Source organism: Marinobacter pelagius (genome assembly GCF_003315345.1).
In the GTDB taxonomy this organism is placed as follows: Bacteria; Pseudomonadota; Gammaproteobacteria; order Pseudomonadales; family Oleiphilaceae; genus Marinobacter; species Marinobacter pelagius_A.
Genome location: NZ_QNRO01000002.1, coordinates 113,469 through 170,644 on the forward strand (window position 1 = coordinate 113,469; position 57,176 = coordinate 170,644).

Annotated in this window: 51 protein-coding genes and 1 other RNA gene (2 of these 52 cut by a window edge); 17 read left to right on the forward strand and 35 right to left on the reverse strand. The window is 60.5% G+C overall.

What is annotated here, in order from left to right; genetic code table 11:
• Together DET50_RS02705 and DET50_RS02710 are read left to right on the forward strand one after the other, a co-directional pair.
• Nucleotides 1–623: the end of a putative bifunctional diguanylate cyclase/phosphodiesterase gene (locus DET50_RS02705; RefSeq protein ID WP_113861348.1), read on the forward strand. 1,081 nt of this gene lie to the left of the window's left edge; the window shows 623 of its 1,704 coding nt (coding positions 1,082–1,704); its start codon lies beyond the left edge, outside the window; the stop codon is at nt 621–623.
• An 81-nt stretch (nt 624–704) separates the two neighbouring features.
• Nucleotides 705–1,664: an AraC family transcriptional regulator gene (locus DET50_RS02710; protein WP_113861349.1), complete on the forward strand. Its 960-nt coding sequence runs from the start codon at nt 705–707 to the stop codon at nt 1,662–1,664.
• 70 nt (nt 1,665–1,734) lie between these two features.
• Here the strand turns inward: DET50_RS02710 and DET50_RS02715 are convergent, their stop codons facing one another.
• Together DET50_RS02715 and DET50_RS02720 are read right to left on the reverse strand one after the other, a co-directional pair.
• Nucleotides 1,735–4,821, reverse strand: a complete 3,087-nt coding sequence (locus DET50_RS02715; RefSeq protein ID WP_113861350.1) for an efflux RND transporter permease subunit — start codon at nt 4,819–4,821, stop codon at nt 1,735–1,737.
• The gene (locus DET50_RS02720; RefSeq protein ID WP_113861351.1) at nt 4,821–5,924 is read right to left on the reverse strand and encodes an efflux RND transporter periplasmic adaptor subunit; all 1,104 of its coding nucleotides are present in this window, start codon (nt 5,922–5,924) and stop codon (nt 4,821–4,823) included. The genes DET50_RS02715 and DET50_RS02720 overlap by 1 nt, the downstream gene beginning before the upstream one ends.
• A gap of 273 nt (nt 5,925–6,197) precedes the next feature.
• Here DET50_RS02720 and DET50_RS02725 point away from each other — a divergent pair, with 273 nt between their 5' ends.
• Entirely contained in the window at nt 6,198–6,701 is a 504-nt protein-coding gene (locus tag DET50_RS02725; protein ID WP_113861352.1) for a DnaJ domain-containing protein, read from the forward strand.
• Nucleotide 6,702: 1 nt separating this feature from the next.
• Here the strand turns inward: DET50_RS02725 and DET50_RS02730 are convergent, their stop codons facing one another.
• Entirely contained in the window at nt 6,703–7,500 is a 798-nt protein-coding gene (locus DET50_RS02730) for a secretin N-terminal domain-containing protein (RefSeq protein ID WP_181799911.1), read from the reverse strand.
• 354 nt (nt 7,501–7,854) lie between these two features.
• On the opposite strand from DET50_RS02730, the gene DET50_RS02735 reads away from it, so the two are divergent.
• Nucleotides 7,855–8,907, forward strand: a complete 1,053-nt coding sequence (locus DET50_RS02735) for a 3-deoxy-7-phosphoheptulonate synthase (protein WP_113861353.1) — start codon at nt 7,855–7,857, stop codon at nt 8,905–8,907.
• On the opposite strand, the gene DET50_RS02740 is transcribed toward DET50_RS02735, so the two are convergent.
• Nucleotides 8,852–9,523 (reverse strand): LysE family transporter, encoded by a 672-nt coding sequence (locus DET50_RS02740; protein ID WP_113861354.1) that lies wholly within the window; start codon nt 9,521–9,523, stop codon nt 8,852–8,854. The genes DET50_RS02735 and DET50_RS02740 overlap by 56 nt on opposite strands.
• 184 nt (nt 9,524–9,707) lie before the next feature.
• Between DET50_RS02740 and DET50_RS02745 the strand changes: the two genes are divergently transcribed.
• Nucleotides 9,708–11,150, forward strand: a complete 1,443-nt coding sequence (locus tag DET50_RS02745) for a dihydrolipoyl dehydrogenase (protein ID WP_113861355.1) — start codon at nt 9,708–9,710, stop codon at nt 11,148–11,150.
• 17 nt (nt 11,151–11,167) lie between these two features.
• Here the strand turns inward: DET50_RS02745 and DET50_RS02750 are convergent, their stop codons facing one another.
• A complete protein-coding gene (locus DET50_RS02750; protein WP_113861356.1) occupies nt 11,168–11,443 on the reverse strand; it encodes a DUF2061 domain-containing protein in 276 nt (91 codons plus the stop codon).
• Between the two features lie 221 nt (nt 11,444–11,664).
• Between DET50_RS02750 and DET50_RS02755 the strand changes: the two genes are divergently transcribed.
• Nucleotides 11,665–12,138, forward strand: a complete 474-nt coding sequence (locus DET50_RS02755; RefSeq protein ID WP_113861357.1) for a Dps family protein — start codon at nt 11,665–11,667, stop codon at nt 12,136–12,138.
• A 49-nt stretch (nt 12,139–12,187) separates the two neighbouring features.
• Here the strand turns inward: DET50_RS02755 and DET50_RS02760 are convergent, their stop codons facing one another.
• The 6 genes from DET50_RS02760 to DET50_RS02785 form a co-directional block, all read right to left on the reverse strand.
• Complete coding sequence (locus DET50_RS02760; RefSeq protein WP_113861358.1) at nt 12,188–13,315, reverse strand: NAD(P)/FAD-dependent oxidoreductase; 1,128 nt, start codon at nt 13,313–13,315, stop codon at nt 12,188–12,190.
• Nucleotides 13,315–14,628 carry an SAM-dependent methyltransferase gene (locus DET50_RS02765; RefSeq protein ID WP_113861359.1) on the reverse strand — a complete coding sequence of 438 codons (1,314 nt, stop codon included), beginning with the start codon at nt 14,626–14,628 and terminating at the stop codon, nt 13,315–13,317. The genes DET50_RS02760 and DET50_RS02765 overlap by 1 nt, the downstream gene beginning before the upstream one ends.
• A 141-nt stretch (nt 14,629–14,769) precedes the next feature.
• The gene (locus DET50_RS02770; RefSeq protein ID WP_113861360.1) at nt 14,770–16,065 is read right to left on the reverse strand and encodes a TRAP transporter large permease; all 1,296 of its coding nucleotides are present in this window, start codon (nt 16,063–16,065) and stop codon (nt 14,770–14,772) included.
• Nucleotides 16,062–16,607, reverse strand: coding sequence for a TRAP transporter small permease subunit (locus DET50_RS02775; RefSeq protein ID WP_113861361.1), 546 nt, complete (start codon nt 16,605–16,607; stop codon nt 16,062–16,064). Before DET50_RS02775 ends, DET50_RS02770 begins: the two co-directional genes overlap by 4 nt.
• Before the next feature lie 104 nt (nt 16,608–16,711).
• On the reverse strand, nt 16,712–17,788 hold the full coding sequence (locus DET50_RS02780; protein ID WP_113861362.1) for a TRAP transporter substrate-binding protein: 1,077 nt from the start codon (nt 17,786–17,788) through the stop codon (nt 16,712–16,714).
• Between the two features lie 141 nt (nt 17,789–17,929).
• Nucleotides 17,930–18,388, reverse strand: a complete 459-nt coding sequence (locus DET50_RS02785) for an ATPase (RefSeq protein WP_113861363.1) — start codon at nt 18,386–18,388, stop codon at nt 17,930–17,932.
• Between the two features lie 138 nt (nt 18,389–18,526).
• On the opposite strand from DET50_RS02785, the gene DET50_RS02790 reads away from it, so the two are divergent.
• A complete protein-coding gene (locus tag DET50_RS02790; protein ID WP_113861364.1) occupies nt 18,527–19,594 on the forward strand; it encodes a beta-N-acetylglucosaminidase domain-containing protein in 1,068 nt (355 codons plus the stop codon).
• Nucleotides 19,595–19,610: 16 nt separating this feature from the next.
• On the opposite strand, the gene DET50_RS02795 is transcribed toward DET50_RS02790, so the two are convergent.
• On the reverse strand, nt 19,611–20,321 hold the full coding sequence (locus tag DET50_RS02795; protein ID WP_113861365.1) for an SIMPL domain-containing protein: 711 nt from the start codon (nt 20,319–20,321) through the stop codon (nt 19,611–19,613).
• A gap of 98 nt (nt 20,322–20,419) precedes the next feature.
• Here DET50_RS02795 and DET50_RS02800 point away from each other — a divergent pair, with 98 nt between their 5' ends.
• Nucleotides 20,420–20,947 carry a macro domain-containing protein gene (locus tag DET50_RS02800; RefSeq protein ID WP_113861366.1) on the forward strand — a complete coding sequence of 176 codons (528 nt, stop codon included), beginning with the start codon at nt 20,420–20,422 and terminating at the stop codon, nt 20,945–20,947.
• Nucleotides 20,948–20,951: 4 nt separating this feature from the next.
• On the opposite strand, the gene DET50_RS02805 is transcribed toward DET50_RS02800, so the two are convergent.
• Both DET50_RS02805 and DET50_RS02810 read right to left on the reverse strand, forming a co-directional pair.
• Nucleotides 20,952–21,890, reverse strand: coding sequence for a ChaN family lipoprotein (locus tag DET50_RS02805; protein ID WP_113861367.1), 939 nt, complete (start codon nt 21,888–21,890; stop codon nt 20,952–20,954).
• Between the two features lie 83 nt (nt 21,891–21,973).
• On the reverse strand, nt 21,974–22,156 hold the full coding sequence (locus DET50_RS02810; protein ID WP_113861368.1) for a CopG family transcriptional regulator: 183 nt from the start codon (nt 22,154–22,156) through the stop codon (nt 21,974–21,976).
• 120 nt (nt 22,157–22,276) lie between these two features.
• Here DET50_RS02810 and dauA point away from each other — a divergent pair, with 120 nt between their 5' ends.
• A complete protein-coding gene (dauA, locus tag DET50_RS02815; RefSeq protein WP_113861369.1) occupies nt 22,277–24,007 on the forward strand; it encodes a C4-dicarboxylic acid transporter DauA in 1,731 nt (576 codons plus the stop codon).
• A 29-nt stretch (nt 24,008–24,036) separates the two neighbouring features.
• Here the strand turns inward: dauA and DET50_RS02820 are convergent, their stop codons facing one another.
• Entirely contained in the window at nt 24,037–25,281 is a 1,245-nt protein-coding gene (locus tag DET50_RS02820) for a hypothetical protein (protein WP_113861370.1), read from the reverse strand.
• Nucleotides 25,282–25,348: 67 nt separating this feature from the next.
• On the opposite strand from DET50_RS02820, the gene DET50_RS02825 reads away from it, so the two are divergent.
• From DET50_RS02825 to senA, 4 genes are all read left to right on the forward strand, one after another.
• Nucleotides 25,349–27,310 (forward strand): CASTOR/POLLUX-related putative ion channel, encoded by a 1,962-nt coding sequence (locus DET50_RS02825; protein WP_113861371.1) that lies wholly within the window; start codon nt 25,349–25,351, stop codon nt 27,308–27,310.
• 227 nt (nt 27,311–27,537) lie between these two features.
• On the forward strand, nt 27,538–29,130 hold the full coding sequence (locus DET50_RS02830) for an isocitrate lyase (protein ID WP_113861372.1): 1,593 nt from the start codon (nt 27,538–27,540) through the stop codon (nt 29,128–29,130).
• Between the two features lie 194 nt (nt 29,131–29,324).
• On the forward strand, nt 29,325–31,127 hold the full coding sequence (locus DET50_RS02835) for an SLC13 family permease (protein WP_113861373.1): 1,803 nt from the start codon (nt 29,325–29,327) through the stop codon (nt 31,125–31,127).
• Between the two features lie 116 nt (nt 31,128–31,243).
• Nucleotides 31,244–32,590 carry a selenoneine synthase SenA gene (gene senA / locus DET50_RS02840; protein WP_113861374.1) on the forward strand — a complete coding sequence of 449 codons (1,347 nt, stop codon included), beginning with the start codon at nt 31,244–31,246 and terminating at the stop codon, nt 32,588–32,590.
• Here senA and DET50_RS02845 read toward each other — a convergent pair.
• From DET50_RS02845 to DET50_RS02895, 11 genes are all read right to left on the reverse strand, one after another.
• Nucleotides 32,587–34,155 (reverse strand): cation:proton antiporter family protein, encoded by a 1,569-nt coding sequence (locus DET50_RS02845; RefSeq protein ID WP_113861375.1) that lies wholly within the window; start codon nt 34,153–34,155, stop codon nt 32,587–32,589. The two genes, senA and DET50_RS02845, sit on opposite strands and share 4 nt — an antisense overlap.
• A 160-nt stretch (nt 34,156–34,315) precedes the next feature.
• Complete coding sequence (gene purD, locus DET50_RS02850; RefSeq protein WP_113861376.1) at nt 34,316–35,602, reverse strand: phosphoribosylamine--glycine ligase; 1,287 nt, start codon at nt 35,600–35,602, stop codon at nt 34,316–34,318.
• A gap of 151 nt (nt 35,603–35,753) precedes the next feature.
• Nucleotides 35,754–37,334, reverse strand: coding sequence for a bifunctional phosphoribosylaminoimidazolecarboxamide formyltransferase/IMP cyclohydrolase (purH, locus tag DET50_RS02855; protein WP_113861377.1), 1,581 nt, complete (start codon nt 37,332–37,334; stop codon nt 35,754–35,756).
• A 120-nt stretch (nt 37,335–37,454) separates the two neighbouring features.
• Complete coding sequence (fis, locus tag DET50_RS02860; protein WP_092003638.1) at nt 37,455–37,772, reverse strand: DNA-binding transcriptional regulator Fis; 318 nt, start codon at nt 37,770–37,772, stop codon at nt 37,455–37,457.
• Complete coding sequence (gene dusB, locus DET50_RS02865; RefSeq protein WP_113861378.1) at nt 37,769–38,767, reverse strand: tRNA dihydrouridine synthase DusB; 999 nt, start codon at nt 38,765–38,767, stop codon at nt 37,769–37,771. The genes fis and dusB overlap by 4 nt, the downstream gene beginning before the upstream one ends.
• A gap of 224 nt (nt 38,768–38,991) precedes the next feature.
• Nucleotides 38,992–40,254: a DUF3426 domain-containing protein gene (locus DET50_RS02870; protein ID WP_113861379.1), complete on the reverse strand. Its 1,263-nt coding sequence runs from the start codon at nt 40,252–40,254 to the stop codon at nt 38,992–38,994.
• 65 nt (nt 40,255–40,319) lie between these two features.
• Complete coding sequence (gene prmA, locus DET50_RS02875) at nt 40,320–41,216, reverse strand: 50S ribosomal protein L11 methyltransferase (RefSeq protein WP_113861380.1); 897 nt, start codon at nt 41,214–41,216, stop codon at nt 40,320–40,322.
• Between the two features lie 2 nt (nt 41,217–41,218).
• A complete protein-coding gene (accC, locus tag DET50_RS02880; protein WP_113861381.1) occupies nt 41,219–42,565 on the reverse strand; it encodes an acetyl-CoA carboxylase biotin carboxylase subunit in 1,347 nt (448 codons plus the stop codon).
• Nucleotides 42,566–42,583: 18 nt separating this feature from the next.
• The gene (accB, locus tag DET50_RS02885; RefSeq protein WP_113861382.1) at nt 42,584–43,045 is read right to left on the reverse strand and encodes an acetyl-CoA carboxylase biotin carboxyl carrier protein; all 462 of its coding nucleotides are present in this window, start codon (nt 43,043–43,045) and stop codon (nt 42,584–42,586) included.
• A 27-nt stretch (nt 43,046–43,072) separates the two neighbouring features.
• On the reverse strand, nt 43,073–43,513 hold the full coding sequence (gene aroQ / locus DET50_RS02890; RefSeq protein WP_092003655.1) for a type II 3-dehydroquinate dehydratase: 441 nt from the start codon (nt 43,511–43,513) through the stop codon (nt 43,073–43,075).
• A 271-nt stretch (nt 43,514–43,784) separates the two neighbouring features.
• Nucleotides 43,785–45,401, reverse strand: coding sequence for a diguanylate cyclase (locus DET50_RS02895; protein WP_113861383.1), 1,617 nt, complete (start codon nt 45,399–45,401; stop codon nt 43,785–43,787).
• A gap of 192 nt (nt 45,402–45,593) precedes the next feature.
• Between DET50_RS02895 and DET50_RS02900 the strand changes: the two genes are divergently transcribed.
• Both DET50_RS02900 and DET50_RS02905 read left to right on the forward strand, forming a co-directional pair.
• Entirely contained in the window at nt 45,594–47,597 is a 2,004-nt protein-coding gene (locus DET50_RS02900; protein ID WP_113861384.1) for a bifunctional diguanylate cyclase/phosphodiesterase, read from the forward strand.
• Nucleotides 47,598–47,604: 7 nt separating this feature from the next.
• Nucleotides 47,605–48,657: a DUF2333 family protein gene (locus DET50_RS02905; protein ID WP_113861385.1), complete on the forward strand. Its 1,053-nt coding sequence runs from the start codon at nt 47,605–47,607 to the stop codon at nt 48,655–48,657.
• A 72-nt stretch (nt 48,658–48,729) separates the two neighbouring features.
• Here DET50_RS02905 and ppa read toward each other — a convergent pair whose 3' ends face one another.
• From ppa to rpiA, 3 genes are all read right to left on the reverse strand, one after another.
• Nucleotides 48,730–49,257 carry an inorganic diphosphatase gene (gene ppa, locus DET50_RS02910; RefSeq protein ID WP_113861386.1) on the reverse strand — a complete coding sequence of 176 codons (528 nt, stop codon included), beginning with the start codon at nt 49,255–49,257 and terminating at the stop codon, nt 48,730–48,732.
• Nucleotides 49,258–49,712: 455 nt separating this feature from the next.
• Entirely contained in the window at nt 49,713–50,852 is a 1,140-nt protein-coding gene (locus tag DET50_RS02915; RefSeq protein ID WP_113861387.1) for an acyl-CoA dehydrogenase family protein, read from the reverse strand.
• 135 nt (nt 50,853–50,987) lie between these two features.
• Nucleotides 50,988–51,668, reverse strand: a complete 681-nt coding sequence (gene rpiA / locus DET50_RS02920; protein ID WP_113861388.1) for a ribose-5-phosphate isomerase RpiA — start codon at nt 51,666–51,668, stop codon at nt 50,988–50,990.
• A 137-nt stretch (nt 51,669–51,805) separates the two neighbouring features.
• Between rpiA and ilvA the strand changes: the two genes are divergently transcribed.
• Together ilvA and DET50_RS19390 are read left to right on the forward strand one after the other, a co-directional pair.
• Nucleotides 51,806–53,341, forward strand: coding sequence for a threonine ammonia-lyase, biosynthetic (gene ilvA, locus DET50_RS02925; RefSeq protein ID WP_113861389.1), 1,536 nt, complete (start codon nt 51,806–51,808; stop codon nt 53,339–53,341).
• A gap of 315 nt (nt 53,342–53,656) precedes the next feature.
• On the forward strand, nt 53,657–53,821 hold the full coding sequence (locus DET50_RS19390; protein ID WP_175497258.1) for a hypothetical protein: 165 nt from the start codon (nt 53,657–53,659) through the stop codon (nt 53,819–53,821).
• Here the strand turns inward: DET50_RS19390 and DET50_RS02930 are convergent.
• From DET50_RS02930 to DET50_RS02955, 6 genes are all read right to left on the reverse strand, one after another.
• Nucleotides 53,791–54,438 (reverse strand): 5-formyltetrahydrofolate cyclo-ligase, encoded by a 648-nt coding sequence (locus tag DET50_RS02930; RefSeq protein ID WP_113861390.1) that lies wholly within the window; start codon nt 54,436–54,438, stop codon nt 53,791–53,793. The two genes, DET50_RS19390 and DET50_RS02930, sit on opposite strands and share 31 nt — an antisense overlap.
• 4 nt (nt 54,439–54,442) lie before the next feature.
• Nucleotides 54,443–54,624: non-coding RNA, 6S RNA (ssrS, locus tag DET50_RS02935), on the reverse strand.
• Nucleotides 54,625–54,675: 51 nt separating this feature from the next.
• The gene (locus DET50_RS02940) at nt 54,676–54,972 is read right to left on the reverse strand and encodes a cell division protein ZapA (protein WP_113861391.1); all 297 of its coding nucleotides are present in this window, start codon (nt 54,970–54,972) and stop codon (nt 54,676–54,678) included.
• A complete protein-coding gene (locus DET50_RS02945) occupies nt 54,972–55,178 on the reverse strand; it encodes a TIGR02449 family protein (protein WP_092003681.1) in 207 nt (68 codons plus the stop codon). Before DET50_RS02945 ends, DET50_RS02940 begins: the two co-directional genes overlap by 1 nt.
• A 102-nt stretch (nt 55,179–55,280) precedes the next feature.
• Entirely contained in the window at nt 55,281–56,552 is a 1,272-nt protein-coding gene (locus DET50_RS02950) for an ABC transporter permease (RefSeq protein WP_113861392.1), read from the reverse strand.
• Nucleotides 56,549–57,176 carry the 3' portion of an ABC transporter ATP-binding protein gene (locus tag DET50_RS02955; protein WP_113861393.1) on the reverse strand. The gene runs 86 nt beyond the window's last position, so the window shows 628 of its 714 coding nt (coding positions 87–714); the start codon falls outside the window, past its right edge; it ends in the stop codon at nt 56,549–56,551. The genes DET50_RS02950 and DET50_RS02955 overlap by 4 nt, the downstream gene beginning before the upstream one ends.

The following is a 57,176-nucleotide window of genomic DNA, read 5'->3' on the forward strand; positions in this document are numbered from 1 at the left end:
AACATCGGGGCCACATCCATGACCTGACCGAGCACCTGTTGCGTTGTGTCCAGTCGGATCTCGACAGTGTCTCCGGGGAACAAATGCCCCACGGATTGCGCCTGGCCATCAATATTTCCGCCCGGCAGATTACCGACACACGTCTGGACCAGGTGCTGGGTCCCTTCTTCGACCGCCTGGCAGCCCTGGGCTGGCGTCCGGAGCTGGAAATCACGGAGACCCACCTGATGAGCCTTTCCAGTCGCTGTCTGCAGCGGCTGCGCAGGTTTGGCGAGCAGGGTGTCGGTGTGGCCATCGATGATTTCGGAACCGGCTATTCCTCCCTCGCGTACCTGCACACCCTCCCGGTGCAGGTTCTGAAGATTGATCGCCAGTTTACCCGGCAGCTGGGAACCGATGCCCGGGACGCGCGCATTGTCTCGGCTATTCTCGGTATTGCCGAGGCGCTGGGGCTGGAAGTGGTGGCCGAAGGAATCGAGAGTGAGGAACAGCTGGAGAAGTTGCGCCAGCTGCGGTGCCATCGGGGCCAGGGCTACCTGCTAGGCAAGCCCGTTGGGTGGAGTCAGATTGTTGCTGTTCTGATTGATGGACATCAATTCCAGTATGATTTTGTGGCTTCGTGAGCCGGTGATTGCAAAATATGGCTAGGGTTTCGGGGCAATTTCCAATAAAAATAGCAAAGTCCCTCAAGATTGTGTGGTTTTATGTCCCGGGAACCCTTGGCAACCGTTGAACTGGACGGCTTCCTCCGCCTGAATCGCGCCTCACTGGCAGAGTTTCAGGCTGCCTTGCGATTATTGGCGAGCTTGCCGTCGATCCAGTGCCACTCAACAGACGACAGTGATCTGGCCGTTGGCGCCCTTTATGTCGTCTCGTCTGACCAGGGTAAGGTCCTGTGCCTGTCAGTGGATCAGGCATTGACTATTACCGGCTGGGACTCTCCCGTGACCCTGTGGTTGCGGGTCCTGGCCGGTCGGGTGCGTATAGGCGGGAGGTGTGCGGCGCCAGTCGTTCATACTGAAGCCTGCTGTGTCGGCCCGGGGGCGTTGACGGTGCGCCTGGCCGCAGGCACCCGATTGGTGATGGTTATCCCCTCGGAGCGGTCGACGTTACCCGAGGGGCAAGCCTCTCGCTGCGTCTCCAGCAGTATGGTCCGTTGCCTGATTGACCCCTTTCTTCTCCAGGCAAGGTTTTTCCTGGACAGTGAGCAGGCGGAAACGCGCACCCGGCAGTTGCTTGCGCGTCTGGTGGAGCTGGAGACCACTGGGCAGGTTCTCGGCGGGCAGGCATTACCGACGCTCGACCGGCGGGTAAAACGAGCGATAGACTGGATCCGGCGTGAATCGGACTGGCAGTTCGACCTGCATTCATTGGCGAGCCATGCCGGGGCCAGCGAGCGCAACCTGTACTACCTGATGAAACGGGAGACCGGCGTTACACCTTACCGTTTCTATCAGCATTGCCGGCTGATCCGCGTGCGCCGCCGGCTGGTGGACTGCCAGTGCGAGGTGCCCCATATTTCCCACTATGCGGCTGACGAGGGCTTCAGTCATCTGGGGCGCTTTGCCGCGCTGTACCGTGAGCATTTCGGCGAACTGCCCAGCGAGACCATTCAGTGGCGGCGGGCACTCCTGGACCGGGCGGCCGGCAGACAGGCCAGCTGAGTCATTTCCTGATCCCCCAAGAAAAAGCCCGGTTACCTTTCGGTGACCGGGCTTTTTTCCGTTACGGCTATCAGTGGCCTGTTGCCGGTTTGCCGGCTTCGGGCTCTTCACCATATTCATCGGCGGCCGAACCGTGATGATCCCGCGCCAGCAGTATGTAGAAAGCCGGCAGCACGAAGATGGTGAACAGGGTGCCGATACCAAGACCGGCACTGATGGTCAGCCCGATGGCGAAACGGCTCTGCGCGCCGGGGCCGACGGCAATCAGCAGCGGAACCATGGCGAAGATCAGGGCCAGAGAGGTCATTATGATTGGCCGCAGACGGATGGCTGCCGCCTCAATGACCGCCTGAACCTTGTCCAGGCCGCGCTCCTTCTGCAACAGGTTGGCGAACTCCACGATCAGGATGCCGTTTTTGGACACCACCCCGATCAGGGTGATCAGCCCCACCTGGGTGTAAATGTTCATGGTGGCGAAGCCCAGTACGATGAAGGCCATGGCGCCGGCAACGGACATGGGCACGGATACCAGGATGATGAACGGATCACGCCAGCTCTCGAATTGCGCTGCCAGTACCAGGTAGATCACCAACAGTGACAGGAAGAAGGTGACCATCAGGGCGCTGCCCTGGGTCGCCAACTGGCGCGTCTGGCCGGTATAGTCGTAGCTGAATCCTTGCGGGAAAACATTCTCTGCAGTCTGTTCCATGAACGTCATGGCATCGCCCAGGGCCACGCCCGGCATCACCACTCCTTGCAGGGTCAGCGAGTTCAGCTGATTGAACTGGGTCCGGTTGGACGGCTCGACATCATGGCTGAAGCTCACCAAGCCCCCCAGGGGCACCAGCTCGCCGGTGTCGGTCCGGATGTGGTAATCGTTCAGGGCCTGCTCATCCAGCCGGAACTGCTGGTCGACCTGGGGAATGACCTGGTAGGAACGGCCTTCCATGCTGAACCGGTTGATGTATCCGCCGCCCAGCATGCTCGAAAGCGCCTGGCCTACGTCCTGCATGGATAGCCCCAGGTCGGCAACCCGGTCACGGTCAACATTGATGCGGGTGATCGGCCGGTCAAAGTTGATGGACTTTTGCAGGAACATGAAGTTGCCACTGGCCATGGCCTTGCCGAGCAGCTCATCCGCCACCTGGTCCAGCTGCTCGTAGCTGCTGCCGGTGGTGATCACGAACTGGAACGGTAGGCCACCACCGGAGCCCGGCAGGGATGGGCGGGGGAAGACCGCAGTCTGCAGGCCGGTCACTTTCTTCAGCTCCGCGTTGAGCATGGGCTGGACTTCGAACTGGGTGACTTCGCGCTCGCTCCAGGGTTTCATCTTGAACCCGCCGAACACCGCGTTGGGACTGGTGATGCCGAGAATCATGAAATCCTCGTTATAGCCCGGGACGGTGGTCATCCGGTTCTGGACTTCCTCGCCATGCTCGCGCAGATAGTCCAGAGTCGCGGTCTGGGGGCCCAGACCCTGGTAGAACAGGATGCCCTGGTCTTCGGTGGGCGCGAGCTCGTTCTGGCTCATCGTCACCATGAAGTAGATGGAGCCCAGTACCACCACCGCAAAGAATACCACCACCGATTTGGTCTGCATCAGTGATGCCAAAGCGGACTTGTAGCCATTTGACAGGCCGTTGAAGGTTTTCTCGACCAGGACCTCGAGCCGGCCGGGGTTGCCGTGAGCTTTGAGGACCTTGCCGGAAAGCATCGGTGACAGCGTCAGCGCCACAATGCCCGAGATCACGACGGTGCCGGCGAGGGTAAAGGCAAATTCGGTGAACAGCGAGCCCACCAGACCGCCCATGAAACCGATGGGCGCGTACACCGCCACCAGGGTGGTGGTCATGGCGATGATCGGCACAGCCATTTCCCGGGCACCGTTGATGGCGGCATCAAAACGGGATTCGCCTTGTTCGATGTGCCGGTGCACGTTTTCAACCATGATGATGGCGTCATCCACAACCAGGCCGATAGCCAGCACCATGGACAGCAAGGTCAGCAGGTTCAGGGAGAACCCGAACATGAGCATGATGAAGGCACCGCCGATCAGGGACAGGGGCACCGCCACCGAGGGCACCACCGAGGCGCGGATCGAGCCCAGGCACAGGAACACCACCACCAGTACGATGACCAGTGCTTCGAGCAAAGTTTTGATGACTTCGTTGATGGAGTCTTCAATAAAGTCGGAGGCGTCATAGGCGAGCCGGACATTCAGGCCCGATGGCAGCTGGCTTTCTATATCCGGAAGCGTGTCCTTGACCAGACCGGCCACTGTCAGCGGGTTGGCTCCGGGCGCCAGTTCAATCGCAACGTAGGTGGCGGGCTGGCCCTTGTACAGCGCCAGCTCATCATAGGTTTGCGAACCCAGTTCCACGCGCGCGATGTCCTGGAGCCGGATCTGCGTGCCGTCCCGGGTTTTCACCACCAGGTTTCGGAACTGGTCGGGGTCGGCCACATCGGTATCGCTGGTCATGGCGATTTCAACATACTGACCCTTGGTGTTGCCCACCGCAGCCTGGTAGTTGTTGGCCCGGAGCTTGGCAACCACTTCGGTCGGTGTCATGTCGACCGCGGCCAGGCGCTCCGGGTCCAGCCACACCCTCAGCGCAAACTTGCGGCCGAACAGGCGGGCCTTGCCGACACCGGAGAGTGCCTGCAGCTTGGGTTGTACCACCCGGGTCAGGTAATCGGTGATCTGTGGTACCGCCAGTTCGGTGCTGTAGAAGGCGATATACATCAGCGCCGTGGAGTCACCGGTGGTGGAGGTGATCACCGGGTCCTGGGCTTCGGCCGGCAGCACGTTGCGCTGACTGGCCACTTTGGCCTGGATTTCCGCCAGGGCGGCATTGGCGTCGTAGTTCAGCTCCATCTTGGCCTGGATGGTGGACACGCCCTGGGAGCTGGTGGAGGTCAGGTAATCGATACCGCTCGCTTCGGCTATGGCCTGCTGCAGCGGCGTGGTGATGAAGCCCTTGATCAGGTCGGAGCTGGCCCCCGGGTAGGCGGTGGTGACCGTTACCGTTGTGCTCTCAAGTTCCGGATACTGCCGGATCTCCATCTCCATGGCGGCCCGGGCCCCGAGCAGCAGGATCAGGAGGCTGACCACCGTCGCCAGTACCGGACGGTGGATGAATATGTCGGTAAATCGCATTATTCAGACGCCTCCTGATTTTGGTCGGAGCCTTCCTGGATTTCGACTTTCTGCCCGGCCCGCAGTCTCAGCAGGGCCTTGGACACCACGGTCTCACCGGCTTCGAGGCCGGAAAGAATGGCCACCCGGCCGTCACGGGTCTGGCCGGTGGTGACCGTACGACGTTCCACGATCAGCTTGCCATCGCCATTTTCGGTCACAACAAATACGAAGTCCCCATAAGTGTTATAGGAAATAGCGGTGCGGGGAATGGTGACCACCTCTTTGTCTTCCGGTTGCAGTGTCATCACCGACGCGAACATCCCGGGGCGCAACAGGTTGTCGGGATTGCTGATTGTGGCCCGGACCCGAACGGTTCGGGTTTCCGGGTTGACCGAGGTGTTGATGGCACTGATCTCGCCCTCGAACCGACCCTGGGGCACGGCCGCGACTGTGACCTCCACTGGATGGCCGGTGTCAATATCGGCGAGGTTTTTCTCCGAAAGGGTGTAATCGGCGTAGATCGGGTCAAGCATGTTGATCTCGACGATGGGTGTGCCGGTGGCGATATACTCACCCTGGTCAACCATGCGGATGCCCACCGTGCCGTCAAACGGTGCCCGGATAATCTTCTTGTTGAGCTGAGCCTCGGCCTCGTTTACCCGCGCACGGGCGGCATCGTAGTTGGCTTTGGCCTGGTCATACTGGGACTGTGATACGGCCCGCCTGGGAAGCAGGTCAGACACCCGCTGGAACTCCTGGGCGGCAAGCTGGGCCTCGGCTCGCCGTGTGCGCAGGGCCGCTTCGTCGATTTCTGCATTCAGGCGGATAAGAACATCGCCCTTCTGGACAGTGTCGCCGGACTCGAAGTTGATACTTTCAATGACGCCGGGCACCTCGTTGGCAACCGCGATGCCATTGACGGCTTCAATACTGCCGACGGCCTTCAGAGATGGTGTCCACTGTTCGGTGCGCGCATCGGTGGCGGAGATCTTTGCCGGCGGTTGCGGCTGGGACATTTGCTCCTTCATTTGGCCGAACTGGTAGAACTTGTAGCCAAAGATGCCACCAAGGACGACGCCAAGAAAAATAATGACAATGATGAAGCGGGAAGCAGTGCGCATAGTTCAGACCCTGGAATCTGTATCCATTGAGTGTTGATGCCTCGGATCAACACAGGTGATATTGGAGGCGGTTATTTTTCCGTAAAACGTAGCATCCTATAAAAAAACGAGAGGGCTTGTCACCGTTTTGACAGCCTTTAAGACTAAATTCAGAAAGCAGATCGAAAAGCAGTATCCAGGGGGCGCAATGCGCTACCCCCGATTGCCGGACACTGGCATTTTCCATATCGCAGGTGACACAATTACGACCGCATGCCAAAAGGGGATTAGCCCATGCAGTGGATTCTCGGTCTGGCGCTGGCCGCGGCCGTTTTCGTTATTCTTAAACGCTGGGGCGCATTGACGCCGGAAAAGAAAAAAGATGCCGTCTGGAAGAGCGTTCTGGTGGTCGGTGGTGCCCTGTTGCTGTTCATGGTACTGACTGGTCGGGTTCATGTCATTACCGCCGCCATTGCCGCGGTGATACCCCTGCTGCGCAAGGTGCCGGCCCTGTTGAAATATGCTCCGGCCCTGGCCCGGATGATGGGCAGGGAGATCCCCGATCCGGAGGCTGATTCACAGCAGCAGGCCGGCCAGAGTCCGCCATCGGCCAGTGATATGTCTGAACGCGAGGCCTGTGAAATACTGGGAGTGGAGCCCGGCTGCCCGAAGGAGGACATCATTGCCGCCCATCGCCGGTTGATCCAGAAACTGCACCCGGACCGGGGCGGCAACGATTACCTCGCCGCCAAGATCAACGAAGCAAAACAGGTGTTGCTGAAGAAGGTCCGGGCCTGAGTCAGGGCACAATCTCTACCTTGACCTCCACGCTGCGGCTGCCGGAGCGGTTGCTCTCCACCTGGTAGGCGATGCCACTGTCACTTCGGGTGCCGCTCCGGACTACGCTGCCCAGAGAAACCCATTGCCCGGGCTCCACCCGCCGGATCGTCAGCAGCGCTTCCGTCTCATAGCCCTGGATCTTGGCCGGATCCTCCTCGAACGAGACAATATTCAGTTCCACCGCCTGGCTCGAAATAACCTGAGCGCTGACCAGAAAACCGCTCCGGGTCTCCACCTGCTCGAGAAATGCCGCCGGATTCCGGCCTCCACGAATGGCGATGGGCAGGGTGCGAATCTGGCCGGAGGTGATGTGGGCGGTCTGGCCATCCTGAACCAGCAGGGTCCGCTGCTGGTTGCTACCGGTGCTGGTGGTCTTGCGCTCAACGGTCACAGCGACGTTCCCGTCCCGGGCTGAGACGCCCGCCCCCGAGCGTTCGCCACCGACTTCTTCACGGATCCTCACTGTGATCCGAAGCTGGGCGGGCGCTACGTCCAGTGACTCCACCAGAGTGCCGATCTCATCCAGCAAATGGGGCTCGCCCCGCACCATCAGCTGCTGTCCCCGGGCAGTCACCGTAACCGGGGCATTGGCATACAGGTCCCGGATCTGGGCGGCCACGTCTTCAGCGGAGCGGGCATCCAGCTGGTAACTGCGGGTCTCGGTCTGGGCATGGGCAGACACGGAAGTGAGCCAGATGGGCACGACCATGACCAACAGGACCAGTAAACGGCTCAGGCTGACGTGGAACGAGGGCATATGCACTCCGCAAAGACAGGGTAAACGGAAAAACTTTGGCCTCCGGGTTGCCAAGGCGGAAAGCGGAGGTATATATTGAAGAGCATGAAGACCACAAACGCGACCTGTCAATTGAATGTTCTGCAAGCTTTCGGGGTAAAACCGATGGCTGCGGTCGCTGCCGTGTTTTTTTGGTGGTTTGGTTATGGCTTTTATTTTAGCCAGAACCCGGGCCGCCTATAGGATTTTGATCCGACGAATTACGAGGAAGGCAGCCCGGCAGTAACCCAGGCTGCCACCGGACTCGAAAAAGCCCCGACTGGTAGCCCAGCTGGGGCTTTTTTGATTCTGACCAAGGGAAACGGGAACACCGCTATGAACATGCCACTGAAAGCCGATGCGCTGAACGATGCTGTTGCGGCAGCAGACAGCCACCGACAGGAAACCGCCCTGCCATCACCGGAACAACTGCGCCGGGAATTTCCTGCAGCACCGGATCTGTTGGCTCAGGTGCAGGGCTATCGACAGGCAATCCGGAATATCCTGCAGGGCAGGGATGACCGGACCCTGATCGTGATGGGACCGTGTTCCATTCACGATGAGCGGGCCGCACTGGATTACGGTCGCCGCCTGAAGCAGCTGGCCGATGATGTCAGTGACCGCTTCCTGATCGTGATGCGGGCATACCTGGAGAAACCCCGGACCACTGTGGGCTGGAAAGGTCTGCTGTACGATCCGGAGCGGAACGGGCAGGGGGACCTCCAGCAGGGGCTGGTACGTTCCCGCCAGCTTCTGCTGGAACTGGCCGGGCTCGGGTTGCCCCTGGCCACCGAGGCCCTCAGCCCGTTCGCCATGGATTATCTCGGTGATCTGGTCAGCTGGAGCGCTATCGGGGCTCGCACCACCGAATCCCAGATCCACCGGGAAATGGTGAGCGGTCTGCCCATGCCGGTCGGTTTCAAGAACGGCACTGACGGCGGGATCGCGGTCGCTACCAATGCCATGAAATCTGCGGCCCATCCGCACCATCACCTGGGCGTGTCCGCCACCGGGGCGCCGGTGATGATCTCGACCCGGGGTAACCCGGATACCCATCTGGTGCTCCGCGGCGGCCGGGGAATGACCAACTACGATGCGGACAGCATCGCCGCTGCTGTGGTAGGACTGGAGCAGGCGGCTCTGTCCACTGCCGTCATGGTGGACTGCAGCCACGACAACGCCTGCAAACAGGCGGAGCGCCAGATCGATATTGCCCGGGAAGTCCTGGCCCAGAAGCGGGCCGGTAACACCCATATCCGTGGACTGATGCTGGAAAGCTTCCTGGAACCGGGGCGCCAGGATGATGGTTGCGAGCTGCTCTATGGCTGCTCGATCACCGATCCGTGCCTGGGCTGGGAGCAGACAGAGGCTCTGATTCGCTCACTGTAGACAGCAGCAGTTGCGCAGCCAGGACCAGTAACACTCCACCCATGATCCGGTCCAGCCAGTGGCCAAAGCGATTGAAGGCCTGGCGGACCCGGGGCAGGGTGAAGAACACCGCCACCAGGGCAAACCAGGCGCCGGTGGCCACCGCCATGTAGATGCCATACCCCGCCTGCACCGCCAGGGGCGTGCCGGGGCTGATCACCACCGAGAACAGGGCCACGAAGAACAGTGTTGCCTTGGGATTGAGAGCATTGGTGAGAAAGCCGAGCCGCAACGCAGCGAAGGCTGACTGTGCCGGAGCGTTCCCGGTCTCCACATGAATACTGCCGGCCCTGGCCCGGAGGCACTGCAGGGCAATCCATGCCAGGTACAGGGCCCCGACCACTTTCAACACGCTGAACAGCATCACCGACTGTTTGATCAGCAGACCAATGCCCAGCAGGGAATAGGTCACGTGCACCAGAATGCCGGCGCCCACCCCGACGGCACTCAGTAACGCATTCCTCCGGCTCTGGCACAGGGCCTGCCTGAGCATCACGGCAAAATCCGGCCCGGGGCTGACCACAGCCAGCAGATGAGCCACGACAATGGTCAGGAATTCTGGCCAGTACTGAACCATTCGCTATCTCCCGTCGAACCTGTTGGCAGAAACCGGTAAGGGTAGGTCATTTTCCCATGGCTGTCCTGCCGCGATTGATCTGTTGGTTTACGCCGGCCCCCGGGCTGCTTCTATACTGGAAGAAAACAGATCACCAGCGAATTCATGGGATCCGGCCCACCTGTGCCGGCTGAGGAGGCATGTTGTGAAAAAGCACGAAGTGGATGTGGCGATCATTGGGGCAGGGACGGCCGGCATGGTGGCCTACCAGCGTGTACGCAAGGCAACAGACAAGGTCGTACTGATCGAAGGGGAGCAGTACGGTACCACCTGCGCCCGGGTCGGCTGCATGCCCAGCAAGTTGCTGATTGCGGCTGCAGAACGTGCCCATGCCATGGTGGAGGCGGAGGAATTCGGTATCTCGCCGGGAGAGGTTTCAATCGACGGCCGCCGGGTCATGGAGCGGGTGCGTAAAGAGCGTGACCGCTTTGTCTCGTCGGTGGTGGCATCCGTCAAGGGTTTCCCGGAACCTCACCGGTTGATGGGCCATGCCCGCTTTGTCGGCCCCAACCGCCTGATAGTGGGTGATGGCGTGGAGGTCCATGCCGAGCGCATTATTATCGCCACCGGTTCCCGGCCAAACATTCCGGGCTTTCTGAAGGAGGCCAAGGATCGCCTCGTCGTCAACGATGACCTTTTTGACTGGGACGACCTGCCGGATTCGGTGGCGGTCTTCGGGCCGGGTGTGATCGGTCTGGAGCTGGGACAGGCCCTGAGCCGCCTCGGTGTGCGGGTGCGTATGTTCGGCGTTGGCGGCGCGATCGGCTCGATCCAGGACGATGCCATCCGTGACTGCGCTCTGGAGACCTTCAACCAAGAGTTCCCGCTGGATCCGGATGCCGATGTTACCCATGTCGAGCGGACCGATGAAGGGGTGGCCGTGACCTTCAAAAACGGCTCGGGCGAGCCGGTGACCGAGACCTTCGATTATCTGCTGGCAGCCACGGGCCGCCGTCCGAACGTGGACAACCTGGATATCCAGAATGCTGATATCGAACTGGATGATCGGGGGTCACCGGTGTTCGACGAGTACACCCTGCGCTGTGGCGACAGTCATATCTTCATCGCCGGGGACGCCAACAATGACCGTCCCCTGCTCCACGAGGCTGCGGATGAGGGGCGTATCGCGGGAGACAATGCTGCCGCCTGGCCGGATGTGCGTACCGGACTGCGCCACGTTCCCCTGGGTGTGGTGTTTACCGATCCCCAGATCGCCTCGGTGGGCCTGACCATTGATCAGGTCGACAAACAGTGCCATGGATGTTTCGCGGTGGGTGAGGTTTCCTTTGCCGACCAGGGGCGCAGCCGGGTCATTGGCAAGAACCGGGGGATTCTCCGGGTCTATGGCGAGCATGGCAGTGGCCTGTTCATGGGGGCGGAAATGTTCGGGCCGGCGGCGGAACACATTGCCCACCTGCTGGCCTGGTGTGCCCAGAAACGGATGACCGTCAGTGAGATGGTGGCGATGCCCTACTACCACCCGGTGATCGAGGAGGGGCTACGTACCGCGCTCAAGCAGCTGAACCGGAACCTGCAGATCGGACCGGAGATCGCCGACGAGTGCCTCGAATGCGGGCCGGGAGTCTGACCGGCCCTTGATTTCAGTCAGCAGGTGCTGGGCTGATTGTGGGGTAGGGTGTTGTCCGAGCCCCTTGCATTACGCAGGCGGCGAGCCCATATCTTCTCGTGGAAGAAGTAGGCCACGGTGTTGATAGCCGGCTCGACCATGGCAATCAGGCTGCCCACAATGATGTCTCCTGTGAGCAGGTAAGCCACTGTGAAGGCAACGATAAAGTGGGTGATGGCGAAGGTGATTGTCTTCAGCAAGGATTGGTCACCCTTCGAACCATGGTCGTGTACGAACAGTTTCAAGGCACTCATGATTCGCTCCGCGTGTGTGGTCTTTAGATCTCATTTAAGAGCAAGTGAGAATTATTGTTAAATAGATTGTTTCAAGAAAATTGATAGTGCCGGGCTATAGCTTTGCCATTAGCTGTATAAGTCTGGGCTATGGAAGAGATTGTCTGATACAACTTCACGGATCTTGTTGGCCCGCTTAAAGTGGGGCATATAGATTTTAGACAGCGTCAAGGAGGTACGTAATGAGCAAGAATTTCATTGGTCTGGATAACGGGAAAACCGTTGAGTTGGCGGACGCCCTGAACGATCTGTTGTCCAACTACCAGATCTTCTACATGAACGTCCGTGGCTATCACTGGAACATCAAGGGCGAGAATTTTTTCGAACTGCACGCCAAGTTCGAGGAACTGTATGACGACCTGCTCCTGAAAATCGACGAGATCGCCGAGCGGGTGCTGACTCTCGGTCACCGTCCGGCCCACGCCTACAGCACCTACATGGAACGCTCGGAGATTCCGGAGCGTAAGGATGTCTCCGATGGTCGCGAAGCAGTGGAGAATATCGTGGAAAGCTTCGGCAAGCTCATCGGCAAGCAGCGCAGCCTGCTGAGCCTGGCCGGTGACGCCGAGGATGAAGGTACCGTTGCCCTGATGAGCGACTATATCTCGCAGCAGGAAAAGACGGTGTGGATGTATCGGAGTTACCTCGGGAAGTAACCTCGGGTGTTGTGAAAATGGCGGCCTGCGGGCCGCCATTTTTTGTGCCTTAGACTGCCACTTCCAGCGGCGGCACCTCCCGGTGGAGGAACCACTTCTCGGTCACCACCTTGCGAGTGAACCAGTGGGAACGCATCAGCGTACTGGCCAGTGGTGTCTTGAGCCAGTCCGGTACCTGCCAGCCCTGTTCCGTGTCCGACGCCCGGTTGCCAAAGCGTTCGGCAATGGCATCGCCATACACCTGCAGGGATGAGGCGGAATAATCCGTCGCCTTGCGAAGCACCTCGGCAGCGAGCAGGGCGGATTCCACGGCGGGGCGAATGCCCTCTCCGCTCTGGGTATAGGCCAGACCGGCGGAGTCGCCAATCAGGATCACGCCGTCGTCGACCAACGGGCGCTCGGCGTGGGCATACAGCAGGTAGGCGTGGCCCTTGAAGCGTCCGGGCAGGTCGGCAGGGATGCGGCCGCTGGTTTTCATCTCCTCGACGAATGCCTGCAGATGTTCGCTCAGTTTGTGGTTGTCCTCACGGCCCAGCCCGATATTGAGATAGTTGCCCTTGCGGAACACCCAGGCGTAGCCCTTCAGATCCCGGCAGAACCACAGCTCCGGGGTGTCGCCCCGGGCCTGGCAGACGCTGGCCTGTTCGTCGGTCATCTGGAATTCCACTTCCTTGGCCGCCACGACCGTTTCATGGCTACCCGGGCCTTCACCCAGCAGGCGGGCAACGGGGCAGAAGTGGCCGCCGGCACCGACGATCAATGGCGCCTCCCAGGCCTCGTTGACGACCCAGTTACCGTCCCGGCGTTCGATGGATTTCACCGGAGTGCCCAGCTGTCGGGTGGCCGTTGTCACCCGGTCCAGCAGGTAGTTATCGAACTCGCAGCGCCGGATGCCATAACTGACCACCTCGCCATGATCATTCTCCACCGGTGCCTGGCCCATCATGCCGATCCGGAACCGGCGGATCGGCTGAAGGGTTCGGCCGTTACCATAATCTGTCAGATCGATATCCAGTTCCTTCATGACCGCCGGAGTCACCCACCCCGCGCAGGTCTTGTCCCGGGGAAAGTCCTGTTTGTCGATGATCAGGATCCGTTTGCCGGTGTTTTCAAGGGCCTTGGCCAGGGTTGAGCCGGCAGGGCCGGCCCCGACGATGATCAGGTCGTAGTAATCCATCAGGCCTCCTCCGGGGCTGCCGGGAAGGTGTAAAGGTCACCCCGGTTTTGTGGCAGCTGGTTGTTGCCCCCGTGGGTGAACACCACCTGGAACAGTTGCAGTGACCCGGCACGGAAGGCCGCGATGGAGCCGGCGAGGTAGAGGCGCCAGGCCCGGGTGAAGTGCTCGTCGTACATGTCCGCAACCTTGTCCTGACTGGCCTCGAAACGCTCCATCCAGTGTGACAGCGTCTGGGCGTAGTGCAGCCGGAGATTTTCCACATCGATTACCGAGAAATTGCTGTGCTCGCAGATTTCCATGAACTCGCCAATGCTGGGCGGGTAGGCGCCCGGGAAGATCCGCTTCTCGATCCAGGCGTTCATCAGCATGGGCCGGTTTCGGCCGATGCTGTGGAGCAGGGCAATGCCATTGGGCTTCAGGCTGCGCTTGATCAGCTCCGACAGCGCCGGGTAATTCTCCTTGCCCACGTGTTCGAGCATGCCGATAGACACGAAGGCATCATACTGTCCTTCGATGTTTCGGTAATCGTCTTCCACATAGGTGATGAGCCCATCCAGTCCCTGGCGCTCGGATTCCTGCCGGGCGTAGGCCAGCTGTTCCCGGGAAATGTTGTAGGAGTGCACCTTCACACCGTAGTTGCGGGCCATGTAACGGGCCAGACCGCCCCAGCCACAGCCGGCCTCTACCACGGTCATGCCCGGTTTGAGACGCAGCTTTCGGCACACATGTTCCAGCTTGGCAAGCTGGGCCTGTTCAAGGGTCAGGTCCGGCTCTTCGTAGTAGGCGCAGGTGTACTGCATTTCCGCCCGGTCCAGCCAGAGCTGGTAGAATTCGTTTCCGAGATCGTAATGGTGATGGATGTTTTCCTTGGCTTCGGTAATGCCGGTGGAGCGGGGGTTGTGGTTTTTCCACAGCGCGTCCAGCCAACGGGGCCACTTCTCGCGCGCCGCATGGACCGCCCGGTACAGGGTTTCCATCAGGTCGGGCAGGTCGCCCTCGATATCGAGCCGGCTGGCGGCGTACAGATCGCCAAAGGCGAGATTGGGGTTGGCAACCAGTGAGTACAGTGCCTTGGGGTCTTTCAGGTGAAGAGTAAAGCTGGCTTCCTGCTGCTCCGGTTCGATCACATCACCGTTCCAGAGCCGGAACCTGACCGGCGGTGAACCGGCCATGCGCATCAGCTTGGTGACCAGCCAGCGTTCATAACTGTGTGGCTCGCGGTCAACCCGGGTGTCGGCCAGTGGCAGGGTCAGAACGTGGGCTTTCTGCTCTTTTTCCGATCGTTCGGTTTTCCGGGCAGTACTCTCAGTCATGGGGTTCCCCTTCCCTCGGTTACCTGTCTGAAATGAGTGACTTCCGTTCAGTATAGAAAACGATCACAAATTGTCAGGTTGGTTCCGCTCGGGCATAAAAAAACCGGGCTCGAAAGCCCGGTTCGTCAGGGAGCCGCTGGCTCAGTAGGTTGCGCTCATCCCGAACCATTCCGGGAAGATGACGATCAACGCCAGCACGAATATCTGTATGGCAATGAACGGAATGATGCCTTTGTAGATATCCGTGGTTTTCACCTCCGGTGGTGCCACCCCCTTCAGATAGAACAGCGAGAACCCGAACGGTGGCGTCAGGAAGCTGGTCTGCAGGTTCATGGCGATCAGGATGGCGAACCACAGCATGTTGATGCCCATGGCCTCGGCCACCGGCGCCAGGATCGGGACGATGATGAAGGAAATCTCCACGAAGTCGATGAAGAAGCCCAGCACCAGGATCACTACCATGGCCAGGATGATGAAGCCCCATTGCTCGCCCGGCAGCATGTGCAGCCAGTCTTCCAGCAGGTAATCACCGCCGGTGTAACTGAATACCATGGAGAAGGCCGTGGCACCGATCAGGATGGCAAAGACCATAGCGGTCACCTTGACGGTATCTGCGGCGCTGTCCCACACCATCTTGAACGAGAACTGGCGATAGATGATGGCCAGAACCACGGCACCGACGCCGCCGAGGGCTGAGGATTCGGTGGGGGTGGCAATGCCGGTGAAGATCGAGCCCAGGACCACCACAATCAGTGCCAATGGCGGAATGATTGCCAGCAGAGCAGAGCCGATCTCCTGCTTGCGAGAGCGGGTCGGGTCTTCCGGCATGGCCGGAGCGGTTTCCGGCTTCAGGCGGGTCATGATCAGGATGTAGATGATGTACAGACCGATGAGCACTACACCCGGCCAGACTGCGGCCTTGAACAGGTCACCAACCGGCAGGCCCAGTACGTCGCCCAGAATGATCAGGATAATAGACGGGGGCACGATTTGCCCCAGGGTACCGGAGGCGCAGATAGTACCGGTGGCCAGACGCTTGTCGTACTTGTGGGCCAGCATGACCGGCAGCGAGATCAGGCCCATGGCCACCACGCTGGCACCGACCACGCCGGTAGAGGCTGCCAGCAGGGCGCCCACCAGGATGGTGGAGATGGCGAGGCCACCGGGCAGGCCGCCGAACAGGCGCCCCATGGAGGTGAGTAGCTGTTCCGCCAGACGGGTGCGTTGCAGCACCACACCCATGAAGATGAACAGGGGAACTGCCATCAGCACGGTATTCTGCATCACACTCATGATGCGGAACGGCATGAAGGCAAACAGGTCCATGCCCTCGGCATAGATGCCGAAAAACAGGGCAACGCCGCCGAAAGTGAATGCCACCGGGAAACCGATCATCAGCATGAACAGGGCAACACCGAACATAATCATACCGATCATGCGAGACCCTCCCCGCTGTGTTCCACTTCATACTGCTTTTCACCGGAAAGTACCCGTATGGCAAAAGTCGCCATATTGAGTCCCGCCGTCCCGATGAAGAAAGCGGTAATCGGAATCACTGACTTGATGATCCAGCGATGGGGCAGGCCGCCGGGATCGCCACTACCTTCGCCCATGGCGTACGAATCAAGAGCGAAATTGTAGCCGTAGGTACCAATGAGATAGGCGAAGGGAATAACGAAAATGATAGCTCCGACCAGGTTGACCCAGGCCTTGGTCCTGTTGCTCCAGTTGGTGTAGAACACATCCACGCGCACGTGGCCATCCGTGCGCAGCGCGTAGGGAATACCCAACAGGAAAACCACCGAGTAAAGGTGCCATTCCATTTCCTGCATGCCGATAGAGACAGTGTTGAAGGCGTAGCGTGCCACTACGTCGTAAAAGACGTTTACTGCCATCAGGATCATTGCCACGCAGGCGATCCATCCGCAGATTTTCGAGAGCCATGCCAGGCCCTCGTCCAGTTTGATAATCCACCGCATCAGTGAGGTTCCTCCGCCAAGCGGGCTGGCGACTTTTCAGTTGCTATAAACGACAAAACCGGGACCACTCTGAGAGCGATCCCGGCTCCGTTACTGCCGATATCTTACTCGACTTCGGCCATGGTGTTGAGATAGGCCCGTGTGGAGATGTCGGTGTAGGCCCGGGTCTTCTCGAGGTACTCTTCCTGGGACTCGATAATACGAGACGCCAGTTCGTTGTCCGCTGCCGCTTCCTTCAGCAACTTCTCATTAGCTTTAACCATGGCCTGGAAAACGTCCTTCGGAAATTGCTTGATCTGGACGTTCGGGTGTTCTTCCTTGATGTTGGCCCAGGCGTCTGCGTTGGCGTGCTGAGAGTGAACCAGCATGTCATAGGCGGACACACGCATGGCGGTTTTCAGGATCGCCTGCAGATCCTCGGGCAGTTCGTCCCAGGTCTTCTTGTTGACCAGGAACTGCAGCTCAGTGGCCGGCTCATGCCAGCCGGTGTAGTAGTAGTCGGCAATCTGCTGGAAGCCCAGACGGAGATCCAGGGCCGGTCCTACCCACTCAACCGCATCAATGGTGTTGCGCTCCAGAGCGGTGTACAGCTCACCCGGCGGAATATTGGTCGGGCTGACGCCCACTTCTGCGAAGACTTCCCCGGCGAAGCCCGGGATCCGCATTTTCAGGCCCTGCAGGTCTTCGAGAGAATTGATTTCCTTGCGGAACCAGCCGCCCATCTGGACACCGGTGTTACCGCCCGGGAAGGACAGCATGTTGTGGGGCTCATACACTTCCTGCATCAGCTCCATGCCATCGCCATGGTAGAACCAGGCATATTGTTCGATGGCAGTCATGCCGAAGGGCATGCTGGTGAAGAACAGAGTTTCTGGAACCTTGCCCTTCCAGTAGTAGGACGCGGAATGGCCCAGGTCGTACTGGCCGGCCTTGACCATGTCAAAGACGCCGAGAGGAGCCTTGTGCTTGTTGGCAGAGTCGATGCGGATGCGCAGGCGGCCATCGGACATTTCTTCGGCCAGCTCGGCAAACCGTTTGGTGGTGTCACCGAAGATCGGGAAATTCGGTCCCCAGGTTTCCGCCAGTCGCAGTGTGTAGGTTTCCTGAGCGAGCGCCTGTGTGGCGGCAAAGGTAGTTGCCACAGCCAGCACAGCCGCGGAAAGAACAGAACGGATCTTCATTGCTCTTCTATCCTCTTGTCATTTTTATCGGGTGTTTCGTTCCCTGTAGGGATGAACAACTCCATATGTTAGTTTACGGTAGCAATTATTGCGCCCGAACGGAACGAATTAGTCTGGATCATTATACTTAGGTCGTACGTATTAGACGTCGTCCATCCTTCCGATCTGGCTGGCCAAGCGCATGGCCTCATGCTCCTCCAGGGATTTCAGGTCTTCCAGGAGCGCCTTGGCCTCGGGGATTTCGGCCTTGCCAATCAGTGAGTCGTACAGATCCATGACCTGATCGTGGAAATCGAAGATCTCCTTTTCGATACCGGCGAAGTCGAGATCCTTGTAGTGGATGTCGCAGGTGCGGTTGCGTTCGATCGGCTTGTGGACACCATAATCGTAAAGCCTGGTGCGCATTGCTTTCGGGTCGGCCTGCTTCTCGTATTCGGCCACCGCCTTCTCAAGCAGGCTCTCGTGGGTGCTGATGTAGTCCAGTAGCGCGCTGGCACGTTCGTTCGGGTGTTGTCCCGCGGATTCCTTCAGGCAGCGGGCAAGGTGGGCATGCAACTGGCGCGTCCAGTCAATCAGGTCGGCGAAGGTTTTGATTTCCATGGGATCTCCTGTTTACCTCAATGCAAGACTCTTCTATGGGTGAGTCTAGTTAATAATCCGGTGTAACATGACAGAACAGCTTAACGATATTGTCCAGTCCTGTCCTGTAAACGGGCACTGTGCGGGAGAAGGACGACCATGACGACACCACTGGGCATAATCGAAGGGTTCTACGGTCCTCTCTGGACCTGGGCGGAGCGTCGCAGCCTTGTGAAGTCACTGGCACCGCACGGTTACGAATTCTATCTGTATGCCCCAAAGGCGGATCCCTTTCTCCGACGCCGGTGGCAGGAACCGCATCCACCGGCAGAAGCCGCTGAGCTGGCTTCGTTCGGTCAGTTCTGCCGGGAACACGGGGTACGCTTCGGTGTCGGGCTCAGTCCCTATGAGATTTTCAATCGTTTTGATGATGAGGCGCGCGGCGCGCTGGCGCGGAAGTTGGCGGGCCTGGAAAAACTGGGCCTCGACGAACTCGCCATTCTCTTTGACGATATGCGCACGGATACCCCGGATCTGGCACGGGTCCAGGCTGATATCGTGGCCTGGGTCCGGGAGCATACCGACGTTCCCCGACTCAGCGTCTGCCCCAGCTATTATTCCGACGATCCGGTGCTGGATCGCGTTTTCGGGGATCGGCCGGCCGATTACCTGGTCACGTTGGGTCGGGCGCTTGACCGTGACGTCAATATCTTCTGGACCGGAGAGGAGGTCTGCTCCCGGGAAATTTCGCCGGGCCACCTGAAGCGGGTGGGTGATCTGCTGGGACGAAAACCCGTGCTCTGGGACAACTACCCGGTCAACGACGGCGACCGCATGTCCCAGCATCTGCATTTGCGGGCCTTCACGGGCAGGCCGGCCGCCAATGCCGCCCACCTGGCCGGACATGGCATCAACCCCGCCCTGCAGCCGACCCTGACCGCCATTCCGGCAATTACCCTGGCTGAATCCTACCGGCGGGGGCCGGATTACCAGTATGGCCAGGCATTCCTGCATGCTGCCCGGGAGCTGCTGGGCAGCGAGCTTGCCCATCAGCTACAGGCCGACCTGCTGGTGTTGCAGGATGGCGGCCTTGGGCGGATCGGCGATGAGAAACGCCAGAGTCTGCTGCACACCTACGACGCCTTCGACCACCCGGCCGCCATTGAAGTGATGCGCTGGCTGATGGGGGAGTACCGGGTCACCGATGAAATGGTAGCGACCCAGTAACTGTGAGGGGTAATCCTCAGCGCAGATAGTATTCGACAGTGGAAACCACGCGCACGGTCTTGACCGGCTGCTGGTCCTCGCGGATGCCGGGAGCCTGGTCCCGGGCCAGGATCTGGAACACGCCCTGGTTGGCCCGGCGCAGGTCGCCCAGTTCCGCGTCAGCATCCCGGGCGAATTGCAGGGCCGCTTCCCGGGCCGAGGCAGTGGCCTCGGCAATCATGGCCGGTTTGATCTCGTTCAGGCCGCTGAACAGGTAGGTGGGGCCGCCTGGGCCGTAATCGGAAGAGAGCACGACGCCGGAGTCCACCAGGTCACTGACGTTCTGGGCGGCCTGGCGGATACGGTCGATGTCCGAGCTGCGCACCATCAGGGTCTGGTTGATGATGAACTTCTGCTCGGTGTTGTTGCCCGGATAGGGGTTGGCGCGGGTGTCGGTGACATCCAGTCGCAACAGCTCCACCGCGGTTTCGTCGATGGCCTGTAATTTGAGGAAGGCCATGATCGCGTCCCGGCTGTCACGGGCCCGCTCCTGGGCCTGGCTGAGAGTTTCACCCGTGGCAACAAAACGAATGGGCCAGAGCGCCAGGTCCGCCCGTACTTCCTGTTCCGCAACGCCCTTGACGGTCACAAAACGATCCGCGGTACGCAGCCCGGTCAGGCCGTCGCTGAGCAACGAGGCGGCAATTATGGCGCTGATGCCCAGAATCAATGCCGAGACAACTTTCATACCCGCTCCTTGTATTCCGAGGCCCTGGTTTGCGGGCCTGCTATCCTGATTATCAGGCAAGACTACCGGGAACCGGAGAGCCGGAAAAGGGGAGTTTCATGACACAGGTTTCCATTGAATGTGTGCAGGGCAATATTGCCAGCCAGCCGGATATCGATGCCATCGTCAATGCCGCCAACGCACGGCTGATGCCGGGCAGTGGCGTGGCCGGAGCCATTCATTCGGCCGCCGGCCCCGGGCTGGCACAGGAGTGCCGCCAGCTGGCACCTATCGAGCCGGGGCAAGCGGTGATCAGCGGCGGTCATGACCTGCCCAACCCCCATGTGATCCACTGCCTGGGTCCGGTTTATGGCGTCGATACGCCGTCGGACGAGCTGTTGGCGGATTGCTATCGCAACGCCCTTGAGTTGGCGGACCGGCATGGCTTGTCGTCCATCGCCTTTCCCGCGATTTCGACCGGGGTGTTTGGTTATCCGATTGATGAGGCTGCCAGGGTTGCGGTGAACGCTATACGCAAAGCCGTGCCAGGGCTCACCTCAGTGCGTCTGATCCGTTTGGTGCTGTTCAGCGAGGATGATCTTGAGGTGTTCCGGGCGGCGCTGGCCGCGGATTCGTCCAGAACCTGAAGGGTTACTCGCAGTCGGCCGGTTTCCGGTTGGCGAAGCGGGCTTGCATGGCCTCACTCTCGCGTTCCGGATCGCGGAATTCCTCGGGCAGGGGCTGGATGAAGTACAGGTAGTCCCCCTTGGAGCGGTTGGCCTCCAGGGGCACGTTGGCTTCCTCATCGGGCCAGAACACCGGGGTGATCACGGCGATGGAGAGTCCCGGTGCCCGTTGCTCCAGTACGGCCACGGTACCGAGCCGCTCCTCGCTGTGGAAGGTGCCGGTGGTGTGCAGGATCTGATGGCCCGGGTGGTTTGCCCGCGCGTCCAGAATGGCCCTGGCCATGGTGTTATCCCGGAGCAGTTGGGCCTGGTAGGTGTTGCGCATGCGCTCCGAAAGCTTGCCATCCCCGGTGCCGTGGCTGCCGCCGATGGCCTCGATAAACTTTTCCTTGTACGCCGGTGTATCGAGAAAGGGCCTCTCGGGCAGAAGTGCCCGGGTTTCGGGGGTTAGGGTCTCAAGGTAGCCCGGGCCCTTGCGGCCGACGCAGCGCACCACATCCGCCGGGGCATTGGCGGCAATCACCGGCAGCCGTCGTTGCCGGGCGAATTCCACCAGCGGGCGGTAGGAGGCGCGGTAATTGTCCCAGGCTTCGGCATCCTCGATCATTTCGGTTTCGCCAAGGCCCCCCGCCAGGAAACGGTCGAGTACGTCCTGGTGATTCACATTGAACTGCTCCATGGTCAGGGCCTGGCGGGGGTTCCGGCGGAACAGGGCCTGCTGGAGGCGGGCCTGCAACAGGTGTGAGGCATGATGGCCGTGATACTCACCCACCACCACGATATCGGTGTCGGCCAGTCGTCCGGCGAGCTGCTGGACAGTCAGCGGTGAGCCGGTTTCCGCGTCGATCACGCGGGCGTCATACTGGCTCTCGGGGGGTGTGACGGAGTTTGGTTCAGATGGCATGGCAACACATCCGGTGACGGATAGCAGTATCAGAGGCAGGGCAGGCAGGCGAAGTTTCATAACCAGAGTATACGGCCTTTGGCTCAGTCGGTTTTCTGCTTTTCCTGTTCGCGCCAGTCCGGCCCCAGTTTCGATTCCACGTATTCGCGGATGAACTGGCGGACCTTCTGGGACGGAGTGACGTCTTCCTGTTTGCAGAGGGCTTCAAACGCGGCTTTCTTTTCCGGATCGATCAGGAGCGTCAGCCGTGCGGTGCGGTTTTCCATGGTGTGTTCGGACCCTGTTTCAGCGATTGAATGGTTGGCATGTTAATTTGGTTAACATTGAATGTACAGATTATGAGCATATAATGTAAACAAACCACTTCAGAAGTCGAGTTACCATTCATGCCCCACCGCGCCCATCTATTCTCTCTGCGAATTGCCCATGCCTTCCGCGAGGCCTGTGTGAACGAGCGGTATACCGGGCGACGCTTCGGCCGGGACGTGATGGCAGGCATTACCGTGGGGATCATCGCGATTCCCCTGGCCATGGCCCTGGCCATCGCCAGCGGCGTTGCGCCCCAGTATGGTCTATATACCGCGTTCATTGCCGGTTTCATCATTGCCCTGACCGGCGGTAGCCGTTACAGCATTTCCGGCCCGACCGCGGCGTTTGTGGTCATCCTCTATCCCATTGCCCAGGAATACGGCCTGGGTGGGCTGTTACTGGCGACCCTGATGTCCGGCATCCTTCTGGTGATCATGGCCCTCATGCGGTTGGGCCGGTTCATTGAGTATATCCCCGAGTCGGTTACCCTGGGATTTACCGGCGGCATCGCCGTGGTCATCGCGACCCTGCAGGTGAAGGACTTCTTCGGCCTGCCGGTGGCTGCGATGCCGGAACATTACTGGGACAAGCTGGCTGTGCTGGCGGAAGCGCTGCCTGCTGTGGATGGCATGAGCACCCTGGTGGCGGTTGCCACCCTGGCGGTCATGCTGATCTGGCCCCGCCTGCGCACACCCGTGCCGGCACACCTGCCGGCGGTCCTGGTCGGTAGTGGTCTGGCCCTGTGGTTCAATGCCAACGGTGCGGGTATCGAGACCATCGGTTCCCGTTTCAGCTACCTGCTGCCTGATGGTAGCGAGGGCGCGGGTATTCCGCCGTTCCTGCCGGAATTTGTCTGGCCCTGGCAGCAACCGGGGCCGGACGGCCAGCCGCTCGGGTTGTCCTGGGATTTGCTGCGGGAGTTGTTACCTGCCGCTTTTGCCATCGCCATGCTGGGGGCGATCGAATCGCTACTGTGTGCGGTGGTGCTTGATGGTATGTCCGGCAAGCGCCACAGCGCCAATAGTGAGCTCATGGGGCAGGGCCTCGGCAATATGGTGGTGCCTTTCTTCGGTGGCATTACCGCGACCGCCGCCATTGCACGCTCCGCCGCCAACTTTCGTGCCGGTGCCGAATCTCCGGTGGCGGCGATGATCCATGCTGGCGTCGTATTGCTGGCGCTGGTCTCGCTGGCAGGGGTTCTCGCCTACCTGCCGATGCCGGCCATGGCCGCCTTGCTGGTGATGGTGGCCTGGAACATGAGTGAGGCACCCAAAGCCGTGCACCTGCTGAAAACCGCTCCCCGCAGTGACGTGCTGGTGTTTCTGACCTGTTTTGGCCTGACCGTGGCCCTGGATATGGTGATAGCCATTACTACCGGGGTCCTGCTGGCGGCGGTGCTGTTCATGCGCGAGATGGCACAGATGACCCGGGTAACCGACATCACCAAAAGCGGACGCATCGCCCGGGAGGAGCTGCCCGAGGGCTGGCAGGTATTCAAGATCAACGGCCCGCTGTTCTTTGCCGCCGCTGACCGGATCTTTGGTGAACTGGCGGAGCTGTCACGCCAGGCCCGGGGCTTCGTTCTCTATATGGACGGCGTCACCATCCTGGATGCGGGCGGTATTTCCGCACTGACCAAACTGATCGATACCTGCCGCGCCAGTGGCAGCCAGGTGATAATTGCCGACCTGCAGTTCCAGCCCCTGAAAACTCTGGCCCGCGCTGGCATCAAGCCGGAGGAGGGAGTCAGCCGGTTCTATCCGACTCTGGATGCGGCCCTGGCTGCGGTGCGCGCCGAGCGGGGGTGAAGGGCTGTCTCTACGGATCGAGGTCGTAGTTACAGAGGCCAGTGCAGTTGCAGGTTGCCGCCACCGAACTCCGATTCGTGCAGGTAGAACGTCGGGTTCAGGGTCAGCACGGCTCCGTCTTCAGGGGAAAGGATCATCTCGAAGGGCAGTGCCAGTTTTCCAATAAAACCGTCAAAATCCCTGTCGGTTTCCTCTTCAAAGCTCTGCCGTATGTGGGCGTGTCCCAGGTACACCGCGGGTCGCAGGCTTACGCCGGGCGTGAGAGGCAGGGAAAACTCCCCGAAAACCGTCGGTTCACGCCGGCGAATCCGGCCCTCGTCGTTCAGGGCCCGGCCGAAAAAGCCTTGTTCGTCCAGGTCCCGGTAGGCAATCCCGAACCCTGGCTGCAATCGGTGAGCGGTGAAGGTTGCTCCAGCGAGCAACTGGAGATGGTTGCGGTCGAAACCGGAGCTCCGGTCCTCGCCCTCGGCAAATAGCCGGTAATCCCGGCGGGTGCGCTCCCCATCGACCTCCATTGTGATCAGCCAGTTGACGACCTGTTGGCGATGGCTGAAGGCGGCCCGGACACTTTCGCTGTCTACTTGCAGGCTTTCCTGCCGGCTGATGAAGGAGGATTCCGGCGTCAGGGTCATGGATACCGTCGTGCCCAGGTCCGGTTCGACACCACCGCGGTGCCACTGGATAAACCAGGAGTGGGGGAAAGTTTCGAACTCGTCCGGTGAATCGGTCTTGCTGTTGAAATACGCATCCGGGAGGATCCAGCTGGCGTGCAGCCAGCTGTCGTTCGTGAGACGGTGGCGGGCGCTGAAATAGATGTCGGAAACCGATTTGTCGGAATACACATCGCCCTGCAGCCAGAGTTCGGTATTGTTGGCGATGGCTTGCCGGAACCCCACCAGCTGGCGTTGATAGGCACCGTCCAGATCCTCGCTGCGCTGGATGTCCAGCAGGAAGCCGTTGCGGTCATTCCGGAACCCGAAGTCCTGGCGAAAACGGAAATCGTAATAGAGCCGGCGGCTACTGACACTGCCGCCGGTGCCCCGGATCCCGTTATCGACCGCAGTGGGTAGGGGCTGGCTGTGCCGGAACGTGAGTTCGTTCAGGAACCGTTCCTTGTCGTAGGCCTCATCCCGCCCTTCTACCACGGCCTCGGCCCGCCAGGGTTGGGCGATGTGGGCCGTGTCCGCCCTGCCGAAATCCGGCAAGATCACCAGAATCACCAGAAGGGCCGTCCAGCCTGTTGATTTCAAAGCGGGAATAGCTGAGGCTTCCATGGCTCACCTCCATGAGCACTTTGCTCTATCCTAAGGGAGCATGACTGAATCAGGCAAAGGGAATCCCATGCTGCCATTTCGTGTTGTTGATCGCGTCAAGTTCATTGTAGAGCGCCAGCTGGTGAAGGGGGCGGGTTTCCAGTTGCTGGTGGTCGGGATTTTCATCGGGCTGATCTCGCTCATTGGCGGAATGCTGGTGGTGCCCCAGGGCGGTGAATTCGAGGATGCCGGGTCGGCGATCTGGTGGGCGTTCCTGAGACTGACCGATCCGGGCTACCTGGGGGACGATGTCGGCACCTGGCAACGGATCGTTTCCACCCTGTTGACGGTGTCCGGCTATGTGGTGTTCATGGGTACCCTGGTGGCAATCCTGACCCGTTGGCTGATCGCCAAGATGCAGGACCTGGAGCGTGGGCTGACGCCCGTGACCCTGAAGAACCACATCGTGGTCCTGGGCTGGACCAGTCAGACCCTGCCGCTGTTGTCAGAACTGCTGGGCTCATCCGGGCGCATGCGACGGTTTCTCGAACAACACGACACCCGGAAACTCAGTCTGGTAGTTTTGTCGGAGGACGCCTCGGCGGAACAGGTCCATGAACTGCGCATGGAGCCGGGTATCGGCAGGCGGTTCCGACAGATCATTCTGCGCTCCGGTTCGGCCATCCAGCCGGACGCCCTGCATCGCGTGGCGTGCCTTGATGCGGCCGCCGTCATCGTCCCCAGTGCCGCCCATGAGGCTGGCAGCCTGGTGACCTCGGATGTGGAGACCGTCAAGGCGTTGCTCTCAATTGCTGCCCAGGCCAGACATCTGCATGCGCCCCTGCCGTTCGTGGTGGCCGAGATCCAGGATGTGCGCAAACATACTGTAATTGAAAGAGCCTATCCGGGTGCCGTGGAAGTCGTTGCCGGAGACGCCACGATCAGCCGTCTGATGGTTCAGAACATCCTGCATCCGGGCTTATCCGAGATCTATAACGAACTGCTAACGGCCGGTTCGGGTAACGAGATCTATGTCCGTGGTGGCGAGTCCATGGCCGGTTTGTCCATGGGCGAAGTTGCGGCGGCCCGGCCGTTGGCAATTGTCCTGGGGCTGCTGAGGCGCAACGGAAAGGGTTGGAACGTGGAGCTTCTCGCGCCCTCGGAGACCCGCATCAATGCGGACGACCGGGTCGTCCTCATGGCCCGGGATTACTCGGAAACCGAGCCGGACCCCAAACGCCAGGCCTTGCCGGATATCCAGCGCGGGCGGGCAAAACTCACGCCTCCCCGGCCTGCGGCGGCACCCCGGCGTATCCTGGTGTTGGGCTGGAGCCGGCGGGTGCCGAGCCTGGTCGCGGAGTTTGCCAGTTACCGGCACCTTGCCTTTGAGCTCGACCTGGTTTCCGTGGTGCCGGAAAATGAGCGCACCCAGGCAATCAATGCCTATGTCGGCAGCCACAATACGGTTGAGTGCCGTCAGGTCGAGGCCGATTACATGGTCGAAGGTGAATTGCGGCGGCTGCAGCCGGACCGGTATGACGCCATCCTGTTGTTGAGCAGCGACCGGCTGGCTTCCGGGGAGGAGGCGGACGCCCGGGCGATGGTGGGGTACCTGGTACTTGAGGACATCCTGGCGGAAGCTTCCCGACACCCCCAGCTCATCATGGAGCTCAGTGATCCGGACAACCGGCAGCTGCTGTACGGGCACAAGAGTGAAATGATGATCAGCCCGATGATTCTCAGCCACATCCTGGCCCAGGTGGCCCTGCGCCGGGAACTGAGGATGGTGCTTGAAGAGTTGTTCACTGTGGGGGGCGCCGAAATCCAGTTCCGGGATCCGGCGGATTACCCGCTGCCGGCGAGTGTCGATTTCCACCTTCTGGAGAAGATCCTGGCTCGGGAAGGCGAACTGGCGCTTGGTATTTTCCGGCAGCGGGCCGACGAGTATGGCCGTCACCTCTGCCTCAACCCGCCACGGCGGGACTACCTCGATATCCAGCCCGGAGACCGCCTGGTGGTGATTTCCCAGACTGGCCAGGTTGCCTCGTAAACTCTGTATTTCCGGGTTTTTCTTCGGCTTTTCCTGCACCAGATCAATCATTCATGAAGAAAATGCCGAAAATAATCTATATAAATTTCAATTATAAATTTGAACGTACTAGAGTACTCGTCATCGCCAGCGAGCTGATCATAAAGTGAGCAGGAAGCTGGCTTCGGCTGATGCTGAAAAGTGTCTCCGCACATGATCAGAAAACCAACGTAGAAAGGATGAGACCCATGCCCTACGCACAAGACGTTGACCAGATCGCTTCCCTGTTGAAGCAGCACCCGACCTGGAATGCAATCAACCCGAAGCACGCCGCTCGCATGCGCGCCCAGAACAAGTTCAAGACTGGTCTGGACATCGCCAAGTACACCGCCAAGATCATGCGCGAGGACATGGCGAACTACGACAAGGACACTTCCCAGTACACCCAGTCCCTGGGCTGCTGGCACGGCTTCATCGGTCAGCAGAAGATGCTGTCCATCAAGAAGCACTTCGGCACCACCAAGCGTCGTTACCTGTACCTGTCCGGCTGGATGGTTGCCGCCCTGCGTTCCGAGTTCGGTCCGCTGCCTGACCAGTCCATGCACGAGAAGACTGCCGTTTCCGGCCTGATCGAAGAGCTGTACACCTTCCTGCGCCAGGCAGACGCCTGGGAACTGAACCACCTGTTCCGCGCCCTGGAAGAAGCCGAGAATGCCGGTGACAACGCAAAGGCCAAGGAAATCGAGCAGCAGATCGACAACCACAAAACCCACATCGTGCCGATCATTGCCGACATCGACGCCGGTTTCGGTAACGCTGAAGCGACCTACCTGCTGGCCAAGAAGATGATCGAAGCCGGTGCCTGCTGTATCCAGATTGAGAACCAGGTATCCGACGAGAAACAGTGTGGTCACCAGGACGGCAAGGTCACTGTTCCGCACGCCGACTTCCTGTCCAAGATCAACGCAGTTCGTCTGGCGTTCCTGGAGCTGGGTGTTGACGACGGTGTGATCGTTGCCCGTACCGACTCCCTGGGCGCAGGCCTGACCCAGAAGCTGGCCGTTACCGACGAGCCGGGTGACCTGGGCGACCAGTACAACAGCTTCCTGGACGGTGACTACATCGAGGATGCTTCCGAGATCAACAACGGTGACGTTGTGATCAAGTCCAACGGCAAGCTGATGAAGCCGAAGCGTCTGGCTTCCGGTCTGTTCCAGTTCCGTCCGGGCACTGGCGAAGACCGTGTTGTTCTGGACTGCATCACCAGCCTGCAGAACGGCGCTGACCTGCTGTGGATCGAAACCGAGAAGCCCCACGTTGGCCAGATCGCCGGCATGGTTAACCGCATCCGTGAAGTGGTGCCCGATGCCAAGCTGGTCTATAACAACAGCCCGTCCTTCAACTGGACCCTGAACTTCCGTCAGCAGGTGTTCGATGCCTGGAAGGAAGAAGGCAAGGACGTCTCTGCCTACGACCGCGACAAGCTGATGAGCGAAGAGTACGACAGCACCGAGCTGGCCCAGCTGGCCGACCAGTGGTGTCAGAACTTCCAGCGTGACGCGTCCCGTGAAGCAGGTATCTTCCACCACCTGATCACACTGCCGACGTACCACACTGCAGCCCTGTCCACCGACAACCTGGCCAAGGGCTACTTCGGCGACGAAGGCATGCTGGCCTACGTTGCGGGTGTCCAGCGCAAGGAAATCCGTCAGGGTATCGCCACCGTGAAGCACCAGGACATGGCCGGTTCCAACATCGGTGATGACCACAAAGAGTTCTTCGCAGGTGACGCGGCTCTGAAGGCCGGTGGTAAGGACAACACCATGAACCAGTTCGGTTAATCAACCGGTTCCTGTTGTCTCGGTGAGGGCTCAGGCGCTCACCGGCTCCCAAAGACCCCGGGTAGCATAAGCTGCCCGGGGTTTTTGTTTGTCTGTCCTGTCCGCAGGGCCCTTTGTCCCAGGGGGTTCTGTCAAACCCCCTATTGTCGGGCTATGGTTGCTTAAAGGGCTTTGCATCTGGATGCTGCTTATTCATGTTGTCTGAACAATGGCTGATCTTTCTGATTCTCGGGATCACACTGGGACTGTTCATCTGGAACCGGTTGCGGTTCGACGTCGTCGCCATGCTGTCCCTGCTGGCGGTGGCCATAGCAGGTCTGGTTCCCGCCGATGAGCTGTTTTCGGGGTTTGGCCATCCGGCGGTGATCACCGTTGCGGCGGTGCTGGTAATCAGTCAGGGACTGGTGAATGGCGGGGTAGTGGATGCCGTTGCCCGGCTGCTGGCCCGGGTGGGGCGCAACGCGGTGCTTCAGGTGGTGACGCTGACTCTCGTTGTCGCCCTGTGCTCCGGCTTCATCAACAACGTCGGGGCTCTGGCGCTGTTGATGCCGGTAGCGGTCTGGATGTCCCGGCAGGCCGGGCGCTCGCCTTCCCTGTTATTGATGCCGCTGGCGTTCGGCTCCCTGTTGGGCGGCACCATGACCCTGATCGGTACTCCGCCAAACATCATTATTGCCAGTTACCGGGAAGCCGGCTCCTTCGGGCTGTTCGACTTCGCTCCGGTGGGCCTGGCCGTTACTGTGGCGGGTATCCTGTTTATCGGTCTGGTTGGCTGGCGACTGACGCCGAGGCGCGACGACCCTGCCGAGGGCGACAAACTGTTCAGTGTCGGTGACTATGTGACCGAGCTTCAGGTTCCGGAAGGGTCTGACTACGCCGGCAGTACCCTGCACAATCTGCTGACCACCGGAGATTCCGAGAAAAGCCTCGTGGTCCTGGCGCTGATCCGGGGCGACAAGACATCACCCGCGCCCTCGACCTTTACCGTGCTCCGGGAGCAGGATGTGTTGCTGGTGGAGGCGGATACCGACAGTCTGCAGGAATTTCTGGATCACACCGGCCTGATACTGCCCCACACGGTCTCGGAGGAAGATGAAGAGGAGGGTGAGGGCCTGCGGGATGCCGAGAAGCAGCTCGCTACCGGCGATGTGCAACTGGTGGAGGCGGTGATCAGCCCTTCGTCCCGGTTGATCGGACGCACTGCAAACCGCCTGAACCTGCGGGAACGTTATGGTCTGAATATCGTCGCGGTGGCGCGCCAGGGCCATCGGTTGAAGCAGCGGCTGGCGGATATCCGGCTGCGCTCCGGCGATATTCTTCTGGTCCAGGGTTTTGAAGACAGCCTGACCGGCGCCCTGAAGACCCTGGGATGCCTGCCGCTGGCGGAGCGTGGGCTGACCCTCGGGCGGGAAAAGAATCTGGTGCTGGCCGGTTCTCTGTTCGCCGCCGCCATCCTTGTCATTATTGCCGGATGGCTGACGCCCCCGGTGGCGCTGGTGGCCTGTGCCGTCATGATGGTGCTTGCTCGTCTGCTGGATGCCGCAGAAGCCTACCGTGCCATCGACTGGTCGGTGATTGTCCTGCTGGCGGCGATGATTCCGGTGGGTCGGGCCCTGGAAACCACCGGAGGGGCGGAGGTCATCGCCACGCAGATACTCGCGATAGCCGAGGGGCAGGCGCCCTGGATGGTGCTGACCATCATCCTGGCAGGCACCATGTTACTGTCCAATGTGGTCAACAATGCCGCGGCGGCAATATTGGTGGCGCCGATTGCGCTGGGCATCGCGGCCCAGCTGGGACTGGCCTCCGATGCCACACTGATGGCGGTGGCAATCGGAGCCTCCTGTGCCTTCCTGACCCCCATCGGCCACCAGTCCAACGCCCTGGTGATGGAGCCCGGAGGTTATCGCTTCGGCGACTACTGGCGGCTGGGCTTGCCGCTCTCGGTGATTGTGACCGCCGTTGCGGTGCCGATGATTCTCTGGGTCTGGGGCTAGGTCATCTGACGCGGGTAGAGCCGTCGTATCGATAGACAGGTAAACGGCGGCGTCTGCCACCGGTGGTTTCATGTCTGTTATCCTTTTCCAAAGCATTTTCCCGGGGATCCGAACCCATGCAATCTGACGATGTAAAAGCCAACCTCCTGGCAGAGCTGGAGCAGGCCCGTGCCCGGACCGAACGCCTGATCTGCACCTTGCCCGAAGATAAACTTGATGTGCCATATCACCCCGGCGTTAATCCACCACTCTGGGAGATGGGGCACTCCGCGTTTTTCTACGAGGTCTTCGTATTCAATCTGCTGGATGGCACATCCAGCTACGATCCGGCCATGGACGATCTGTGGGATTCCTTTCATGTCGAACATCGCGACCGCTGGCGGTCCGACCTGTTCCCGGGCCGGGACAAGACCCTCGCCTACTTCCGTACCATCTATGACCGGATGGCCGAACGCATCCACAGTAAGCCGCTGACGGACGAGGACCTGTACCTATACCGTTATGCGATCTTCCACCAGAACATGCACATAGAATCGCTGATCTGGTGTCGGCAAACGGTGGCTTACCCGGCGCCGCCGGATTACGTCGGCGATCGCCCGGCCCCGTCAGAGCCGGTTTCGGGAGATGCAGAGGTGCCGGCCGGTCGCTGGTTCATTGGTATGCCGGGAAGCTCGGAGGCATATGCGCGCGAGGACTTCGCCTTTGATAACGAGAAACCGCGCTTTGAGGTAGAGCTGGATGCCTTCCGGATCAGTCGGACGCTGGTCAGCAATCGTGAATTCCGGGCTTTTATTGACGATGGCGGTTACCAGCGTCCCGAGTTCTGGTCCTTTGGTGGCCGCAAGTGGCTGGAAACAGAGCAGGATGTAAGCCTGGTGCATGGCCTGGAAGAACCACTTCTGCGTGCCCCCAGGCATCCGGTGTACTGGCGCTGGCATGAAAACCAGTGGCAGGAGCGGCTGTTCGACCAGTGGCAGCCGTTGAACCCGGACGCTCCGGTGACCCATGTGACCTACTGGGAGGCCGAAGCCTGGTGCAACTGGGCGGGACGTCGCTTGCCGACCGAATATGAATGGGAGGTGGCGGCGCTGGCCAATCGATCGGGAGAGACCTTCCGCCGTTTTCCCTGGGGCAACGAGGCGCCGACTCTGCAGCATGCTGATATGGATGGCAGCAACCAGGCCCAGAACCCGATCTGGGACTATCCGGCGGGCGAGAGCCCGTTCGGTTGCCGGCAGATGATCGGTTCGGTTTGGGAGTGGACCAGCAACCAGTTCCTGCCCTATGACGGCTTCAAGGTGGACATGTACCCATTCATGTCGACCCTTCAGTTCGGCGACCACAAAGTCACCAAGGGCGGCAGCTGCGCCACCTCATCGAACCTGATTCGCGGCACCTACCGGCAGGCTTACCTGCCGCTGCGCAATGATGTCTTTACCGGGTTCCGGACCTGTGCGCTCTAGTGTTCGCCCGGATGCTTATTGGCGGACGGGGACTTGTTGAGGATGTGGCTGGCCAGGGCCACCCCGGTTTCGTTCATGGTGAGGTAGGCGTCGTCGGCGCCCGCCTGGCGAATCTGGCGTGCCTCGTCGGTGAACATGGTGTGGGCAACTATGTAGCCCTTGAAGCCCATTTTCCGGAGGGTACGGGCGGCAATCAGTTTCCCCTCGATGTCACCGAGGGCCAGGATGACCGCTTGCACTGCCGGCATATGCAGGGCATTCCAGAATGAGGAATCCTCGGCATCGGCGAAGACCACGTTGCGTCCTTCTTTCTGGTGTTGGAGCGCTTTGGCCGGATCCGAGTCCAGCCCCATGAGGTCGGGCTCCTGGTCCTTCAGCCAGTCGTATGCCGCGGTCCCGGTGCGACCCATGCCCATGATCAGGACCCTGGTATTGCCGAGGGAGATCGGTTGCTCGTCCGGATGGTGTTTGCGGCTCTCGAAAGGATCAAGTCTGTGTGCCAGCCGCTCGTAAAGTGAATGGGCAAAACGGTTCAAAGGTGCCGAAAACAGGAAAGACAGTGCCACGGAGATGGCCAGCGGCACCAGCCACTGGGGCAGGGCAATGCTGGCGACAATCAGGCCGAATTCACTGTAGTTGGTCAGGGCGAGCGAACTGAGGAAGCCACTGCGGGCTCGCAGGCGGAAGGCAAGAAGCAGGAAGAAAAACAGGATGCCTTTCAGCGGCAATACCAGCGCAGCGACCACCGCAAAGATCAATGCCTGACCGTCCGGCAGGCCGCCGATACCGATCTGCAGGAAAAAACCCACCAGGAACATTTCCTTGACGCTCCAGAGCGACTTGGCCAGTTCCTGGGAACGTGGGTGCTTTGCCAGCATGGCGCCGAACACCAGAGCTCCGAGCTCCGAGCTCAGCCCCACCGATTCGAATCCATACCCGCCAAGTACCAGTGCGAGCAAAAGTCCAAGGAGGACCAGCAGCTCGTCGTGACCGCTGGCATCAAGCAGGCGGAACAGCAGCGGCCTCAGTAGCGGCAGACCAAACACAATCAGGGCCCATTGGGAGGGTGTCTGGCCGGCGGCCAGGCTCATCACCACCAGGGCAATCAGGTCCTGCATGATGAGGATGCCGATAGCCACCCGGCCGTGGAAGGCCCGGAGTTCGCGCTTGGATTCCAGCACCTTGGCGGCCAGGACCGTGGACGAGAAAGACAGGGCTACCGCCAGCATGAGCGCGGTTTGCCACTCCAGGTCCATCAACAGAACCAGTCCGGGGGCAAAAACGGCGCAGGTGATGGCAAAATGCAGCAGGCTGCCACCAATGACTTCAGGGCTGACGATGGAGCGTAGCTTCAGCTTCAGCCCTACGGTGAACAGCAGGAGCAGCACGCCCAGGTGAGCGATATGGCCAAGCTCGTCCGTCGCCTCGATGGTTAGCTCTGTGGTAGCCGAAAGGCCACTGAGCACAAAGCCGGCGGCCAGGTAACCGACCAGGGGCGGCAAGCCCACGGACTTGACTGCAAGGCCAAGCACAAAGGCAAACGAAATCCATATCGCTTCAGGCATGGGTACGACTATTCAGTTGAGAAGGCAATGACTGCAAGGCTACCGTTTTTCAGGAACCGGGTGTAGTCGCAGAAGGTGTTAACGGACAGATCCGGGCGTAAAAAAGCCCGGCGCTAGACCGGGCTCCAAATCTCGCAATGTCGATCGCTTTCGCGCCGGATCAGGCCTGCTCCCGCGCAATCGCCCGATAGGCGATGTCCTTGCGGTAGAACACACCATCCCACTGAATCTTGCCAGCCAGCTCGTAGGCCCGTTTCTGGGCCTCGGTGACGCTGTTGCCCAGGGCAGTGGCGCACAGCACGCGGCCACCGCTGGTGACAACCTGGTCGCCATCAAGCCGGGTACCGGCGTGGAACACTTTCTCGCCCTCGACTTCCGTCTCCGGCAGGCCGGAAATGACGTCACCCTTGTTGTAGCTGCCCGGGTAGCCTCCGGCTGCCAGCACGATGCCTACGGAGGCGCGGTCGTCCCACTCGGATTTGCACTGGTCCAGCTTGCCGTCAACGGCTGCCTGGCACAGCTCCACCAGGTCGGACTTCATGCGCAGCATGATCGGCTGGGTCTCCGGATCACCGAAACGGCAGTTGAATTCGATCACCTTGGGGGCGCCATCGTTATCAATCATCAGGCCGGCGTACAGGAACCCCTTGTAGGGATAGCCTTCGGCAGCCATACCCTTCACGGTGGGATAGATCACCTCATCCATGATGCGCTGGTGCACATCGGCGGTAACCACCGGTGCGGGGGAATAGGCACCCATGCCACCGGTGTTGGGGCCAGTGTCACCGTCGCCGACGCGCTTGTGGTCCTGGGAGGTGGCCATGGGCAGTACGTGCTCGCCGTCCACCATCACGATGAAGGAGGCTTCCTCGCCCTCCAGGAATTCCTCGATGACGACCCGGCTACCGGCGTCGCCGAAGGCATTTCCGGCCAGCATGTCGCGGATGGCGTCCTCGGCTTCCTCGAGGGTCATGGCGACAATCACGCCCTTGCCAGCGGCCAGGCCGTCAGCCTTGACCACAATCGGGGCGCCCTGTTCACGTACGTAGGCCAGGGCTTCGTCGACATCGGTAAAGTTGGCGTAGGCGGCGGTTGGGATCTGCTGGCGCGCCAGGAAGTCCTTGGTGAAGGCCTTGGAGCCTTCCAGTTGGGCGGCACCGGCGCTGGGGCCAAAGATGCGCAGGCCGCGGGCCTCGAACTGGTCCACCACGCCGGCCACCAGGGGGGCTTCCGGGCCGACGATGGTCAGGCCGACGTTATTGTCAGCGGCGAAGTTGGCCAGGCCCTCGAGATCCATGACGTCGATATCGATATTTTCCAGGCCTGGCTCCCGGGCTGTACCGGCGTTGCCCGGCGCCACGAAAATCTTGTCCGCATCCGGAGACTGGGCAGCCTTCCAGGCCAGGGCATGCTCGCGTCCGCCACTGCCGATTACCAGAATGTTCATGAGCTTGTACCTTGTTAAGTCGGGGTCAGAAGAAGGCTTTCTTCAGACCCCAATTTCATTCCATCGCCGGGGTCTGATGAAAGCTTTCATCTGACCCCATCTTCAAACCCGGGGTCAGAAGAAGGCTTTCTTCAGACCCCGGGTTCAACGGTCAGTGCCTGAAATGCCGCATACCAGTAAACACCATGGCAATGCCATGCTCGTTGGCGGCGTCAATCACTTCCTGGTCACGCATGGAGCCGCCGGGCTGGATCACGGCGGTGATGCCGGCAGCCGCTGCGGCGTCGATGCCGTCACGGAACGGGAAAAACGCGTCCGAGGACATCACCGAGCCCTTCACTTCCAGGCCTTCATCCGCGGCCTTGATACCGGCGATCCTGGCGCTGTAGACCCGGCTCATCTGGCCGGCACCAATGCCGATAGTACGGCCGGCTTTGGCGTAGACAATGGCGTTGGACTTGACGTACTTGGCTACTTCCCAGGCGAACAGCAGGTCGTTCAGTTCGGCTTCGCTGGGTTGGCGCTCGGTGACCACTTTCACGTCTTCCATGGCGACCATGCCCAGGTCACGATCCTGCACCAGCAGGCCGCCAGTCACGCGCTTGTAGTCCAGCGCTTTGGCACGCTCACCATCGAACTCGCCGCAGGCCAGCAGGCGCACGTTCTTCTTCGCGGCAACGATTTCCACGGCTTCCGGTGCCACGGTCGGCGCGATGATCACTTCCACAAACTGGCGATCGATGATGGCCTTGGCGGTTTCGGCGTCCAGCTCACGGTTGAAGGCAATGATGCCACCGAAGGCGGAGGTGGGGTCGGTGGCAAAGGCCAGGTCGTAGGCCTGGCGGATGTCGGCGCCGATGGCGACACCGCAGGGGTTGGCGTGCTTGACGATCACGCAGGCCGGATCAGCGAAGGGCTTCACGCATTCCAGGGCGGCGTCGGTGTCGGCCACGTTGTTGAAGGACAGCTCCTTGCCCTGCAGCTGCTCGGCGGTTGCCACGCACGCTTCCTTCGGATTGCGCTCGGCGTAGAAGGCGGCGCGCTGGTGCGGGTTCTCGCCGTAGCGCATGTCCTGAACCTTCACGAACTGGGCGTTGAAGGTGCGGGGGAAATCGGCGTTGTCGTTGTCCGGGGTGCGGCCGCCCAGGTAGTTGGCGATCGCGCCATCGTAGCCGGCGGTGTGCTCGAAGGCCTTCACAGCCAGGTCGAAGCGGGTGCTGTAGCTCAGCTCGCCGCCGTTGTTATCCAGCTCGTTCAGGATCCGGCGGTAAGCGGAGGCATTGACCACGATGGCGACATCGTTGTGGTTCTTGGCCGCGGCGCGAACCATGGTGGGGCCACCGATGTCGATGTTCTCGATGGCGGTGGCCAGATCGCAATCCGGTTTGGCCACGGTATCTTCGAACGGGTAGAGGTTTACCACCACCATATCGATCGGGTTGATGCCGTGCTCGGACATGATGGCATCGTCAGTGCCCCGGCGGCCCAGGATGCCGCCGTGGATTTTCGGGTGCAGGGTCTTGACCCGTCCATCCATCATTTCCGGGAAACCGGTGTAGTCGGACACTTCGGTGACCGGAACATTGTTTTCCTGGAGCAGGCGGAAGGTGCCGCCAGTGGAGAGCAGTTCAATGCCGCGGTCGGTCAGGGCACGGCCGAAATCGACAATGCCGGTTTTGTCACTCACGCTGATGAGCGCGCGACGGACGGGGGTGTTAGCCTGGTTTGCCATGGGTCACTTTCTTCGCTGGTCAGATAAGCCGGATGACGTTGCGAGGTTGCAACGACCTCGTTGTAACGAACAAGGGCCTCGCGAACGTGATCCGGGAGGCCCTTTTGGGGTCAGGTCAGATTATAGCAGACCGTATTGCTTGAGCTTCTTGCGCAGGGTGCCGCGATTCAGCCCCAGCATGGTGGATGCCTTGGTCTGGTTGTTGCGGGTGTATTTCATCACCTGCTCCAGCAGTGGGGCTTCCACTTCCGACAGTACCAGTTGGTAGACGTCGGTGACGGGCGCGCCATCCAGTTGCGCAAAGTAGTTCTTCAGGGCAACTTCAACGCTGTCACGCAGGGTGACGCTGTTGCCGCTGCTGTTCACCGTTTGCAACTGATGAAGGTCATCGTTGGCCGGGGTGCTCAGGTTGTCGTTTGCCAAAGTCTCAGCGGTCATGCTGCGAATACCTCTCCATTTCGTAAGCCTGCAAAGTACTGTTCGATGCTGTCTTTCTGCTCCAGCGCGTCTTCGATGGCGTTGAAGCGTTTACGGAACTGTCTGCTCTGATCGTGGGACTGCAGGTACCAGCCCACATGTTTTCTGGCGATACGCACGCCCATCTTTTCGCCGTAAAAGCTGTGCAGCTCGGCCAGGTGATCGGTGAGGATCTGCTCTACCTCGTCCAGGGGCGGCTCCTGCAGGTGCTTTCCGGTCTCCAGGTAATGGAGTATTTCCCGGAAGATCCAGGGCCGGCCCTGGGCGCCCCTGCCAATCAGCAGGCCATCAGCGCCGGTGTGGCTGAGCACCTTCAGAGCCTTCTCCGGTGAGGTGATGTCGCCGTTGGCGAACACCGGGATCTGCACCCGGGATTTGACTTCGGCAATGGTGTCGTATTCCGCGTCCCCGTTGTACTTGTCCGCGCGGGTACGACCATGGATGGCCAGGGCCTGAATGCCGGCATCCTGAGCCATCCGGGCAATGACCGGTGCGTTGCGGTTGTCCGAATCCCATCCTGTGCGCATTTTCAGCGTCACCGGAACTTCCACCGCCTTGACGACGGCTTCCAGGATCTCGCGGACCAGTGCCTCATCCTTCATCAGTGCGGAGCCGGCGGCCTTGTTGCACACCTTCTTGGCCGGACAGCCCATGTTGATGTCGATGATCTGGGCGCCGAAGCCGGCGTTCTGTCGCGCGGCATCGGCCAGCATCTGCGGATCACCGCCGGCGATCTGGACCGAGCGTGGCTCCGGCTCGCCTTCATGGTTCAGCCGTGTCCTGGATTTGCGCGTATGCCAGAGCTTGCTGTCCGCTATGACCATTTCCGATACCGCAAGACCCGCACCCATCCGTCGGCAGAGTTGCCGGAAGGGGCGGTCGGTCACACCCGCCATGGGTGCAACGATGAGCGGATTGGGCAAAGTGTACGGCCCGATTTTTGCCGTTGGCAGCATGATCTGAGTCCGTGTCACAGCGGATTGAGCAAGGATCGGAATGGATCGATTGATCAATTAGTGATCGGTCCGATTCCGAAGGGCGCTAATGATACCGTCGGGGCCCCTTCGATTGAAGGGGCTTGACAGTGAAAAAAGCTGATTATTTTTCGTTCTTTCTGGTTGACTTTTGTTCGTTGTGGTGGCTGCGCAGCCATTCGCCAAGTAAATACTTGCTTACGCGATCAGGGTGAGTACGGACGGAAGTTCAGGTTGTAGTTGACCGCATCCCGACCCGGATCCCGGATGCTGATGGCGATGCGTACAGGCGTGTCCGTTGGCATGTCCTCCAGCTCCTGCGCTTCACCGGCCAGATATTCGTCAGGGGTGAACACGCTCTGGGCAACGACGTCGCCATTGAGGTTGGAGAAGGTCAGCGCAATGGCCGGGAAGGGTTGTTCGAAATCCGCCCGGTTGATGATGACGGCATCCACCAGCAGCTGGCCCCGGTTCTCAGGATCGGTACGAACCACCAGCTTACGGCTCTGGATGGCGTCCACATTGACCAGGGGCTTGAGTTCACAGCCGGCCAGTTCACAGCCTTTTTCATAGAATGGACGCAGCTCGGGAATGGCCGACAGGCGATCGAACTGGAACCAGGTCACCTGGGCCACCAGAACACCGATCAGGGCAAGTACAATCAGGCTCCAGAGGATGGTTCGGGCCTTGCCGCCGCGCCCCTTGTTGACCGAAACAGGCTCGCGCCGGAGGTCGCTGAATGGACTGGTCGCGCGCAGGGATTCTGCAGCGGGCGCTTCCGTGCGTTCGGGACTGAAGCCGGACTCGACGGGCTCCTCAGCGGAGGTGTCGGTGGCGCTGAAGGCCGGCTCCGGCGCAGGTCGGGAGGCTCTCCGGGGTGGTTCCTGGGCGGGTTCCGGCTCAGGTTCTGCGAACTCGGGCTCGAACTTTTCGGGTTCAGGTTCAGGCGCTTCGGGCTCGGGCTCGCGGGCAGAGAAGGTGGGGGGCGCTTCATCCCTGGAGGGTTGCGCCGGAGCGGGCTGTTTCGGCTTGCCCGGTTCCCGGGACTCCTCGTCCTCTTCGAGGATCGCCTCGGCCCAGCTTTCGTCCACTTCTTCCGGCTCGGAGTCCGCATCGGCATCCCGGAAGCCAGACTTCTCGTTCTGATTGATGGAAAGGAAGCTGTCGCTGAGTTCGTCGTCCGAGAATGACAATTTCGAGCCGGCATAACGGCCTTCCTCGGCATCCTCATCGGGGTTGTCGGCAAACACGAAGTCTTCTTCGGTGGTCAGGCCGGAAGGCTCGGATTCTCCGGCCGGGGGCGCCGGAGGCTGGGTAGAGGTGGGCAGGACCCGGTGTTCAATGGCGTTGAACACCTCCATGCAGTTGCCGCAGCGGACTTTGCCCTTGGCGACGCCAAGCTGTTCATCGGAAACGCGGAAACGGGTATGGCACTTCGGGCACTGTGTCTGCAGGCTGCTCTGGGTCATGCTTCGTTCCTGAAAGCGGCTGTACTACTACGAGTGTGGGAGTTTAGTCGCTATCGTCCGGTTCGTCATCTGTCCTTGCGCCGTCCTGTGAGACGTATCCACTCTTCGCGTTGCTCCGGCTCGTCCATGATGAACCACGGCTCGTAGGCCTCCATGACTTCCCGGGCCTGGTTCGACAGGATGCCAGAAAGCACCAGTTCGCCGCCGGGGCGGGTCAGGGCTGCCAGGTGGGGCGCGAGGCCTATCAGCGGCTGGGCCAGGATGTTGGCCAGCATCACGTCGCAGCGGGTATCCGGTTCGTCTTCCGGCAGGTACAGGTCCAGTCGGGATTCGTCGACGCCGTTGCGTCGGGCATTCTCACGGCTGGCTTCCAGGGCCTGGGGGTCGGTGTCGACACCAATGACGTGATCGGCACCCAGCAGCAGTGCCGCCAGGCCCAGGATGCCTGAGCCGCAACCATAATCGATGACCTGCTTGCCCTGCACGTCCTGGCCGTCCAGCCATTCCAGGCAGAGTGCGGTGGTGGGGTGCGTGCCGGTGCCGAAAGCGAGACCCGGGTCGAGCATCAGGTTGGCCGCTTCCGGATCCGGGGCATCGTGCCAGCTGGGAACAATCCAGAGCCGCTCGCCGAACCTCAGGGGCTGGAAATCATCCATCCAGGCCCGCTCCCAGTCCTTGTCTTCCACCAGGGTTACCTCGATCTCCGGCAGGGACTGCTGGGTCTGCTGGTGCCAGGCATCGCGGACGTCCGCGCACAGCTGGTCAATGTCACGATCGGACTGGAACAGACCGGTCACCGTGGTCTGGCTCCACAGGGGCGTGGTGCCAGGGTCCGGTTCGTACAGGGGCTGGTCGGCAGCATCTTCCATGGAGACGGCGTCAGCGCCCATCTCCATGAGCAGATCCTCCAGCTGATCCGCATTGTCCGGATCAGCCGGGATCTGGAGTTGTATCCAGGGCATGGTTATTCCCGCATCAGTTTTTCCAGGTAGTGGATGGTGAAGTCTACCTGTTTGAAGCCACCATCGCGTACCAGTCTCCGATGCAGGGGCTGGTTGGTCTTGATGCCCTCGACCACCATCTCGTCCAGGGCGTTTTTCATGCGCCGGCGAGCGATCTCGCGATCATCACCCCAGGTAATGAGCTTGGCCACGAGCGAATCGTAGTACGGCGGCACGGTGTAGCCGCTGTACAGGTGGGAGTCGACGCGGATGCCGTTGCCGCCGGGCGCGTGGTAGTGCTTGACCTTGCCCGGGCTGGGCACGAAGGTCTTCGGGTCCTCGGCGTTGATCCGGCATTCGATGGCATGGCCTTGTATGTGGATCTCATCCTGGCTGTACTGCAGCGGCAGTCCGCTGGCAATGCGCAGCTGCTCGCGCACGATATCCACGCCGGTAACCATCTCGGAGACCGGATGCTCTACCTGGACCCGGGTGTTCATCTCGATGAAGTAGAACTCGCCGTCCTGGTACAGGAACTCGAAGGTGCCGGCGCCCACGTAGCCGATTTCCTTGCAGGCATCGACACAGGCTTTCAGGGTTTTTTCCCGGGATTCGGCATTGACGTTCGGTGCCGGCGCTTCCTCGATCACCTTCTGGTTACGACGCTGCATGGAGCAGTCGCGGTCGCCCAGGTGGATGACGTTGCCATGCATGTCCGCCAGTACCTGGACTTCCACGTGGCGCGGCATTTCCAGGAATTTCTCCAGGTATACGGTGGGGTCACCGAAGGCGTTGCGGGCCTCGCTCTGGGTAATCTGGATCGCCTTGAGCAGGGCTGCCTCGGAGTGAACCACCTGCATGCCCCGGCCACCGCCGCCGGAGGCGGCCTTGATCATCACCGGGTAGCCGATCTTCCGGGCAATCTGCAGGGTGCGCTCGTCGTCATCGGTGAGTGGGCCGTCGGAGCCGGGCACGGTGGGTACGCCGGCCTTTTTCATGGCTTCGATGGCGGAGACCTTGTTACCCATCAGGCGGATGGTTTCAGCCTTCGGGCCGATGAAGCGGAAACCGCTTTTTTCGACCTGCTCGGCGAAGTCGGCATTTTCTGCCAGGAAGCCGTAACCGGGGTGGATGCCCACCGAATCGGTCACTTCCGCCGCACTTATGATGGCGGGGATGTTCAGGTAGCTGTCGGTTGCGCTGTTCGGGCCGATGCACACGGATTCGTCGGCAAGACGAACGTGCATCAGTTCCCGGTCCACCTGCGAGTGTACAGCAACAGTCTTGATGCCCAGCTCCTTGCAGGCACGCAGGATGCGCAGCGCGATTTCACCGCGGTTTGCGATCAGAACTTTTTCTAACATGGCCATGAGTAACAATCACCCAGTTCAGGAAATGACGACCAGGGGCTGGTCAAACTCCACCGGCTGGCCATTTTCGACCAGGATTTCAGTTACAGTTCCGGCCTTGTCAGCCTCGATCTGGTTCATCATCTTCATCGCCTCGACGATGCAGACCACGTCACCGACGTTGACGGTCTGGCCAACTTCCACGAATGCCTGGGCGGTGGGTGACGGTGCCCGGTAGAAGGTACCGACCATCGGGGAGTTCAAGGTATGGCCGGACGGACCGGCCGGGGCAGCGGGCTCTTCTGCAGCGGGAGCCGGGGCAGGCGCGGGGGCTGCTGCCTGGGGTGCCGGTGCGGGCATATGGCTCACGTACTGGGTGCCGGCGGCCTGTTCGCGACGGCGGGAGATGCGGACAGAATCGTCGCCTTCCTGGATTTCCAGTTCCTCGACGTCGGATTCCTCCAGGAGCTCAATGAGTTTCTTGATCTTGCGAATATCCATAGTTAATCCAGTCCCGTTGTGTCTGATCTATCGGTGAATTCGTTGCAGGGCTGCCTGCAGGGCGAGGTCGTACCCCTGGCTGCCCAACCCGCAGATAACGCCAATGGCGATATCGGAAAAATAGGAGTGATGGCGGAATGGCTCCCGCGCATGCACGTTGGAAAGATGCACTTCGATAAAGGGGATCCCGGAAGCCAGCACGGCATCCCGGAGGGCGATGCTGGTGTGGGTGAAGGCGGCAGGATTGATGATGAGGAAATCCACCCCTTCGGCCCGTGCTTCATGGACCCGCTCGATCAGTTCGTACTCGGCGTTGGACTGAAGGTGGAGCAGGTGGTGACCCTTTTCGGCCGCTTTCGCCTTCAACCGGTCATCGATGTCCTTCAGGGTCTCGTAGCCGTACACCTCGGGCTCACGGGTGCCGAGCATGTTGAGGTTGGGGCCATGGAGCACGAGAATGGTGGACATGATTACGCCTGCCTTGCTGTCTTTTTAACAGGATCGCCGAAAATCACGGCATTTTCCCACAATGGTGCGTGCTTGTTTTCCTCAGATCAACACTTTTTGACAATCTTCCGTGTTGGCCATTGGTCGTAAAAAGACAGCGCTGGCAATCGAAACGGGATCTTTCCGCTGATGACAATCATTGTCGGCAAGGACAGGGCCGACTTCCATACGACGTTGGTTTCATAGCTGAAGGTAGGGGCAGCGGGCCGGTCCGACCCGCTGAGGGTGCGGGTCAGGGGGTGTCCGCGCTCACGCAGTTACGGCCGGCCTTCTTGGAGGCATACAGCGCACGGTCGGCCCGGTCGCACAGTTCCTGGGCGGTTTGCCCCGGCTGCAGGGTGGCGACGCCGCAGCTGAAGGTGACATTGAACTCGCGGTCCCCCGCGCGCTGGCGCAGCTCCGAGAATCGCTCCCGGATTTCGTTCAGCACATTGCGGGCATCACTGGGCCGGGTGTCCGGCAGGATGATGGCAAACTCCTCGCCGCCATAACGGCCGACATGGTCGGTCTTGCGCAGCCGCTGTTTCAGGAACATGGAAAGGCTGCGCAGAACCCGGTCGCCGATCGGGTGGCCGAAGGTGTCGTTCACCTTCTTGAAGTAGTCGATATCGATCATCGCGAAGGACAGAGACTGGTCTTTCTGCCGCGCCTTGGCGATTTCCTGATCCAGCAGGTGCAGGGTATGGGTGTGGTTGTACAGTCCCGTCAGACTGTCACGGATCATCAGCGCCAGCAGCGAACGGGCCCGCCGGCCCCGGTTGTGGATGGTCGCGATCAGGTGCTTGGGATCAATGGGCTTGGTCAGGAAATCGTCTCCGCCCAGGCTCATGGCATGGAGCTGTTTGCTGACGTCTTCCTCGGCCGAGAGGTAGATGATGGGCACGCTGTGAAAGCGGTCCTGCTGGCGGATGACCCGGGCAATCTCCATACCGGTGCAGCCGGGCATGTACATGTCCAGGATGATGATTTCCGGAGAGAATTCGTCCAGGGCATGAATGATCTGCATCGGGTCGGTGATGATGTGGGCGGTCATGCCGGCCCGCTTCAGCACCGTTTCCATGAACTTGGCCTGGGCCCGGGAATCGTCCAGCACCAGTACGCGGTAAGGCTCGACCGTATTGCCGTGGGTATAGGTCTCGATCTTCTCGATCAGCTGGCCCGGATCGACAGCCGGGTAGAAGAATTCCTCGCCCCCGCATCGTGAGGCCCTGAGACGGGTTTCGATGGAGCCATCCTCGTCACTCACGAAGATAACCGGGATCGGAGTCTCGTGGCGTTCCTGCAGGTGCTCGATGATGCCTATACCGGCATTCGTGCTGCCGCCGAAGCTCACATCCATCAAGATGGTTTCCGGTTTGCTCAGAGCGCAGGCTTCCATCAGGGCATCCGCACTGGTAAAGGCCGAGGCCCGGAAGCCGAAAAATTCCAGCTGGCGGATCAGGCGGGCGGCCATCTCTTCATTTTCCAGCGCGACGTAGATCGGAGTCCGCCGGTATTGCTGGGGGGCGTCGGTCTTGTCCTTGTCGGTTCGGCGCAGGGTGCTCTGGCACAGCTGTTCCATGGCATCCTGGAGCTGCGGCCACAGCGCCTCGTCCGGAGCGCTGTCTGCAGGCCAGCGGGTCATGAGGTCGAGCGCTTTCCGGCCGGCGTCCGCGTGGCCCTCCATCTCGAAACGCTGGGCGTAGCGCACCAGTTTGTCGGTGGCACTGACCAGTTCGGCGCGGTGGGAGGCCGCCAGGCTGTGGTCGGAATGGATCTTCTGCCAGGTGTCGAGGACAATCCGTGCCTGGGTGGTTACACGTCGGGCAAAGTGTTGTCTGAGTTTTTCTTTCTGGCTCTCGTCGTTCATGTTACTCCGGCCCGTCCTTCACATGATGTCCGCCCGCCCGGTGGGGACGAATTTTTTAACCTTGGTGCTTTTACAGAGTCTATAGTGTTTAAAGTGGTCGGCGTAGGTGGCGCAATGTAAATGTTTGTCAACTCTGGGGTGCAGGTCACAGTTGCTGCGTCGACTGTTGCAGCCCCTCCGGAGCAATTCCTTATGGCATGGAAGCAGAGTCCGCAGTCTGCGCGGAACCAGGCGGGAATGATTACCCTCCGTACCCTGCTACTGCTTTTTACCGGTAGCCTGCTGGTGTTTGTGCTTGTGGCGGGTTTCGTGACCAGCTTCGGCCATTTTCGGGGCTATGTGTCCGAACAGCTGACAGGGCATGCCCGGGATGGTGCCACTGCCGTCGGGCTGTCGCTCTCCAATGCCATCGACGGGAGTGATCCGGTCGCCTCCGCGTCCCTCATTGACGCGGTCTTTGACAGCGGGCGATACCTTCGGGTGATTTACCTGAATCATCAGGGGGAAATCATCGCCGGCCGGCGGAAATCACTGGATCAGATCGGTGTGCCAGCCTGGTTCCGCTCGGTGGCGCACCTTCCGCTGCCGGTTGCCGAAGCGGAGGTTGTGCGGGGCTGGCGCAGGCTCGGAACGGTACAGGTGGTCAGTGATCCAGGGCGCGCGTACCGGGACCTCTGGCGCATTACCAGCGGGCTTGTGGTTGCCGTCCTGATAATCGGAGCCGTAGGTCTGTTCGCCCTCTTTTTGTTGCTCAACCGGACCCTGCGACCGCTGGCGGCCCTGGAAGAACAGGCCCGGGCATTGGGCAATCGTGAGTTCCGGCGTCATGTCACCATCCGGTCAACCCGGGAGCTGAACCAGGTAACCGAGGCCATGAACCGGATGTCGGACGATCTGGGGCATTTGTTCGAAGGGCAGGCAAAGCTGATCCAGCATCTGCGCCGATTGAACAATGAAGATCCGGTGACCGGGCTGGCCAGTCGCAATGCCTTTGACCAGCGTCTGAAGGTCGAGGTGGAGTCGGAGGAAAAGTCGGCGCCGGGGATGCTGATCCTGATCCAGCTGTGGGACTTTGCCGGCTTCAACCAGGTCCATGGCCGGGCCGAAGGGGACCGCCTGCTGGTGCGAATTGCCGTCGAGCTTGGACGCTTCACGGGTCGGCATGCGGGCAGTTTTGCCGGCCGCCGGACCGGGGCTGATTTTGCCCTTTACCTGCCCGGCGCCATGCCGGCCGACGCCAGCGTCTGGTGCCAGGACCTTGTCGCAGAGCTCGACAGTGTCTATGCCGACCTTGCTTCCTCCATGACGGTAGCCGTGCACGCCGGGCTTGCCCGGGCCGGTGCCGGGAGAAGCGCCCGGGAGTTGATGTCCGCTGCAGACGAAGCGCTCAGGAAGGCCCAGTCGCTGGGAGACAGTGGTTACCAGCTGGCCAATGGCGAGCAGGAACATCATCACAACCTGGAAACCTGGCGGGTCATCCTGACCGAGGCGATAGGCAAGCAGCGGTTCTCGTTGTGGGTGCAACCGATGATCAGCGAACACACCGAGTCGCCACTTTATCACCAGGTCTTTTCCAGGCTGGAGACGCCGGAAGGTGAACTCAAGGCCAGCGTGTTCGTGCCCATGGCAGAACGGTTCGGGCTGGTCGAGCAGATCGACCGACTGTTGATGAAGCGGGTGCTGGAGCGCCTTGCTCAGCAGCCTGGCCAGCAGCTGGCGGTATCCCTGGCAGGTGCTTCGGTGGCCAGCGAGACCTTCCGGCAGGATCTGTTGGCCTGGCTGGAGCAGTCAGGTGACAGCGCCCGGCAGCTTTGGATCGGGGTCTCCGAGCAGACCATCCATCATCATCGTACTGCGGTGGGCCTGCTGGTGCGGGCCCTGGGGCGGATCAATGTGCCGGTTCTGGTGGACCGGTTCGGGGTGGGAGGCGTACCCTTCAGCTATCTCAGGAATCTGAGGTTTCAGGCGCTGCGTATCGATAACAGCTTTATCCACGATATCGACAGTCACGAGGAAAACCGTTTCTACCTGGAATCAGTGATCGGCATAGCGCACCGGCGTGGCGTCCGGGTCTTTGCCACCGGGGTGGAAACAGCGGCGGAGTATTCGGTGTTGTGCAAGCTGGGTATCGATGGCGCCATGGGGTACCATTTGGGTCGTCCATTCGCTGCTGACCAACAACCGCAAGGGGATTAGGAGTCTTATGCCAGGCAAATTCAGACAGTTCTTCAGGGATCGGAAAGAGGATGTTCAGGATTACGCCGGGGGCAGCGGCGTCGTTGGCCGGTTCATCCTCGCGGTGCTGGTGATTTATCTTCTGGCTGCTGTGGCCATCGGTATCTACTGGAGCGATGAGCCCGAAACCTTCTCAGTACGCGAAAATACCCGCGCTGTTGCCAACGCCCTGGAGCGGGAGCCGGTGACCGGTTTTGCCACTACCTCCACCATGATCCGGATTGCCGAAACCCTGCTGGATAAACCCGGTGGCTACATCTCCAACGACATTTTTCCGCCGGGATTATGGCTGGATAACATTGCCAATTGGGAGTTTGGTGTGCTGGTCCAGCTCCGGGACCTGTCCCGGGCCATGCGCCGGGACATTGCCCGTTCACAGAGCCAGTCCTCCGAGGATCCTGATCTGGTTATCGCCGAGCCCCAGTTCCACTTTGACAGCCAGAGCTGGGCGATCCCGTCCACCGAATCCGAGTACCGTCGCGGGATCAGCGCGCTCAAGCGTTACCTGAACCGCCTGTCCGCCCCGGAGCAGGCCGATGCCCAGTTCTTTGCCCGGGCCGACAACCTGAACAGCTGGCTGGCGGATCTGGAGACCCGGCTGGGTAGCCTGTCCCGGAACCTGGGGGAAAGCGTTGGTAAGGCGTCCGTTTCTGATGCGGTAGCCAACGTGGATGCGGACAATCCGCTGGCCGAAGAGACCGGCGGTGCTGAAGTGCAGACCCCCTGGACCAAGATCGACGACGTATTCTATGAGGCCCGCGGTAGCGCCTGGGCGTTGTTGCACATCTTCCGCGCCATTGAGGTGGACTTCCGCAAGGTCCTGGTGGACAAGAACGCCATGGCCAGCGTGAAGCAGATCATCATCGAACTGGAGGGCACCCAGGGCCAGATGTGGAGCCCGGTTATCCTCAATGGCAGCGGCTTCGGCGTGCTGGCCAACCACTCCCTGACCATGGCCGCCTACCTGTCCCGCGCCAACGCGGCGATCAGCGACATGCGGGATCTGTTGTCACGAGGCTGAGGCAGTCCCGTTTTCGAGCACAAAAAACCGGGTTCCAGGACCCGGTTTTTTGCATCTGAAGAGTCTTGCCGATCAGCCCTTGTAGGCGTTGATGGCGTCTTCGATGGCTTTCTTGGCGGCTGCGGCGTTGTCCCAACCTTGTACTTTGACCCACTTGCCCGGCTCGAGAGTCTTGTAGTTCTCAAAGAAGTGCTTGATCTGGTCACGCAGCAGTTCCGGCAGGTCAGTGATTTCCTTGACGTCGTGGTAGGTGGTGGTCAGCTTGTCGTGCGGAACCGCTACCAGCTTGGCATCGCCGCCGGCTTCGTCTTCCATGTTCAGAACGCCGACGGGACGGGCACGGATGACGGAGCCTGGCTGTACCGGGTACGGGGTGACCACGAGTACGTCCAGGGGGTCGCCGTCGTCGGCCAGGGTGTGGGGGATGAAGCCGTAGTTGGCCGGGTAGAACATCGGGGTGGCCATGAAGCGGTCTACCAGCAGGGCGCCCATGTCTTTGTCCAGTTCGTACTTGACCGGGGAGCTGTTGGCCGGAATCTCGATGGCAACGTAGATGTCTTCAGGCGGGTTTTTGCCTGCGGGGATGTTGTCGAATTGCATGTGCGATCCTTCCTGATACGTTGAGGTACGTTTAACTGCGGCTAAAAAGTGGGCGCAATTATACGGGAGTCTCTTGCAGTTCGAAACTAAACCTTGGTCGTTGAGTTTGGAGTTGGTTTTTTCGGCGTGGGTGCAGGCGTCTATCTGGCAGGACCTTCCGAAAAACGCCCGTGAATACGTCCCTGTAGGGCTCGGTCGCGCCATCCTTGGCGCTCCACGTTTTCGGAAGGTCCTGCCAGATAGACGCCCGAACTTTTGCGGTGCACCTACAAAGCGATGCTGAAAAGTTCGAATTGAGCGGCACAAGCGGTTAGCACATTCGCTGCGGGGGCCGTGCCAGTGGCTGCTCCAAAACTGTTGAGGGCCATGGACGGCCCGAAACAAGCGCACATGGACGTGCTCGTAGCGTGTTTTGGAACAGCCACTGGCACGGCCCCTGCCCCGCAACTAGAAGGCTACAATTTGATCTGCTTGGCAATCAGTTCCTTCATGATCTCCGTAGTGCCGCCGCCAATCGAAAGGATCTTGGCATCCCGGTACAGGCGCTCCACCACCGACTCCCGCATGTAACCCATGCCACCGAACAGCTGTACCGCCTCCCGGGTGACCTTCTCGCAGACGTCGACCGAAAAGTTCTTGGCCATGGCCACCTGCTTGATCGGGTTCTTGCCGGCCTGCATCAGGGCCGCGCAGCGGTAGGTGTATTCCCGGGCCACGTCGATCTGGGTGGCCATGTCCACCAGCTTGTGACGGCTGACCTGAAAGCCGGCGATGGTGCGGCCGAAAGCCTGGCGTTGTTTGGTGTAGTCCAGGGCGGCTTCGTAGGCGAGCTGGGCGGTCATGTAGGCCATGATGGACAGGCTCAGGCGTTCGGCCAGAAAGTTGCTCATGATCGCGATAAAGCCGGCGTTCTCGGCTCCGATCAGACGGTCGGCCGGTACCCGGCAGTCTTCAAAGAAGAGTTCGGCGGTGTCGCTGGCCCACCAGCCCATCTTGCGGAGCTTCTTGCCGGTGGAGAAGCCCAGCATGTCGCGGTCGATGAGCAGCAGGCTGATGCCGCCATGTCCCTCGCCGCCGGTGCGGACGGCGACAGTGTAGTGGTCGGCGCGCATGCCGCTGGTGATGAAGGTCTTGCTGCCGTTGACGATGTAGTGGTCGCCGTCCCGGACCGCCCGGGTTTTCAGGTTGGCGACGTCGGAGCCACCGCCGGGCTCGGTGATGGCCAGGGCGGAGATTTTCTCGCCGCGCAGGACCGGGGGCACGATCTGTTCCCGGATTTCTGGTTTGGCCCACTTGGCCACCGGGGGCAGGCCGATGTCCAGCGAACCCAGGCCTGCGACCAGGCCGCCGGAGGTGGAGCGCATCAGTTCTTCGGAGACAGCCACTTTCAGGAAGATATCACCTTCGCCGGTGCCGCCCAGGGCTTCGGGAAATCCGATGCCGAGCAGGCCGGCGTCGCCCGCTTTCTTGTACAGCTCCCGGGGAAATTCGCCCGCCTCTTCCCAGTCGTCGATGTGGGGCAGGACATGAGTCTCGATAAATTTCCGGGCACTGAGGCGTGCCTGTTCGTGGATATCATTGAAGTATTCGGACACGGTCGGGCTCCCTGTGGACAATCGTGAATAGAAGCAGTGTCACTCAAAATCTGGCACCAAGCAAGCGCTTGGTTTGTGCTTCGGCCCAAACAAAAAGGGCTGGCCCGGAAAGCCAGCCCCTCAGGCAGTCGTTAATCAGGCGCCCTTGCGGGGAATACTCTTGACGCCCTCACTGGTGCCCAGCAGTAACAGGTCGGCCGGGCGGCGGGCGAACAGACCGTTGGTGACCACGCCGACTATATTGTTGAGCTGTTCTTCTACGTGGATCGGCCGGGAGATGTCCATGTTGTGGACGTCGATGATGATGTTGCCGTTATCGGTGACCACGCCCTCACGGTACACCGGATCGCCGCCGAGTTTGACGATTTCCCGGCCTACGTGGCTTCGGGCCATGGGGATGACTTCCACGGGCAGCGGGAACTTGCCGAGCACGCCGACCATCTTGGATTCGTCGGCAATGCAGACAAAGGACTTGGCTACTGCTGCGACGATTTTTTCCCGGGTCAGGGCTGCGCCGCCGCCCTTGATCAGTTCCAGGCGTTCATTGGTTTCGTCGGCACCGTCCACGTAGAACTCCAGTTCACCGGCGCTGTTGAGGTCATACACCGGAATACCGTGGCTTTTCAGGCGTTCCGCGGTGGCTTCGGAGCTGGCCACGGCGCCGTCGAACTCGTTCTTCAGTTCGGCCAGCATGTCGATGAAGAAGTTGGCGGTGCTGCCGGTACCCACGCCGACGATGCTGTCGCTGTCGAGGCGGGGGGCGATGTAGTCCACGGCGGCTTTGGCCACGGCCTTCTTGAGTTCGTCCTGGGTCATGTCGGGCTCCGTCTGCAATTCCGGATGAAATTTACGGTCATTATAGCGGCCTGTGAGGTCTGCTTATAGACGGCTGCCGTGCAAACTTCCTACACTGTGGGTTTTTCCCGCACATTCACCAAGCAATCGGAACCACTATGCCGCAACGCTATATCAAGAAGATACTCGATGCGCGCGTCTATGACGTGGCCATCGAAACACCCCTGACTGAAGCCCGTAGCCTGTCCAAGCGCTTTGCCAACAACATTATGCTCAAGCGCGAAGACCTTCAGCCGGTGTTCTCCTTCAAGATTCGCGGCGCCTACAACCGGATTGCCCAGCTGTCTGAAGAGCAGAAAGCCAAGGGCGTGATCTGCGCCTCCGCCGGCAACCACGCCCAGGGTGTGGCCATGTCCGCAAAGGAACTGGGCATCAAGGCGGTGATTGTGATGCCTCAGACCACGCCGGACATCAAGGTGAAGTCGGTGCGGGACCGGGGTGCGAAAGTGGTGCTCAAGGGTGACGCCTTTGATGAGGCTGCCACCCACGCCCAGGAACTGATCAAAAAGCACGGCTACACCTATATTCCGCCCTACGATGATCCCGATGTCATCGCCGGGCAGGGCACCGTGGCCATGGAGATGATGTGGCAGTTCTCCCAGCCCCTGCACGCGGTCTTTATCCCCGTGGGTGGCGGCGGTCTGATTGCCGGCATGACAGCCTACATCAAGTACCTGCGCCCTGAGATCAAGGTGATCGGTGTCGAACCGGAAGACTCTAACTGCCTGCAGGCGGCCATGAAAGCCGGCGAACGGGTGATCCTGGATGAAGTCGGGATCTTTGCCGACGGGGTGGCGGTACGCCAGATCGGCGAGGAGCCCTGGAATATTTGCAAGGATCTGGTGGACGAGGTCATCACCGTCACCACTGACGAGATCTGCGCCGCCATCAAGGACGTGTTCGAGGATACCCGTTCCATCGCGGAGCCGGCCGGCGCACTTTCCATCGCCGGGCTCAAGAAGTACGTGGAGCGGGAACAGCTGGAAGGCGAGAACCTGGCAGCGGTGCTCAGCGGCGCGAACATGAACTTCGACCGCCTGCGCTACATTTCCGAGCGCACCGAGATCGGTGAGAAGCGCGAAGCTATCCTGGCGGTCACCATCCCGGAGAAGCCGGGGGCGTTCAAGACCTTCATCAACGCCCTGCACAAGCGCAGTATCACCGAGTTCAACTACCGGTATGCCGACGATCAGAAGGCCGTGATTTTCGTGGGTATCCAGATCCAGGCCGGCGGCCATGGCCGGGACGAGCTGGTGCAGGAACTGCGGGAAAGCGGCTACTCCGTGGTCGACCTGACCGACAGCGACCTGGCCAAGCAGCATATCCGCCACATGGTCGGCGGCCATGCCCCGAGCATCAGCAACGAGAAGGTCTACCAGTTCGAATTCCCGGAGCGTCCGGGGGCGTTGCTCAAGTTCCTGATGTCCCTGGGAACCCGTTGGAACATCTCCATGTTCCACTACCGTAACCACGGCGCGGCTTACAGCCGGGTCCTGTTGGGTGCTCAGGTGAACGACGAAGAAGAGCCGGATTTTGAAAAGATGCTCGACAAGGTCGGTTTCCGGTATGAGAACATGACCGATAATGAGGCCTACCGATTGTTCCTGGGAGCGGGGAACGGCGGCTCGACATAACTCGGGGCTGGAGGCGGGCGGAGGTTCTCTTCCCGAAACTGTGCGGAGCCATGGATGGCGGAGCTCAAGCGCCACAGGGACGTGCTTGAGCGGGTTTCGGGAAGAGAACCTCCGCCCGCCTCCGAAGGCTACGCACAGTTTCGGAGCCCCCCTCGAGGCATAGCCCCCCTGCCTCTCGGGAATTCTTACCGAATTTTAATCAGTCAAAAATTGTAAAATCAGAGTTAAGTGTTAGTCTTTCGTCTAATTCTCGGAAGCGAGAATAGCTCACTGATTTTCCGATAATTTACCAACCGCGTTCGAGGAAGAATAAAAATGGGTGGCAAGCCTGACATCATCAAAGCCATCGTGCTGATTTTTGCTGTCGGCCTTGTAGTAACCGGATTTACCTCTATCCACGCTTCGGAAGACAAACCCCGCTACCAGGATAACGTGACCATCAGCGCCCTTCAGGCCGGAGCAGACCGCCTGAACCGGTAACAGCGCCGGTCCGTTACCACGCTGTGCAGGGGCACATCCCAGGGCTCTATTGGCAGCGCTTTCACTCTCTGGAAATCATGGGCCAGGCCAATCAGCTTGGGGGCCAGCCGTGGCCGTAGCCGGCTGAAGGCAAAAGTCCGGTCATAGAATCCTCCGCCCATGCCCAGGCGCCCGCCATTCTCGTCAAAGCCCACCAGTGGAAACAGCACCGCATCCAGCGCCCAGGCCGGGCGACGCAGCCCTTTGCTGAACGCCGGCTCGGGAATACCGAAGCGGTTTGAAGTCAGCTCCACCCCGTCGTAGTAGGGGCTGAACACCAGTTTGCCGATATGAATCGGATGCAGCACAGGCAGATAGAAATTCACACCCTTGCGGCGGGCGATGTCCATGTAGATGTGGGGATCGATCTCGCCATCGTTGGGCAGGTAGACGGCCACGTGCCGGGCACGGTGCAGGTCCGGATTCTTCAGAAGGTTCAGCGCCAGGTATTCCGAGGCCTGCATCTGTTCTTCGAACGACAGCGAACGCCGCCTCTGGCGCAGGTGTTTGCGCAGCTGGCTTCGGTTCAGGTTATCAGGGTGGGATTCGAACGGTTGGGGAGGAACAAACTTGCTCAAAATAAAGCTTCCCGGGCTGCCGTTATCGGATGTGGCCCTTGAACCCAGAGTTCAAGGTCGGTGGCCGCTGTGACATATTAGGCTTTCCCCTGTCGGGGACGTGCTCACAATGCCCTGAAGTAGCCACCTGGGTAGTGCGCATCGGCTCGAGGACGTATCCGACCATCGCGAACAGCCCAGGAAGTTGGTCTCATTATACGGGCAGGTCCGGGGCCAATTGCAACACCTGAACCCTAATCAGTGCCCGGAATTTTCCCCGAGGGCATCGTCGAGCTTGCTGTCCATGGCCTTGAGAATCGAGCTGGTGGCGTCGGACATGGAATCCTGCTCCAGCAGCTCGTGGGTGATGTTGAGCGCGGCCATCACGGCAATGCGTTCAACGCCGAACACCTTGCCGCTGGAACGGATTTCCCGCATTTTGTGGTCCAGATGCCTGGCGGCGCGAATCAGGGCTTCTTGCTCTTCTTCCGGGCAGGCAACCAGGTATTCCTTGTCGAGAATCTTCACCTCAACGGTGGTGGATTGCTTAGACATCAGTGGTGCTCCAGTGCCCGCAGGCGGCCAATCATGGCTTCGATCTTGTTTTTGGCAAGATCATTCTTGTGTACCAGCTGAGCCCGCTCTCGGTTCCAGTCGTCCTGGAGCTCCCGCAGCATGGCGTTATCCCGCTCCAGTTTCTGACAGCGTTCGATCAGCTTGTCCAGCTTGTCCGCTAATGCCTGTACTTCGGACTGTTCCATGGCGTGCCCAACATCGTTTGTTATGAATGCAAATAACTATAAGTGTGGACGCTAAGTCGGTCAATTTACAGGGTTGTCATAGCGGCCCGGGCGTGACGCCGATCACTCGCCGATCTCACCGAGACCCTGGGTACGGGTCCGGCGCCAGGTGGCGAACGCCGGCAGCAGGCCGACCAGTGCCGCGGCGGCCGGTACGGTCGCGAGCAGTGCCCATTCGGTCGGGTTCAGGGGCCTGAGCGTCAGGTTGATCCCGTAGTTGTCCAGTAACCAGGGGGCAACGCCCGTGAGCAGGCCGGCGCCCACGGCCAGTGCGAGCAGGCAGGAGACCAGCGCCAGGGCAACACATTCGATCACGTGCAGGGAAGCCACCAGTCCCGTTGAGGCGCCGGTGGCCCGGAGCACTGCAATCTCGTGGGCCCTTTGGGCCTGCAGGGTCAGCAGGACCGCCACCAGTCCTACCAGGCTGGTGATGACCACGAAGCCGGTAATGCCTAGCAGGGCTTTCTCAAACTGTCCCATTAGGCGCCACAGTTCGCTCAGTGCAACACCCGGGAGAATGGCGGACAGGGGTTCCTCTGCCGACTGGTTCAGGGCACGCTGGAGCTGGAAGGTGAGTACGGGGGACTTCAGCCCCACGTAGGCGGCCGTTATGGCGTCCGGGGTAAAGGTCATCCCCCGGGTTTTTTCCGGGGTCAGCGTTCGTCCCGGAATCGCCACGCCGGATTCCCAGCCCACATGCATGGCCTCCATGCCTTCCAGGCTGATGTACACCGCCTGGTCGACCGGCGTACCGGTGGCCTCGAGAATCCCGGTGATCCGGAACGGGGTGTCCTCGTGATTGGAGAAGCTGGTCCTGCCGCCGCCGTGGGAAAGGATGACCTCCTCGCCGGGCTGATGCCCGAGCTCCCGGGCGACGCCGGCGCCGAGCACGACGTGGAACACGTCACTGAACCATTCCCCCTCGGCCAGGTTGACCGGCTGTTCCTGGCCATACCGGAAGTGTTCGGGGAAGTTGCTGTCCGTGGCCACCACCCGGTAGCCCCGGTAACTGTCGCCGAGGGAGATGGGAATCAGCCAGTCGATTCGTTGGTCTTCCTGAAGTCTCTGGAAGGTGGACCAGCGGATGTTGTTGGTGGCATCGCCGATGTGGAACACGGTATACAGAAGCAGGTTCAGCTGGCCGCTGCGGGCTCCGACGATCAGGTCGGTGCCGCTGATGGTGCTGGTGAACGACTGCCGGACTTCCGTGCGCAGGTACTGGATGCCCAGCAGCAGGCTGACGCTCAGGGTGAGGGTCAGGCACACCAGGGTCAGGACACGACGCCGGTGCCAGAGGCTTGCCAGGGCCAGGGAGAAGGCCAGCCGGGTTTTCATGATTCAGCTCCCAGATGGATCAGATGTTGGAAATGCCGGCTCAGGCTGCGGTCATGGCTGACAAAAATCACCGAGGCACCCCGCTTGTCGGCCAGCCCGAGCAACAGGTCCAGGAAACGATCCCGGTTGTCGGCATCCAGTGCCGATGTTGGCTCGTCTGCAAGGATAATGCCCGGGCTGCCGATCAGTGCCCGGGCCGCGGCTATCCGTTGCTGCTGGCCAATGGAGAGGCGGGTTACGTTGCGATGCCAGTGATTCTCGGGGATGGCGAGCAGCCCGAGCAGCTCTTTGGCAGCGGAATCCGGGTCGGGGCGGGTTTGTTCAAGGCGAACGCGGGACAGGCGGCAGGGCAGGGTAACGTTGGCCAGGGCGCTCAGGTAGGGCACCAGGTTGAACTGCTGGAAAATGACGCCGATGTGGTCAGCCCGGAACCGATCCCGGGCGCCGGAGCCCAGGCGCTGCAATTCGGAACCGAAAATGCGGACGGACCCGGAGTGGGGTGCCTGCATGCCCGACAACAGGCTTAGAAGGGTACTTTTGCCGCTGCCACTGGCGCCTTGAAGGAACAGATGTTCCCCACAGGGAATGGTCAGGTCCGGAAACCGGAGCATGGGTTGAGTCGCG

Bases quoted from the DNA above. Each gene is read 5' to 3' on its own strand.
- DET50_RS02710 (WP_113861349.1), top strand. From the start codon at position 705: ATGTCCCGGGAACCCTTGGCAACCGTTGAACTGGACGGCTTCCTCCGC.
- DET50_RS02715 (WP_113861350.1), bottom strand. From the start codon at position 4,821: ATGCGATTTACCGACATATTCATCCACCGTCCGGTACTGGCGACGGTG.
- DET50_RS02720 (WP_113861351.1), bottom strand. From the start codon at position 5,924: ATGCGCACTGCTTCCCGCTTCATCATTGTCATTATTTTTCTTGGCGTC.
- DET50_RS02725 (WP_113861352.1), top strand. From the start codon at position 6,198: ATGCAGTGGATTCTCGGTCTGGCGCTGGCCGCGGCCGTTTTCGTTATT.
- DET50_RS02730 (WP_181799911.1), bottom strand. From the start codon at position 7,500: ATGCCCTCGTTCCACGTCAGCCTGAGCCGTTTACTGGTCCTGTTGGTC.
- DET50_RS02735 (WP_113861353.1), top strand. From the start codon at position 7,855: ATGAACATGCCACTGAAAGCCGATGCGCTGAACGATGCTGTTGCGGCA.
- DET50_RS02740 (WP_113861354.1), bottom strand. From the start codon at position 9,523: ATGGTTCAGTACTGGCCAGAATTCCTGACCATTGTCGTGGCTCATCTG.
- DET50_RS02750 (WP_113861356.1), bottom strand. From the start codon at position 11,443: ATGAGTGCCTTGAAACTGTTCGTACACGACCATGGTTCGAAGGGTGAC.
- DET50_RS02755 (WP_113861357.1), top strand. From the start codon at position 11,665: ATGAGCAAGAATTTCATTGGTCTGGATAACGGGAAAACCGTTGAGTTG.
- DET50_RS02760 (WP_113861358.1), bottom strand. From the start codon at position 13,315: ATGGATTACTACGACCTGATCATCGTCGGGGCCGGCCCTGCCGGCTCA.
- DET50_RS02765 (WP_113861359.1), bottom strand. From the start codon at position 14,628: ATGACTGAGAGTACTGCCCGGAAAACCGAACGATCGGAAAAAGAGCAG.
- DET50_RS02770 (WP_113861360.1), bottom strand. From the start codon at position 16,065: ATGATCGGTATGATTATGTTCGGTGTTGCCCTGTTCATGCTGATGATC.
- DET50_RS02775 (WP_113861361.1), bottom strand. From the start codon at position 16,607: ATGCGGTGGATTATCAAACTGGACGAGGGCCTGGCATGGCTCTCGAAA.
- DET50_RS02780 (WP_113861362.1), bottom strand. From the start codon at position 17,788: ATGAAGATCCGTTCTGTTCTTTCCGCGGCTGTGCTGGCTGTGGCAACT.
- DET50_RS02785 (WP_113861363.1), bottom strand. From the start codon at position 18,388: ATGGAAATCAAAACCTTCGCCGACCTGATTGACTGGACGCGCCAGTTG.
- DET50_RS02790 (WP_113861364.1), top strand. From the start codon at position 18,527: ATGACGACACCACTGGGCATAATCGAAGGGTTCTACGGTCCTCTCTGG.
- DET50_RS02795 (WP_113861365.1), bottom strand. From the start codon at position 20,321: ATGAAAGTTGTCTCGGCATTGATTCTGGGCATCAGCGCCATAATTGCC.
- DET50_RS02800 (WP_113861366.1), top strand. From the start codon at position 20,420: ATGACACAGGTTTCCATTGAATGTGTGCAGGGCAATATTGCCAGCCAG.
- DET50_RS02805 (WP_113861367.1), bottom strand. From the start codon at position 21,890: ATGCCATCTGAACCAAACTCCGTCACACCCCCCGAGAGCCAGTATGAC.
- DET50_RS02810 (WP_113861368.1), bottom strand. From the start codon at position 22,156: ATGGAAAACCGCACCGCACGGCTGACGCTCCTGATCGATCCGGAAAAG.
- dauA (WP_113861369.1), top strand. From the start codon at position 22,277: ATGCCCCACCGCGCCCATCTATTCTCTCTGCGAATTGCCCATGCCTTC.
- DET50_RS02820 (WP_113861370.1), bottom strand. From the start codon at position 25,281: ATGGAAGCCTCAGCTATTCCCGCTTTGAAATCAACAGGCTGGACGGCC.
- DET50_RS02825 (WP_113861371.1), top strand. From the start codon at position 25,349: ATGCTGCCATTTCGTGTTGTTGATCGCGTCAAGTTCATTGTAGAGCGC.
- DET50_RS02830 (WP_113861372.1), top strand. From the start codon at position 27,538: ATGCCCTACGCACAAGACGTTGACCAGATCGCTTCCCTGTTGAAGCAG.
- DET50_RS02835 (WP_113861373.1), top strand. From the start codon at position 29,325: ATGTTGTCTGAACAATGGCTGATCTTTCTGATTCTCGGGATCACACTG.
- senA (WP_113861374.1), top strand. From the start codon at position 31,244: ATGCAATCTGACGATGTAAAAGCCAACCTCCTGGCAGAGCTGGAGCAG.
- DET50_RS02845 (WP_113861375.1), bottom strand. From the start codon at position 34,155: ATGCCTGAAGCGATATGGATTTCGTTTGCCTTTGTGCTTGGCCTTGCA.
- purD (WP_113861376.1), bottom strand. From the start codon at position 35,602: ATGAACATTCTGGTAATCGGCAGTGGCGGACGCGAGCATGCCCTGGCC.
- purH (WP_113861377.1), bottom strand. From the start codon at position 37,334: ATGGCAAACCAGGCTAACACCCCCGTCCGTCGCGCGCTCATCAGCGTG.
- fis (WP_092003638.1), bottom strand. From the start codon at position 37,772: ATGACCGCTGAGACTTTGGCAAACGACAACCTGAGCACCCCGGCCAAC.
- dusB (WP_113861378.1), bottom strand. From the start codon at position 38,767: ATGCTGCCAACGGCAAAAATCGGGCCGTACACTTTGCCCAATCCGCTC.
- DET50_RS02870 (WP_113861379.1), bottom strand. From the start codon at position 40,254: ATGACCCAGAGCAGCCTGCAGACACAGTGCCCGAAGTGCCATACCCGT.
- prmA (WP_113861380.1), bottom strand. From the start codon at position 41,216: ATGCCCTGGATACAACTCCAGATCCCGGCTGATCCGGACAATGCGGAT.
- accC (WP_113861381.1), bottom strand. From the start codon at position 42,565: ATGGCCATGTTAGAAAAAGTTCTGATCGCAAACCGCGGTGAAATCGCG.
- accB (WP_113861382.1), bottom strand. From the start codon at position 43,045: ATGGATATTCGCAAGATCAAGAAACTCATTGAGCTCCTGGAGGAATCC.
- aroQ (WP_092003655.1), bottom strand. From the start codon at position 43,513: ATGTCCACCATTCTCGTGCTCCATGGCCCCAACCTCAACATGCTCGGC.
- DET50_RS02895 (WP_113861383.1), bottom strand. From the start codon at position 45,401: ATGAACGACGAGAGCCAGAAAGAAAAACTCAGACAACACTTTGCCCGA.
- DET50_RS02900 (WP_113861384.1), top strand. From the start codon at position 45,594: ATGGCATGGAAGCAGAGTCCGCAGTCTGCGCGGAACCAGGCGGGAATG.
- DET50_RS02905 (WP_113861385.1), top strand. From the start codon at position 47,605: ATGCCAGGCAAATTCAGACAGTTCTTCAGGGATCGGAAAGAGGATGTT.
- ppa (WP_113861386.1), bottom strand. From the start codon at position 49,257: ATGCAATTCGACAACATCCCCGCAGGCAAAAACCCGCCTGAAGACATC.
- rpiA (WP_113861388.1), bottom strand. From the start codon at position 51,668: ATGACCCAGGACGAACTCAAGAAGGCCGTGGCCAAAGCCGCCGTGGAC.
- ilvA (WP_113861389.1), top strand. From the start codon at position 51,806: ATGCCGCAACGCTATATCAAGAAGATACTCGATGCGCGCGTCTATGAC.
- DET50_RS19390 (WP_175497258.1), top strand. From the start codon at position 53,657: ATGGGTGGCAAGCCTGACATCATCAAAGCCATCGTGCTGATTTTTGCT.
- DET50_RS02940 (WP_113861391.1), bottom strand. From the start codon at position 54,972: ATGTCTAAGCAATCCACCACCGTTGAGGTGAAGATTCTCGACAAGGAA.
- DET50_RS02945 (WP_092003681.1), bottom strand. From the start codon at position 55,178: ATGGAACAGTCCGAAGTACAGGCATTAGCGGACAAGCTGGACAAGCTG.
- DET50_RS02950 (WP_113861392.1), bottom strand. From the start codon at position 56,552: ATGAAAACCCGGCTGGCCTTCTCCCTGGCCCTGGCAAGCCTCTGGCAC.